Consider the following 55442-nt stretch of genomic DNA (forward strand, 5'->3'; position numbering starts at 1 on the left):
ACACCATCACGCAACGACAACTACGAAGGAGGAGCACGCTAAATATGACCTGATACCCAACGACAACTACCCCGTTGACCGGCCAAAATAGTTGTCGCTGACCGGCCGCGCTGCTTGACGCTCTCTACGTTACCGGCGACAAGTCGGTCAAGGTATCGCACGATGGTCGGCGCATTCGCCTGTCGTTCGCCTGTGGCTTCAACGAGGCGATGGTGCTCAATGCGGTGCTCGTGAAGCGCATCTACTCGCGCGACGGTCACCGTTTGCCGCGTGGCTTTCGCTACTCTGGGCAGGGCATGCTGGATATGGAAACGTATCTGGTGCAGGACGACCCGGTGCGAGCGTTCGACCAGTTGCTTGATCGGATCCGCAGCGTAGGCGGGGAGCCGCAACTTGCACCCGGTTTCATGGAGCACTTTCGCAGACGCATGCGACGCGGCCAGCGACAGTCAGTACCGTTGCGGCACGTCGCCTGGACCACCGGTGCGGGATCGCAAGACCACGTGTCGGGGGTCGCGAAGGAGACCCACAAGGTCGACGCGACGCGCTGGGCGAGTCCGCTCATCAAGGCCGGTGCCGAAGTGCAGTTCGACCGCGAGGCTGACGGCCGATACCGATACGCGGTGCATGGCGTTTCGTATCACCTGTCGGTCGACGAGCTCAATGCGCGGTTTGTCGTGGAGAACGTGAGCGAGGGCTGGGAAGTCGTGCACGAAGGTCTGTGCGTGCGCTTTCCGGACCAAGCTGCGGCGCTGCGCGCGCGCGTGGAGGCACTCGGCGTCGATCAGTGGCTCGACTGGGAGTTTCAGGTCGATGATCTGGTTGAGACGCTGCTCAAACCGACAGGCTGCGTGGTCGCGCGGGAGCAGGGTTGCGGAAAGTCACGGCTCGCGCTGGCGTTGATCCTCGTCTCGGGGGTGAAACACGGCCTCATCGTTGTTGAGTCCCGGCTCATCGAGGAAATGCTCAAGGAGATCGCGCAGTTGCCCATCGCGGCCGATCAGGTGAAGGTGATCGAGTCGGCGGCGGACCTCTGCGATCTGCGGCGCATCAATCTCATATCGTATGAGCGTCTGCGCATGCCGGTCGACAAGGCCGCGTCTCACCGCGTGACATACGCACATCGGCTTCTTCGTCGAATTGGCCTCCTGGTGGCCGACGAGGGCGAGCGTCTTGCCAATCCGACGAGCGATCAGAGCCGCGCGCTCTGGCAGCTTTCGGCGCGGCGGCGCTTCGTTTTGACGGGAAGTCCCATTCCAAATTACCCGAGAGATGCCTTCGGACTGATCGCGTTCGCGGGTGGTGACGGAACGGCTGCTCAGCCGTATGGCTACCGCGTGGGGTACCTGGAGCAAAACTGGATCAATTCGGTGGAGTACGCGATGCGCGGCGTGGATCGGTTCAGGGATGACTTTGTGGTGCTCGAGTGGGTTACGTGGGAATTCGCGGAGAGCCTGCAGGATGGGGCGAAACGCGAGGTGCCAAAGATTGGGAACCTGCATCGCTATCGGGCGATGCTCGCGCCGCACATTAAGCGGCGGCTTGTCGCGGAACCCGAGGTCTCGCGGTACATCAAGATCGAGCCCCCGGAGTTTGAGGTGGAGACGGTCAAATGGGACCGAGGGCATTTGGCGGCCTATCTCCGCGCGGCCGACGAGTTTGCTGAGTGGTATCGCTCATCGCGCGATGACAAGAAGGCGTGCAACCTCGTGACGATACTGGCTCGCATCCGTGCGGTGCACTTCGCCGCTAACTATCCGCAGTTCGGGATGGACGGCATCGAGTACATCGGCGGCTGACGAGCAAGCAGCGCGCAATCGTGGCCCGCATGAGAGCGATCGCGGAGGAAGGCAAGCAAGCAATCGTGTTTGCCGAGAATCCGGGCGTGCTCGATCTCTTAGCCCGCGAGCTTGAAGCGAACGGGGTGCAGACGGTGCCATTTCACGGTGAAATCCCGATCAAGCGTCGCGTGGCCGATAAGGACAAGCGCTTCTTGGGCGGACTGGCCACCGGGCTGATGGCTACCAAGGCATCGGGTCGCGCGGGTTACAACCTGCCGAATGCTGACTACATCCTTTTCTACGACCGCTCGTGGACGTGGCGCATCGAGTATCAGGCGATGCGGCGCGCTCTGCGATGGAACCGGAAGGGCGTGCTGAAGGTGATCTATTACCACCTGCCCGGCAGCATCGACGAGTATCAGGACCAGATGGTCGCGCACAAACGTGACGCGACACAGGCGGGACTGGACTGGGCGACGCCGGAACTCGAGGACGAGACGTTCCTGCATATGGATTCGCTGCTGGATCGCTTCGTGGATGACCTCGCATTACTTGCGACCGAGACCCCGGTCGATATGCGCAAACTTTTGAAGGAGGCAGCCTAATGCCGAAAGACTCGAATGTGTCTGTGTTGGTCGGGGAGCGCGTCGTCACGGTCAAACGTGAAGGCTCCAATCGCGCGGTGCTGGCGAAAATCCTCGGGAAGGTGCAGGTTGAAGGCGTCGAGGTGCTGTGCCTCGATCGGCTTGTGCACGAGAGTCACGAACAGCAGTTTGGCGAGTGGACTTTAGCCGGTGCTGTGACGACGCTGTTGTCGCGCTCGCTGCCGGATGCTGTCGTTCCAGCGTGAGACATAGCGGCATCTTCGGATGCCGCATGTCCACCGATCTGCTTTGCTCCCGACCCGGCTTCCGGGCCGGGTTTTTTTTCGGCTGCCGACGGCCCGCTTGGGAGACCGTTCGGCCACCTATCGGCAGGTTTTCGCCATAGGCGTCGCTATGGTTCGGTGTACCGCATCGTACAGTCCCCAAATTCCATACGCTTCCTGCGCGGTTGGCGTCCCCCGATGATGCGCCGGCCGTCTTTGGGCGCTGGCGCTTGCCGGCGCCCTTTTTCCGTGTTTCATTGGTGGGAATGCGGTGTGCAACGACAGTGTCCCCCAACTCGCAACGAAAGAAAGCATGAGCAAGTCGCCGGACCTTAATAAGCAACCAATGACATTCATGGTGCCCGACCATCTGGCCGAGGCATTCAAGGAAACTGTCAGCGACTTCTTCGAAAAAGCATGCAGCGGCTCAACGCCGGCCCAGCGGGCGGCAGAAGTACGCGCCCAGGACAGCGACGCGGGACTCGACTCGCTTGCTCATCTTGTCGACGTCGCCGAGAGCGATCCAGTCAGGGAAGCGTCGTCGCGCGGTTTCTAGCAAACCTGTACAACGGATACGAGTTCCCTTTTGACCTGGCGGACCTTCGCCAACTTAACCACGACACCTTTGAGCATTGCCTGCGGGTGTTGAGGCTCGATAGCAGGAAAGCGGTGGACGTGCAGCGTTATTTCTCGAAAGGAGAGGCCCGCTGGCAGGCGTTCATCAGACGCTGGGGCATTGCTCGCAGCGGCCCTCAAGCCCATCCGGAGGAAGACCTCGTCTACTCTTGCCAGTACGAGAGCAAGCAGGACGCGCAGGGCCATCGAGACGTGACGCTTTTTGTGAGGCTCGCGGTTGGGGTCGACGAGGTGCGCTCGGTTGGCCTCGCGTTCTCGGCTGCGGATTCCGAGCGTCTCGCGGCCGATCTCGTGTCAGTGCATCGCCTTGCGTGGGCTCGCGGAAAAGCGTTGGATGCCGACGAAAACGAGCCGCGGCCGGGCTGGTTGTGAGAGAGACGCTATGAAATTGCGAGCTTTGACCCGGCATGCTCGCGAAGTAAACCGCTATCTTTGCTCCATCACCCGCGTCTTAGACGCATCGACCCCGCGCTGAGCCTACTCAGCCCACGTTGTTCAACCCTTTGGGAACCACTCCCAAAGGGGGCAGGTTCCCTCTCAGGAGCCCTGTCATGCAGCAACAACCTACTCTCGCTCTCAAGAACATTCAGGTCAGCGTCAATCCCCGCAAGTATTTCGATGCTGCGGAGATGGAAGAGCTGACCGCGTCCGTTCGCGAAAAGGGCGTCATCCAGCCCGTCATCGTGCGCACGCTCGCCGACGGAGGTTTCAGCCTCGTCGCTGGCGGCCGCAGATACAAGGCGGCGCTCGCGGCGCACGGCGAGGACTATGAAATCCCGGTCGTCGTTCGCGAGATCGATGAGGTCGAGGCCAAGCAACTCGCCATCATCGAAAACATCCAGCGAGCCGACATGTCGCCCGCCGAAGAAGCCATTGCCGCAGCCGAGCAGGTCGGGCTGTGCAAGGGCGATCGAGACGAAGTCGCGCGCATATTCGGTTGGTCGCGTGCGACGCTGGATAAGCGCCTTGCGCTGATGAACTGCAGCACGCCTGTGCTTGATGCGCTCAGCACGCGCCAGATCCTCCTCGGTCACGCCGAGCTGCTTGCTGCGCTCCCGAAAGAGACGCAGGACAAGCTGCTGCCGGTGATCATTAAGGAGGGTAAGGCAGTGGCGGAGGTCAAGAAAACCATCGAACAGGTCGCCTGTTCGTTGGCGGCCGCGATCTTCGATAAGGCCGACTGCGCCGGATGCCCGCACAACTCGTCCACCCAGGGCGAGATGTTCGGCGAATCCATCGGTACGGGAAACTGTACGAACCGCACCTGCTACAACGAGAAGACCGAGAAGATGCTCGAAGCGACGGCCACTGGCCTGCGCGACGAATATCCGGTCGTGCGCATCGTGCGTGCTGGCGACAACCACACGCGCGTGCAACTCGCCGTCGACGGCCCGAAGGGCGTCGGCGAAGAGCAGGCAAAGGCCTGTCACGCGTGCCAGAACTACGGCGCGGCGGTGAGCGGCCTGCCGGACTCGATCGGCAAGGTCTATCGCGGCCAGTGCTTTGACACCGTCTGCAACATGAAGATGGTGGCGGCGCAACTGCAAGCGGTGAAAGCCGCGACGCAGCCGAAGCCCGAGGCAGCCAAGGGAGGCGCGAAAGCGTCGCCCACAGCAGCGAAGGGCGCGGCCGGTTCGTCCGCGCCATCGACGACGAGCAATCCGCCGGCGACGGTGGTGGCTGAGTCGGACAGGATCAAAGCTTATCGCGTGGCGTTGTGGCGAAAAGCCCTGCGCCGCGAGGTGGGAGCCGATCCCGCGCTGGCTCAGCGATATCTCGTTGCGATCGCGCTGTCCGACCAGATGCGCTGCGTCGATCAGAAGACGCTGTCCGGCATCTGGGAAAAGCTCACGCAAGAGCAGATCCCGGCTGGCGACGTCTCGAAAGCGGCTGCGGCTTCCACCGTTGCCAACGACGCGCAAATCGCTCATGCCGTTACGGGCGTCACGGTCGCCGCGATTCAAGGCCTCGACGTCCAGCACCTCACGCGTCTTTGCAAGCACCATCACCTCGATCTCGCGAAGCACTGGAAACTCTGCAAGGAGTTTCTCGAACTGATCACGAAGTCGGAAATGATGGTGGTCGCTGACGAACTCGGCATTCGTGCGGCGCTCGGCGACAACTTCAAAAAGGTCTTCGGCAAGTCCAAGTCCGAGGTCATCGACGCGCTTCTGGCCGTCGAAGGCTTCGACTACACGGGCAAGATCCCGAAGGTGCTCGAGTTCTAAACGCGCGGCTCGCCCGCGCATCGACTGCAAGTTTCCATCCTTGATAGACCGCCTCCCTCTGGATGGCGGTCTTTTTTCTTTTTCAGGAGTTTTTCCATGTTTGTAGCTATTGAACCGCTTCTGCGTCACTGCACGAAGCTCACGTTGTCCTTGCAGATGAAGGGCGACGAGATGATTGTCTGCGTCATGCCGCAGGGTGCTGCGAAAGACGCCGCCATGCTCCAGCCGCTCGCGCTCACGGCAACGGCGGCCGAGCTGGAAGGGGGTTTCGTCGACGCGCTCGCGGCCTATACGGGCGCGCACGCGTCGCTCGCCGAGCAAGTTGCTGCGACTACCGCCATCCTCGAGGCCGCCAAGACGACGCAAGTCTCGAAAGCGACCAAGACGCTGGCCAAAGGCGGCAGCAAGCCTGCTCTGCCTGCGCCCAGCAGATCGAGCGGGCAGTCGCAGACCGACGACGATGACGCTGACGATAGCGTCAACGACGGCGACGACGCAAAAGAGCAAAGCACCGCTTTCGAGCAGTCGACCGTTCCGGCCTCGGCGGAACCGGCTAGCACCGGGACTAACCTCGCATCGCTTTTCGACTAAGGAGCAGACATGGCTATCTCAGTTGCGAAGCTCACTCGCGAGTTCGTCTACAACGGCGTGACGTTCCCCGATCCAGGCCCGACCTTCTCGCCCGACGATGTTCGCGATCTCTACTCCGCGCAGTACCCCGAGTTGACCACCGCGGCCATCGACGGACCGGCTATGGAAGGCGAAGTCATGCGCTTCACGTTCGTGCGTGCGGCCGGTGCGAAGGGTGCCAAGGGTGCAATTACGGCCCGCCGCGCCCATGCGTAAGCGCGACCTCCTTAAAGCCTTGTCCGATCCGGACTTGGCTCTTTCTCATCAGCAACCGCCCGGAAGGGCGGTTTTTTTTCATGACAAGGAGATCGAGCAATGCTCTTCGATCCTCGCCCGTCTGGTGCAGAAGTCGCTGTCTCGGGAGAGCCTTGGCAACCGCGACGCGCTTCCGCTGCCCGACGTCGAACTCCCAATGATTTTCTAAGCCTCCCGGCCATCGGCTCGGACGTCAAAACGCGCGCAGTGATGCGTTGGAACGCCGAAAAGGATGTCGCCAGCCTCATCGCGGCCCAGTTCAACTCGGGCGTGTTGAGGCCGCGCGACGTACCGGAGTTCAAAGGCGCGGGTGACGCGCTTGCCCACGGTTTCTTTGCGTGGGCCAAGCGTCATACGCCGCGTCTGGACTGCCTTGGCTTTGACTTCGTGCTGTGCGACGTGCAGGCGGTGCAAGACGTTGTCCAGTATCAGGAGGACAGCAGCGAGTTCAATCCGACCTCGCCCGTTTATCTCGGCATCGAGATAACGGAGGAGAGCATCTTCGAGATCGGCAGACGTGCCGCCGAGCTTCGCAATGTTCATCCACGGTTGGTGTCGACAGCGATGGTGCTGATCAATCGTGCAGCCGGACGCACGATGTGGGTTCGGACGCCGGACGAGTTCCTTGGGGAATTCGCATCCTGGTTCTGGGATGGCGACTCGAACGCAACCGATGAGGAAGCGCGCGAGATGCTGACGGACCGGTTCGGCGACGACGAAGCGGAGATCGAGCATTACCTCCCTTCCGTTGTGCGTCCGCAGCTTTGTCCGGACGACATGGACGTCTACCGCTGGAACGCTAAGAGCCGACGCTATCTACCTCAACGGGCGCTTGGCGTCGCGGCCCTTAGGCGGCTTCAGCGCTTCACCTCCGGGCGCACGCGTCGCATCTGCGCGGAGCTTGAAAAGCTCTCGCTGATGCTGCAGCGGGTCGGCAACCGCGACCTCTTCGGTTGCGAGTATCGGCCCCGCTGCGCATATGCAGCCGCCACGCTCACCGTGCAAAACGACAGCCGCGTCGGCGATGTACTTGATTCGCACTACGAGTACCTCGCCAGCGCCGGCGACGGCACGACTTACCTCGGCTTTACGCCGCTTACCTCTACGCCTGACGCCATCCGCAAGCAGTACGCGAACTGGTCGCAGGGATTATCCATTCTTGGCCAACTGGACCGCGTCATCGCGGGTCTCGCGGCATAACGAGGAGTTATGTATGAAAGGGCTTGATATTGGCTCCGACCGCGTCGACGAACTCGCGGCGATCAGCGCCATCTTGCTGTACGGCCGTCAGGACCGCAGCGCCGTCTACGGCACCGTCCATCCGGTGATGCAGGGCAAGAGCGGCTGGGCGACGATCGGTGCCGGAAGGCCGATCGACCGCATGGCGCTTGTTGACTGCCTGCGTGAGCTGGCTCAAAACGCTGCACCGAAGGCGGAATTTCTGCCTGAGACGGTGCTCGCAGTGTCGCAAGAGGCGGTGATGTGGTGGTGCAGACCGGCGATGCGAAGAGTCTTCTTCGATTGTCAGGAGATCGGGCGGCGCAGTGCGGTAGTCCCGCATCCGGGGTTGGTGTTCCGTGCCGCCTCGAGCGGGTTTTCCGTGTTCGCGCTGCAGGAAGACAGCCGGCCAACGCCTGAATCGAAGCTGCACGAACCGCCTTACTTTAACACCTGGGACTGGGGGCGGATCTGCATCGGCTCGGCGCATGTGCCTAAGCGCATCGATATCGAGTCGATCGGCGGATGGGAGGGCGGATTCTTCGAATCGGCCTTCACGCACCCGAACCACGGGAACAAACGTGTTTCGCATCCCAATGGTGAATTCGCTTTCTGGAAGGAAATGCTCGACGGCAAGTACGGCGAGCAATTCCCGAAAGACGCGCTCGTCCCTATGGACCTTACCCTCGCTGAGCTGATCGCCGGCAAACAAGGAGTTTGATGATGAATGCTGGTGCTTTGAATCCTGCGGATGCCGCGCTACAACGCTCGTTTCCGACTGTCATGGTGCCCCGGCGTGAGCCGGTCGCGCCAATGCTAGCGGCGGGTGAGCGGCTGCTGATCGGCGAGAACGGTATCTTTCTAGAAATCGATCTGCCGTGGCTCTCGGTCGTTCGCCGCATTGCGCACTACACAGTCCTGACCGCGATCCCGTACGGGAAAGTGGCCGAGTCGACGGAGTTGCGCTGTGGTGCGGTGCCGTCCGAGTTGATCGGCGAGTTCGTCGCAATGGCGCGCGCCGCGCATCCGCTGGAAACCGGTGCGTGGATCGTCTGGAACGTCGAGACGAAGCAGTTTCGCCTCGCGCCTGTGAAGGTGCTGTCGCAGGGGACCGGGTCGCTGAAGTACGAGCGGCCGGATCTTCTGCCAAGCGAACTGCGGGTGATCGACTGCCATTCGCATGGCGCGCATCCCGCGTACTTCTCGCCGACAGACAACGAAGATGACCGACACGAGACAAAGTTCGCCTTCGTCGTCGGCAACTGCGCGTCGTCGGTGCCAAGTATGGCGATGCGGCTGTGCGCCAAAGGCATCTTCGAGAACGTCGAGCGCGTGCCGAGCAGTTGGTACGCGGCGGCTCGCGCGCAGGAGGTTGCATGAACGGGTCCATCCGACATCAACTTCCTTCGCGGATGCTCGAGCGGAGCTGGAATGTGGTCGTAGTAGGCGCGGGCGGCACCGGAAGTGCGGTGCTCCCGAGCTTGGCGCGGCTGCACCACGCGATGCTGGAACTGGGCCACCCGGGCGGCATCGACTGCACCGTCTTTGATGACGACACCGTCAGCCCGACCAACGTCGGCCGGCAGGGCTTCTATCCGAACGACGTGGGCGAGTACAAAGCCTCGCTTATCGTCAATCGGCTAAACGCACTGATGGGCACGAACTGGCGGGCGGAAACCCGGCGATTCGGTCCGGGCGAGCCGCTCTACAACGTCGATCTCGTGATCGGCTGCGTCGATACGCGGGCCGCTCGGGCCGCGATTGTTGGCGCCGCCCAACACACGGGGGCGTACTACCTCGACTGCGGCAACGACACGGATCGCGGCCAAGTTGTCATCGGTCAAGTCTGTAGCAAGAGCTACGCGCTGAAACATCCTGAACGGCTGCCGCATGTGGGCGAATTGTTTCCGGAACTGATTGACGCGAAGCTCGATGCGAAAGACGAGACCCCGTCCTGTTCGATGGCCGAGGCGCTGCGCAAGCAGTCGCTGGTCATCAATCAGGCCATCGCGGTCCAAGCGTTCAACATGCTCTGGACCATGTTTCGAACCGGCGCTGTGCCGTTCTCGGGCGTGTTTGTGAACCTCGCAACGGGGCGCACAAATCCGATTCCGTTGGATGCGGCCGCGTGGGCGCGCTTTGGGTACGAAGTACCGAAGCCGCCTGTGAAGAAGGCGAGGAAAAGCCGAAAGTCCAAGCTCGCTGCCTAGTTTGTCGTTGTTCCATCACTGCCGACCTCCGCAAGGGGTCGGCTTTCCTCTTTCACATCCCAGCGGGTACGCAGCCCGTTGGGGCTGCTCCGCGTACAAATGGAGCAAAACATGGGTTCTTCGGTTTTGACGGGCAAGCGCGCAGGCGCAATGCAAAAGGCCGACGGCGAGTGGATCTACGCGCTGTTCGAGCGTGGCTACGAATCAAACGTCTATCCGCATACCGACCACTGGTCGGCAGTGGCGCTGGGCAATTATGCGCAGGTCATGCGCCGCATCTTCTCGCATGCGACCAGTTGTGAGGGCGGGATGCTTCGAAGCCGCAATGGATCAATCCGGCCCGAGAACTACATCGCGAGTTGGAGAAGTGAACTCGCCAAGCCCACGCTTCTTCGGGACCGGGCGGTTGATCTGTCGGTCGGCTCATCGTGCTACTCGGCGGTGCCTGAGTCGCAGTTGGACGATGTCCGGTTGTCGCTGATTCGGGCGGGGTTCGAGTCTCGTACCGATGAGTTGGTCGGCGGCAGTTTGAGCGTTTCGCTGCACGCGGACATCGACCTGCTGCTCGCGATCTATGGGAACAGCGGCCCGCTGAGCGTTTGGCGGGTGCTCAAGGAGTACGACTGTGGGACCGCGCATATCGAGGTGCCGATACCGTCCATCACGAAGACGGCGATGGAGCGGATGCCCGAGGTGCGGTGTCATTCCATCGACCAGCACAATGTATTGGTCGCAATGGGAGCGGCGCCCTGGCGGCATGCTGGCTGGCAATACAGCGCGGTCGGCTCCTTCATCACCGAAGTCGCGTATCCGGTGGAGATGGAAACGCCAGGCTTCGCCAAAAAGGCGATCCCCGCGTTCCGCGACGCCTTAAGCGACGCGCCGCAAGCGCCAGCGGCAACGCGCATCACTGTCACGCGTGCGCCGGAGGGCACGGAGGAGTGGCGGGTTCGCCGCGCTGACGAGCTTGCACAAACGCTCGGTCTCGTGGCCGAAGGCGCATCTGCGCCGGCTTCGTTCAGCTTCGCGTTTGGCGACTTGCTCAATCGCGAAGACACGGACCGGCTGCTGTACGGCCTCGGTTCGTTCAGCGATGCGCAACTCCAGTGGGAGGTGCCTGTCGCGCGTGCGGGTGCCCAGCCGGATGCGGCCTTCTTCTCCGCGGACGTTCAGCTCTCGCTCTGTCTCGCCTAGTGCTGTTTTGATCAACGCCACGCTCCCGGTTTCCGGGGCGTGGTTTTTTTTCGCCCGCTAGAAGGCGAAGCTCGCTTGCGCCGGGACTGACACGGCTGCGGGTGTGTTGGCATCTGCGTCGGCAGCCGAGGGCGCGCCTTGCCGCTGTGCCAGCAGTTCGTCGTACCGGCGCATGACATCCGTGGCGCTGGTGTGGTCGACCTCTATACCGACTGTCTGGGCGACGCGGCGGCGCACGCTCGCGAGCAACCGGGCTTCGTCGGGCGTCGGGCGCACCGTCGGCAAGCCTGACGTGAAAAACAGGTGCGCCGGAATCTGCGCCTCGATGGTTTGGCGCTCACTGGCCGCGGCCTTGGCACGCGCGACGTCGGCCACCAGTTCAGGCAAAAGAAGGCGCGGCGCGACGTCAGGGAGCCACCTGTCATTCAGGTATCGCGACTGCTAATGGCGACCTCTTGATGCCCCAGTGACCGAGTTACCACTACTGACGGATGACGAACCATGTACCTAATGCCGCTCCCGTTTCTGCTGGGAACCTTAGCAGGACTGTTCTCACTCGCTCTGCTGATGAGCGGGATATATATTGTCTGGTCTTGGTATGTTGGCGCCCTTGTCGCAACGGGCTGGCTCGTCTCAGGCATTGCAATGCTGGTCTGGTCAGCGTTCGGCCGTTCGCTCGTGCTCCTTTTCTACCCCCGAGGCGACGACGAGCCTAAGTCAACCCGAAGCCCGAACGCCAAAGACGTCAGAGCTGCCGACGGAGCGCGACTGCACGTTGAGTCCGAAGGATCAGCGCAGAAACCGACAATCATCCTGACTCACGGCTGGGCACTCGACAGCACGGCGTGGTACTACGTGCGAAAGCATTTGTCGGCACGATATCGGCTCATCCTTTGGGACTTACCGGGGCTCGGTCTGTCGGCCCAACCGAGCGACGGTCGCTACAGCGTGGAGCGCCTTGCCGAGGACCTCGTGCGCGTGATAGACGAGGCGGGCGACAAGCCGGTGACTCTCGTCGGTCATAGCATCGGTGGGATGATGATCTTGACACTGTGCCGGCTGCGTCCAGACCTGCTCAGGAAGAAGGTCAACGGCATCGTCCTTGTTGACACAACTCACACGTGGCCGCTTAACACGGTGATCGCAAGTGGGTTCCTCAAACTACTGCGTTGGCCGGTGCTGGAACCGCTTGTTTTGCTTACTATCGTGCTCTCGCCGTTGGTGTGGCTGATGAATCTGCAGAGCTATGTGAACGGAACGAGCCATATCGTCAATCGTATCAGTTCGCTTAGTCGAGGCGTGACGCGCGGCCAGTTAGACTTTGCTGCCCGGTACAACCTCAAGGATAAGCCATCAGTGCTTGCTAAGGGGTTGCGTGCCGTACTTCGCTGGCGGGAGGACGAAACTCCGCGAACGATCTCCGTGCCAACGCGCATTATTGCGGGCGACGCCGACCGCATTACCAAACCAGAAGCTGGTGCGCAAATGAGAGACCTTGTGCCGAATGCCGACCTAGTTATGATCTCGCCCGCAGGGCACGTCGGGCTTCTTGAGGAGGGCAAGAATATAGCGACGCAATAGAGGAACTTGTACGGAAAGTTTCGGCGCGAGAAGGAAGCCAGCGTGGCGGCACGCTCAGCTGAGACCATACGCTATGGGGAGCGAGTCATGACATCACCCATTCCTGAAGATCATATCCGCATGCTGGCGCATCTACTTTGGGAAGAAGCAGGACGTCCGGAAGGCCGGTCTGACGAATTCTGGGAGGAGGCGCAGCGACAATTAGCGAGCGAACCCGGAATGGGAACGGCGACTCGGCGTGAGCCCACCGGTAACACCCCAGCTTCGGAATAGCGCTCGTCCCAAGTCGGGTGCCAACGGCGATCGCTTTATTCGAAATTGTACGGCCGCGAGCAGGTCAGACACCGCGGGAGTGAGCGACGACATCACGCGCCCGGGCCGGATGGAAGGACGGGCGGGTAGTGCGCAGCGAGGACAGGTCGATGGTTTGGAGCATGGCGAAGAGAATCGAGTGAGCTTGATTCATCTTCGCAGCTACAGCGCAAAGTAAAGGCGCGAGGCGCATCCGGCGATGCCGCCACCTCCTATGCCGCTACGCGAAGGCGATCCGTCGACAGTCCAGCGGCCGCGAGGGCGGTTTCCAGCTCGTCGATTGAGCGTGCCAGCGCTGCGAGGCGCGCCCGTTGGGGCACCAGCAGCATGTAGTGACGATCCAGCGCAGCCACGCGCGAGCGCCAGTAGACGGGACCGAAAACGGCCGGGGTGGTCGAGGGAGACAGTGACCGAAACACCGTTTCGAGGTGCGACAGTTCCACTTCCGCATCACGCGCCGTACGTTTGGGCAGGTTTATCTGCGCGACAGCCGCGCTTCCCGAGAGACGCTTTTTCATGATTGGTCTGATTGTAGTTTTCGTGAGTGGCGCCGTTCCTCGCATATACCGTGCCGGGCCACGGGGGCGTTTTCGGACGCTGGCGGATGGAAACAGTAAAATGTCTGAGCAAACGTTTGCGCGCCGCGTTATAGTCGAATCTCTCTCTCGTATCCGCTCCCCCGGCGGACGCGTCTTTAGGCCGATGCACTTGCATCGGCCTTTCTTTAAGCGTTTTCTAAGACGAAAGCCGTAAGATCGCGCCGCTTTATGCGCCGTTTTACACGTTCGGCGCGGCAGCGGCTTGTTACACTACCGTTCTCTCAGGTTCGTCACCGGCCCCTCGTAGGCTGACGGATCCTTTAGCGCCTCTCCAGAAATGGAGCAGGCGCTTTTTTTTGCCCCAAGCGAACGGTACGGGCTCTCAAGATCGGCGGCAGGTCGCACCCCGCATAAGCGTTCGCTTTTTCAGTAAACGCTGACACTGCCGATAATCATCTGGTACTTATTTACGTCTGGCGGTTGTCTTGGAGCATAGGGAACCGTCAGGACGTTGATGTCTTTCCTGTCCCTGGAAAACAACAACGGCGCCCGGCGTTGCGTGCACGCACAGTCGGGCCGATCCAACGGAGAAGCAATCAATTGATCTACGGCAAGAGGAAATCAGAAAAACTCCCGGCGCGGGGCGATCGGGTTGTGTTGCAAAAGACGCCGGGTGATGCATATGCCTAGCCGGATCTATCGCACGCCCGCGCGCCTGTCGTTGGTCCTTTGCATGCTCTTCGGCGTTGCGGTCACAATCGCCGCTCCTGTATTCGGCGACCATGCGGCGGCGGTCAAAGTAGCGGACCATGAACAACTGATCGGTCGTGACCTTGTCGAGTCGATCGACAAGATCCTGGACACCGTCACCTCGCGACGACGCAATCAACTCGCGTCGCTCGCCGGCAAACCATGCAGCCGGGTCGCCGCGACATTGGCTAATCTCGAGACCTATGTCTTGTACGTCCGCGCAATCGCGCTGGTTTCTGGCGACCGCCTCTACTGCTCTTCCGCGCTCGGCCAAGTCGACGTTCCACTCGCAAATTACCCGCTCGCACCGGGCAGTGGGGACAGCATTGGTCTGATGGGGCAAACACGCTACCAGCCAGGCGTGCCGGTGCTCGTGATCTTCAACCGGACGGCCCCCGGCACCGGCGTGCTGTCGGTGGTTGAGGGCGATTACCTCACGGACGCGCTGGCGCACGGCGTCCGATACGGGGCGCATACCGCTTCACTGTTGGTAGGGGACACTGGACGCATCACCGCGAGTGGCGCGTACGTGGGAGCGGCGGCACCGCTGAGCGCATACACGACGCGGGCCGAGTCGCGGAAATGGCCCTTTGCCATTCTCGTGTCGTCCTCTGATCGCTTCATTTCTAGCATGCACTGGAAGTATAGGGTCGCAGGCCTAGCGGTCGGGCTGCTGCTTGACGGCCTAATTGCAGCGCTCTACCTGCTCACCTTTGCCCCGAGGCGGCTGGTGCTGAAGGCCGTGCAAGAAGGGCTTCGCCGCAACGAATTCCACGTTGTCTATCAGCCGATCATTGCAATGGCCGACCGAATGCCGGTCGGCGTCGAGGCTCTGCTGAGGTGGCAGCACCCGAGATTAGGCGCAATAAATCCAGCTTCGTTTATGGCGGCAGTGGAATCGAGCGAGATGCTTGGGCCGGTCACGCAGTTCGTTATGGAAACGGCGGTTGCGGAGATGGGCCAGCGGCCCGCGGCGGTCCCCCTACGCATCGCTGTCAATGTCGCGCCGCGCGACCTAGAACGCAGAGGCTTTGTTGCTCAGATGGACGCGCTGACCGCTGAGTTGCCGGCTGGCGTCAGTCTTGTCCTCGAACTGACCGAACGGTTCCTGCTTAGCAAGAGCGCGCACACCGCCGCCACCTTCAACGCACTGAAGGCCAAGGGAGTGAAGTTTGCGATAGACGACTTTGGGACCGAGCATAGCAATCTAGATCTGCTCGGCCGGTTCCCGTTCGACTATGTGAAGATCGATCGGCAGTTCGTAACCGATGTGGACAAAGGCGGCGCCGAGCTCGTCCGGGGCATAGTCTCAGTCGCGCGGCATTACGGACTGGAGGTCATCGCCGAAGGCGTCGAGACTGAATCCCAGCACGCCGCGCTGCACGCGGTCGGAGTGCCGTTCGCGCAAGGCTACCTGTACCAGCGGCCGGTGAGGGCGAAGCAACTGGCGCAGCTGCGCGACGTAGCGACAACGTTTTGAAGCGTGGCGCGTACCGTCCAGAGTGGCGGAAAAGAAAAAAGGCATAGTGAAATCCGTAGCTTTCGCGTTTTGATCGCCTTCTCGGCTCCGTAGACTAGCGTCATTCCCCGCGCTTTTGCGCATCGACCTACCCCTCCAGCGTGCTGGAGGACCATCTTCTCTCCAGCCGTCTATGACGGCAATTTTCTGGCGACCCTCGTTGGTCGCCTTTTTTCGTCCCGTTGGGAGCCTATCCCTCCGGGAGACAGCTCCCATTATTTTTTGGAGTTGTCTATGTCTCGCAATCTCGCACCTGTCGTCAAAGTTTCCAGCAAGAACGGTTTCATGGCGAATCAGCGTGTGGTCGGTCAAGACGTCGAGGCCGCCAGCCCGCCGCAGCTTTACACCGGACGCATTCATTCGGTGTGGAGCGACGGCACAGCAACGGTGGATTGGGACTATTCGCTCAACCATCAAGCCGAACGGCATTTGGTGCAAAGCGGCCGTGTCAGACTGCATCACCTCAGCCATACCGCCTCGTAGGTCTTCGTAAATGACGCGTCCAGTGCAGTTCGCTGGACGCCGTTTCTTCAGGTCGAAATCTTTCCTTGATGGGAGCCTCCCATCGAGGGCGGCTCCTACCTTTGTCAGGAGTTGCCCTTGTTTCCGACGCTCAAACACGCTCTCAGCAGCCTCGCTTGGTACGCCAAGCAGGACGCTGAAGCCTGGAAGATGCTGTCGTTTCTCGTTGTCGTCGTGTCGCTCTCGACGACAATCGCCTCGGTTACCCACTGATTCGCGCAGCTTGCCGCTGCGTACTTCTCCTTCCTCTTCCCTTTGGGGCAACCAGCCCTTCGGGAATGGATTGCCCCGCTTTCATTTCAGGTGATCCATGTGCAAGTTTCTCTGCTCCGTGTTGCTTCTTTCGGTTCTAACTGGCTGCGCCACTGCAGACTTCGGTTCGCCGAACACCTATCAGCGCTACGACGTTCAACGCATCGGGCAATTCGAGCAGGCAACCATCCTGCGCGTGCGTCCGATCACGATTGAGAGCAATTCCGACTCGTCGGGCATTTCCTCCATCGTCAGTGCAGCAGCGGGTGCCTTCCTGGGCTCGCAAGTCATCGGCAATGGTCGCGGCCGCTACATCGCAGGTGCGTTGTCAGGCTCCGCTTCGGGGCTGATCGCACAGCGTGTCAGTTCCGTGATGTCTCGCCACACCGGCGTGGAAGTCTTCCTTCGACGCGCCAACGGCCAAACCGTTGTCGTGACGCAGGTCGATGACCAGCAGTTCGCGCCCGGACAGCAGGTTTTCCTTGTCTCGAACGGGTCCGGCTACCGGATCACCCACTAACCGGCGAATCGCCGCAACCATCTGACGAGTTATCAATGAACCACTATCAATTGATCGCCCACGGGCAGACGACGGGCTGGAATCCCTCGGCCAACGACGTGAACGGCAAAAACCTCTACGGGATGCTCCCGGTGGAAGTTGCTGCGCAGGCAGGAGACGTGGATGAGTTCGCGGCGATCGTGTCTCACCCCGAGTTCAGTCCGTTGGGCGCGCGGCCGGCTATGTTCGCCGAGGTTGGGCGGCTCAGCGACGGTTACGGCGACGCTAGCTTCAAACGCTTGAAGCCTGCGCTCGACGCTTACAAGGCGCGATTCCTCTAATCGGGCATCGCAGTACGTATCTTCTGAATGCGCGGTGAAAACCGCGCCAACCCTTGCGGGGCAGGCTCCCCGCAAGGGACCTGCCTCGTCTGCAATGAGGCAATCATGAAATTTTTCCGAGTGTTCTATGCGGACCGCAGTAGTGCCAATGCCGGCGCGAAAGCGGCTCTGCAACGTCATGCGGCGCGCGTTCTGCGACGCGTCGCCCAGGACTTGCGTCTTCCGGCGCATGCGCACGAGATCGTCACCGATACGCGTCGCGGCAGTTCTGCGGTACGGGTGTCGTTGCGCACGGAGACGTTGTTTGTCGACGTGCTCGAGCGGCAAGGTGGTTCAGGTGTTGCGGTGTGCTTCAGAACCCGGCGCGGCCGCTCCGACCTCACGGGCGGTGGCGAGAACCACGTCGCCCTGACGCAACTTGAGACGCCCGCGGGCTATCGAGCGATGCTGGACGGCCTGCGTTTGGCTGGCGGCATTGACTTGAAGTGCGGAGGTCGTCGATGAAACTGGCGAAGGTGAAAGTCGAATACAGCTGTGGTTTGACTATCACGGAGACAGCATCAGTCGAAACAGTGACGGGCGCTGTGTTCCTGCCGCCGCGTCTAATAGCGTTACTCGAAGCGATGAATGGCTCGGAGTGTCCGCCGGTGTTCACGATGGACTACGACGGGCACACCCTGCAGATACGCGCCGACGGCAGTAACTGGGAAGTGGCAGTTCCCACCGGGAACGGATCACGCTTGAAGCGATTGGTGGATTCGATCGCGTCTCCGACGAAAGGGCAACGTCAGCAAAATGGGCAGCTGCTCCACACTTTGTCAGCTGCTGCGATCGTCAGTGCAGCCGCAACCGTGCATTCCGCCACGTCCTTTAGCTGGAATCTTGTCGGTTCCGTCGCGCTACAGGCGGGCGGCGCAGTGTTACTATGGTACGTAGGCTTTCGATGCATGAAAGGAGATTAATATGACAACTGGCTTGGTTGTTTTTGGCTTCTCGGTCGTCATTTCCGCGTTCTTCTTGTGGACGAATCACAATGGGGAAAAGCGGGATCGCGAACGCGAGTGGGGCAAATGATTCGACACAGCGCAAGCTGAGTCCACAGACAAGACCGCACCCTTTGGGGTGCGGTTTTTTTTCGACTTCCTTTTCTAGCGCGCCTTCGGCGCGTTTTTCATTTCAGGAGCTGGTTATGTCTCAAGCAAACGCCGATGTGCTGTCGGGCGCTGTCAGCAACGGTATAGGCGTCGATGGCGTAGTCGATATCAGGTCAGTCGCCCGTCTGGACACCGACGGCAAAACGGTCGATCAGGTCTTCCAGGATCTGTGCCGCTTCGTGCGCGGAACGGAGCTCGAACCGGAGTGGCTTTGTCACGCAAGCCTGCAGGACGACGCGAACGAAGCCATGTACGGAGCGCGCCACAGCAGGCCGTGGCCCGAGCCGTCGTCATACGAACGAATCTCTGTTTCCGTGTGCATCGGAAACAGCGAGGGATGGCTCATTCATGTCGACTTCATCAGCCGACCGCAGCTTAGCGACTCGCTTGACCGCACCTACGCGATCATGCCGTTGCTCCGCGCGAAGGTTTTTTCGACTGACCACGCGTGGTCGCTCGCTCGTGTGATCGCCCGTCTAATCGACGCGGCGTAATCGCTTCTCAATTCTTATCCGCGCCCGTTTCGGCGCACTTAACCCTTGCCGCGCATCGACCCGACAGGGAGCGATTGCCCGCAATTTCTCCGAGGCAATCGACCATGTATCAGCTTTCCTTCTCGGGCTCCGCCCATTCCTTCCGTACGATGCTCGAAGTGCTCCGTTTCCTGCGAGAAGACGCGAGCGTCGCAGCAGTCGACGCGGCAGAGATCTCACTCACGTTCGTCAGCCACTCCGTATCCGTGACTCGCTATAACGGCACACTGACTGTTCGTCGGCCCGGGACGGCGACAAGCCTGTTCCTGTCGCTCATCGACGAAATCGACGCGGCCTACTTCAGACCGTCGTTCGCCGCGCTCGAAGCGTGGCAAATCCGGCGCGAGCACTGGCAACTGCTCTATCTGGCGTTCGATCTGGCGCGGGAGCCGCTGTATTTGTTCTCCTCGGATCAGATGGCGCAAGCCAACGAAGAGGCGGCGAAAACCGGCCGTCGCGGGCTAGACCTATTCGAGCTGCTGCAAGACGAGTCGCAGCGCCGGTTCGGGTTCCGTTACGCGGGCCCGCTTCTGGACAACCGGCAGAGCAACGGTCGGCACGAGGTTCATGTGGCCTACGCGCTCGCGGCGGGCAAGCCCGTTCCGCAGGCGGTGATCGATGACTACGCTTCGTTGTCGAAGTTCGATTCCGACTTGCAATGGGCCAAGCCGCTTCTCGCCGTGCCGGAGTTGCGTGGTGCGTTGCCGCTTGCGAAGCTCGTGCCGCTCGCAACGGTGATGCGTCATTCGAAGCAGGCGATCACCTCCGACAATGCCGCGCTGCTCGCGATGTTAATGGGTCTGGTCCCGAACTCGGCAACCACGGTCGAAGTCGACGACTTGCTGTACGCGAAGGGCATTCTCGAAGCGCATCCTTTGCCTGAGGCGTACCTGAAGCCCGTCGATGTCGGCCTGCCAACCTGCCAGTTCGCGGAAGTGCTGCGGCGTACGCTCGCCGATAGAGTGCGGGACAACCGGCTGGCGGAACTGGAGCAGGCACGGAAGTCGGGCAGCATCAGCGCACGCCGCTTCCAGCTCGACTCGCAACTGGCCATCGTCGATCACGGTAGGCATACGCACACGTTCGCCAACGAGTTTGCGAAAGCAGTGCAGACGGCCGACATGTCCCATCTGCTCAGCATTCTGGATAGGCCAGACGACGCTAACCGGGCGACTAAGCAAGCGGTCCGTGAGGTGTTCGGCATCAAGCTCATCGGTGTTCGCGCAGCGGCTCGACGCCGGGGCGTTTTCCAACTGGCAGGCATGGACGCCGTTCAGCAAGCAGAGTGGGAGGCGTTGTCGGTTTCCCAACGCGAGGCAAGGCGCGTCGCCCGCGAGGTTGCGCGTGCTCGCGAGGCAGCCCAGATGTCTCGGGTTCGCACAGCAGACGGTGCTGTGCTGACCGGTGCAGAGTGGGTGGATCGAACGATCGCGGAAGGCTTTACGCAGATCGCGGACGTGCGGCAAGGAGCGAGCGTGCGTTATGCGCTCGCTGACCCGGTCCGGAATCTGCAGGTCTCGCTTCGCGCGAACGACGGCACACTCGCGTATGCGCGTGTCGCTTGAACAGCGCGCAAGCTGATTCTCTTTCTACCAACCCGGCTACGTGCCGGGTTTTTTTCGTCACGCTGGCCGTCGGGATGGCTTAAGGCACCATTAATTAGTGACCTTTGCACGGATTGACTGACCGCACGGCCCCTACACTGCATCTATCACCCGCGTCACTGACGCATCGACCCAGCCGGCTTCGAGCCGGCTTTTTCATATCTTGCCCCTAAGGGACCACGTCCCTACGGGCGTAGTCTTTATGGGGCTTCTCTTTGGAAGCCATCATGAAAGTCACGCCCGCTCAACTCACCGAACTCCTCTCGCTGTACGTGCCGAAGCGTCTGCCGGTGCTCATCACTGGCCGCCCCGGCATCGGCAAGAGCGACATCATCGAACAGACCGCGCATGCGACTGATCACGAACTGCTGATCAGCCACCCGGTTGTCGAGGATCCGACCGACTCGAAAGGGTTGCCGTTTCCCTCGCCCGATGGCACGACCGCCAAGTTCCTGCCGTTCGGGGACTTGGAACGCGCGATGACCGCCAGACGCCCGCTGATCTGGTTTCTGGACGACCTCGGGCAGGCCTCGCCCGCCGTGCAAGCCGCGAAGATGCAATTGCTGCTCGCGCGGCGCGTCGGCGAGCACGTCTTGCCGCCGCAGGTGACGTTTCTCGCGGCCACGAACCGCCGCACCGACAACGCTGGGGTCTCGGGGATTCTCGATCCGGTGATTTCGCGTTTCGCCACGGTGGTCGAGCTCGAACCGACCATCGACGACTGGACGCAGTGGGCCGTGCGCGAAAACATCCCGCCCGCGCTCATCGCGTTCCTGCGCTTCCGCCCGGACTTGCTGTCCGTGCAGAAGACGTCGCGCGATATCGAAAACGCACCGAGCCCGCGTAGCTGGGGGTTCGTCGCGAAGACGATGGACGTCGTGCCGAAGCACCTGGAGCACATCTCCTACGCCGGTTCGGTTGGAGAGGGGGCCGCGACGGAACTGGTCGCGTTCCTTCAGATCTTCCGCGAACTGCCGAATCCGGACGCGATCCTTCTCGCGCCCGACACGGCCATGATCCCGTCGACGCCCTCGGCGTTGTACGCAATCGCAGCGGCGCTCGCCGCACGGGCGACGGAGAACAACTTCGATCGCGTCGTGCGCTACACCGAGCGTCTGATCGGCGAAGGCCACCGCGAGTTTGCGGCGCTGCTCGTGCGAGACGCTGTCCAACGCTGGCCGAAGATCCAGAACTCGTATGCATTCATTGGCGCGCAAGGCGGGGAGATCGGCAAGATCATCCGCGGCGAGTAACCAAGCAATACCCCCTTTCTCAGCTTCACCCATGTTGGCCCTGTTGCGTCTTCGGACGCGCAGGGCCTTTTTCTTTGTTTGATCCATTCCATTTCTACGAGGTTTTCTCATGGACATCACTTCCATCCAATCGAAGGTCATGCTCTGCTCGGTCACGATTTCCACATGGGTCGCCCGCCGTTTCGACGGCAAGGTGACGCAGGAAGTCGAGAGTAAGCACCACGCAAAGGGCATCGGCAGATTCAACAAACGCCTGCTGCCCGAGCACGCGCCGAGCTTCGCAGAAGTCGTGACGCTCGCCGGCCGCATCCGCTCGTACTTCTACGACCACACGCTGAAGTACGATCAGTTGGGAGTGCGGCTGCTGCCGACGATGGTCTACATGGACTTCGCCGAAAAAATGCGCTCGTTAAAAGACGAGTTCGACTTGGCGGTTTCCGTGTTCCTCACCGACTACCTGAATCTCAAGGAGGCGGCTCGCGAAGAACTGAACGGACTTTTCAACGAGGCGGACTATCCGACCCTCGCCGAGCTGTCCACGAAGTTCGGCGTGAAGATGGCGGTTCTGCCGTTCCCCGATGCCAGTCAGTTCGGCGTCGAGCTTCCGGCGAACGTGCTCAACACGCTCAGGAGCGAGTTGGACCAGCACGTTCTGGCTTCCATCACGACCGCGAACGAGGACTTGGTGCGGCGTCTGTACGAAGCCGTCTCGCAGATGGCTAATCGTTTGTACGCGACCGGCAACGTCCGGCTGGACGTGGCCAACAATGTGCGCGAACTCTGCGCCTTGCTGCCGAAGCTGAACTTCGCGAACGACCCGCAGCTCACGCACATCCTCGAGCAGGCCAAGACGCATCTGGCCGTGCACACGGGGGCGGAGTTGAAGGATTCGCGCGTGCTTCGTTCTCAGGTGGCCAGCAAGGCACAGGAGATCGAAGGGCTGATGGCCGCGTTCATGGGCATGCAGCCGGAGCCGATGGAAGTCGAGTCGGCCGGTGCAAGCCAACTGCGCCTCGTCGCGTAAGGGGGCGTCATGGACCGCACCGATGTTGTGCTGGGCAGTAGCGCGGTCCATCCGCGCATTGCCCGGCAGCGCACCGAGCTCGTGCTCTCGCAACCGTTCTTCGGAGCGCTCGCGCTCCGATTGAACGTTCGCGAGGATCCGTCGGCTAAGACTTTCTGGGTCGACGGCGAGACGCTGGGCTACAACCCGACGTACATGGAGTCGCTCAGTGACCTCGAGGTGCGCGGCGTTGTTGCGCACGAGGTGCTGCACGTGGCGAATGGCCACTGCTGGCGTCAGGGCGCGCGCGATCCCGACCGATGGAACGATGCCTGTGACTACGCGATCAACCCGATCGTGCTGTCGTCGGGCATGGTGCTGCCAAAAGGCGCGCTCGTCGATGCGCGCTATACGGGCAAGTCGGCCGAGGAGATCTACGGTTTGCTGATGCAGGAGGCCAAGCAAAAGCAACAACAGCCGCCGCAGCAGCATCAGCAACAGCCGCAGAACCAACAGCCGCAGCAGCCGCAGCCGGGTCCGCAAGATCAGCCGCAGCCGGGTCAGCCAGACCAGCAGCAGCCGAACGGCGGCCAAGCTCCGAAGCCCGGTGGCCAGAACGGCACCGCGCCTGGACAGTCGCCCGCCGACCAGCCAGCGAAGCCAGGATCTTTCGGCGAAGTGCGACCCTACAAAGGGCCGGACAAGCCGGTGAAGGAAGCCGAGTGGAAGGTTGCCGTCACGCAAGCAGCGAAAGCGGCGGCGATGCGCGGCAAGCTCCCCGGCGATCTGCGGGCCATGGCTGGTGAAGCCGTTTGGCCTGTGGTGGACTGGCGTGCGGTGCTGCATCGCTTCGCGCAGCAGTCGTCGCCGTCGGACTACAGCTTCGCGACGCCTAACCGCCGGTATCTGCACCTCGGGTTTTATCTGCCCGCGCTGCACACACCGGCGATCGGCGACGCAGTCTTCGTGCGTGACTCCAGCGGCTCGGTGTTCGACGAGACGCAGGCGCAGTTTGACGCGGAGATCCTCGCGGTTTTCCACTCGTTGAAGCCCGCGCGGCTAGTCGTGATGGACTGCGACACGCGCGTCACGCAGGTGCAGATCTTCGAGCGAGGCGACTCGCCCGAGATCAAGCCTGTGCGCGGTGGGGGCGGGACGGCGTTCGTCGACCCGTTCAACCGTGTCGCGCAAGACGGCATGAACCCCGCCTTTCTGGTCTATCTGACAGATATGGTGGGACGCTTCCCAACGGTCGCGCCGCATTACCCAGTGTTGTGGGCGTCGACCACGCCTTTGACACGGGCCCGCAAAGCGCCGTTCGGCGGAACGATGGAGGTGATCTGCTAGTCCCCGGCTTTGGCCGAGCATTCCCTGAGGAATGAAAGCCCGGCATTGCCGGGCTTTTTTTTCGACTGCGCGCGAGTTTCAGGCGCGGCGTTTCTGCAGCGGCTGGTAAGCCTCGCCGCCTTTGAACCTTTCCAGACGGTCGCTTGCGGTGGTTAGCGCGCCGAGCGTCGCGCTATGGAGTTGACGATCGTACATGCTGACGATCGCAGTCAGCAGCGCAAACGCAGCGTCGGAGGCGACACTCCACGTTCCGGTCCGCCTGCCGCCTTCGGACACTTGAGCCATGGCCCTGTCGGCCGCCAGCAGCGATTCGTGCGAAAACTCGCCGTGGCCCGCCTCGCTGAGAAACTTGCCGAGCAACACGACTTCGGTGATGTGTTGCGCGGGGCCGATGTGGTCGCAGGCACCGCGGATCGCTTCCAACGACAGGTGGGCACGAAGCGCGAGGTCATCGGCGACGGCACGCGGGATCGGGAGCAATTGCGCCTTGGTCAGGCGCGCACGAGCCGCTTGAGCGGAGCGTTGGAACGGAAGGGTGCGAGACATAGCAAACGTTTGATTGACTGCCCGTGTTAACGATCTTCCCACGCCGGTTCTGAAGGGCTAACGGTGCGCGCGCGCTGAAAACGGTCGACAACAGCGATTGCGCGCTCGCATTGATCCGCGTCGAGCGTATGGATCGAGCACTTCTCCACATCCGCGCTGATCTCGCCGGTGAGCCATTTCATTGCTTTTGCGCGTGCCTCGAATACATTGCAGCCGTCACGGCGGACCTTCGCCGCGACCAGCGGCTCAAGCGCCTCGTGGAGCTTCGCCTTCAGTTCGCGCAGGCGGGCGTCGGCGAGACGGCCGAGCGGTACGTGGCGGGTGCTGCGCGGAAACACGCCGACCCAGGCCTGGCAGTCCGCGCAAAGCCACAGCGGGCCGTGATCGTCGCGGTAAGGGTAAGCGTCGTCACCGGCGTGCACAAGCGTTGCCGGCGCGTCGCAGTAGTCGCAGTTGGGATGGGGAAAGGGCTTGACTGGTTTTCCGACGCGCATCGCCGAGAACTCCGGGCGGAAACGTTGAATATAGCAAGCCGGTTAAGCAACGCCAGTCGGGCACTGCGTTTCATAATGTAATAAGCGTGCCGAATAGGGGGGATGTAAATATCCGGCACGGTTCCCGGCGGTCGGCTTTTCCTTAAAGTTCAGCGGCTTAGGCAAATGACCCAACGCAGTGGGACGCTATCCGGATAGCGTTGGTCGGCTACCTCAGCGAACGAATCGCCCGGTCTGTTCCGTAACGGTCCCGAAGATATCGCCGCGTTCGCCGAGAAAGCTGCTCAATTTGACGCCTCTTTCGAAGCCTGCGCGCGTTTGCCAACGCCAACAATAGCCGACATGTTAGATAGCCCACAAAGCATCGCATGTCTGAGTCTGCCGACAATCCACTCCTGAAGCTGCGCCCGCTCGAAGCGGAAGCCGTGCGCATGTTCTTCCATGCGCTTTCGCCGCTGCGCGAGCTGCTGGAATCGCCCGACCTCGCGGAAATCATGATTAACGATTACCGCAACGTCTGGGTGGAGCGTCGTGGCGTGATGACTCGCGAGAACATCGACCTGCGCCCGGAACAGCTCGAAGGCGCGATTCACTCGCTCGCCTCTTCTGTTGAGAAGTCGGCGAAGGCGGGAAGCGACAAAGGCATCATCAACGCGGGTCATCAAAACCTGCGTATCGCGGCGGTGATGAGCCCGACGTCGATCGACGGCCATGCGCTGAGCATCCGGAAGCACCGCGAGTCGAAGCTGACGCTCTCTGATTACGTGAGCATGGGCGCGTTCTCGGCCGCGAATGCTCGGCCGGAATTCGCCGAGGCAATCCAATTCGAGGAAGGCATCGAGGATGAGGCGCTTATGCGGGCGCTCGTCGCGCTCGTACAGTCGCGCAAAAACGTGCTCGTCGCCGGCGGCACGTCGGCAGGCAAGACGACGTTCCTGAACGCGCTGATTGAGCAAATCCCGTCCGACCAACGGGTGATTTCCATCGAGGACACGATGGAACTGAAGCTGCACGTGCCTAATCGCGTGCGGTTGCTCTCAAACGCAGATACCAACGTGACGACGCAACTGCTCGTTGCGCTATGTCTCCGCTTTCGCCCCGACCGGATCATCGTTGGCGAAGTCCGAGGCGGCGAAGCCTATGACCTGCTTCAGGCACTCAACACTGGCCACGACGGCGGTCTTGCATCGATCCACGCGAACAACGCGCGCACGGCGCTCAGCCGCCTTGAATCGCTCGCCATGCTCGGCATCCCGGCCGGATCTCGGTGGGAACTCGAAGACATGCGCAAAAACATCGCTGACTGTTTCAACTACGTTGTGCACTTCAAGCGCACTGGCGAGATGCGGCACGTCTCCGAAATCCTCGAAATACGGGGATTCAAAAACAACGATTACGACCTACAACGCGTTTTTTAACGGGAGCATCAAATGAAGGGCAAGAAGGTACTCAACAGAGCTGCGACGGCGGCAAAACGTCTGCGTCCGGGCAAGTCCATGCTGGTCGGCGCACTTCTGAGCGTCGTGTCAGTTGCCGCAATGGCAGCGGGCGATTTTTCCAACCTGACGGGCCTGACCGACATCATCTGTACGATCAGCAACCTGATCAGCGGCCCGTACCTGTACGGCATCGGCATCGTGCTCATCACGCTCGGCGGCGTCGCGGTGGCGAACTCGGAAAGCAATATCGCCAAGACCTTCTCGGTGGTGCTGGTCGGCCTCGGTATTGCGTCGGTCGCCGTGCCGATCATGCAGAGCCACTTCCACATGGCCAACGCCTGCTGATATGCGCCAGCACAAGGTTAGTCGAGGCCTGTCATTGCCGCGCCAAATGGGCGGGGCAGACCGGGGGCTCGCCATTTTCAACGGGACGATGACGGCGCTGCTCACCTACACGAGCTGGACACCGGGATTTCTCCTTGTCGGGGTGGTGGTGCATGTGTTCTTGCGCTGGAAAAGCTCGACTGACCCGTGGTGGCGAATCGTGATGCTGGTGTACAACCGCTACCCGGACGTCTATGAGCCGGGGCCGAGCAGCCGTTTTAGCGCGCGCTTCAAGCGGCCGTATGGCTTTGATCAGGACCTTCCATGCTGAAAATGACGTTCACCAAGCGGGCGGTACAGGAGATCGCGCCATGGGCGACGATGGTCACGCCCGAACTGGTGCTCAACAAGGACGGGTCGCTGCTGACTGTGTTCGAGTTCGAAGGCATCGACGCGGATTCGCCAAATCCCGGCGACATTACGGCCGCCCGGGACAACCTCGACCACGCTTGCCGCAACTTTGACCATCGCGTGACCGCGTGGTGGCGCATGTCGCACCGGCGCGTGCGCGGTGGGATCGACGGCAACTTCGCGTCCGAAGCCGATGCGCGCGTCGACGCGATCAATCAAGCCATCATCGGCAGCGGCAAGTTCTTCAAGAACTCGCATTCGCTCGCGCTGGCGTTCACGCCCGAGACCGGCATCTCGCGGATTTTCGACAAGATCAGCTATCACATGACGGTCGGCGGCAAGAATCTGGCCGTCGCCATGTTCGAAGCGGCGAAAGACACGATTCTCGCGCGCAGCGCCTTTGCGTTCGACCTCACCAAGATTCAGAACGAGATCAAGCGCTTCGAGTCGGTAATCGACGGATTCGTCGGCGGCGTTACGCGCCTGAAGATGAAGCGGCTGCAGCTTCAGAATGCGCTGTCTTTCCTGCATCAGAGAGCTAATCCGTCGACGCCAAAGCGCCGCGTGCGCTACCCGGTCACGATGCTGGACACGCATTTGACTGAGACTGAAGTCACGATCGGCGCCACCGAACTGATGTTCGAATCGGCGCATGGCAAGGTGTACGCGCGGATCATCGGCATCAAGGAATGGATGGGCTTCCAGGAAGCGGCTCTCGACGTCCTCTCGCAGGTCGATGCGGAACTAGACGTCTGCGTCATGTTCCGTTTCCTCGACACGTCGCGGGCGAGCGCGTACATCAAAAAGATTCGCGGCTTTTATAAGGTCGCGGCCTTCAACCCCGTGGCGATCCTCAAGCAGTGGGCAACGAAGGAAGAGCAAAAGAACGACGAAGGCCGTGAGATTCTGGCGAAGGAGGCGGGCGACGCGCTCGCGAAGCTCGACGCTGAAGGTCAGCAGTACGGCTTCGCCAACATTTCGGTAGTCGTCTATGGGAGTACACCCGAGGAGTGCGAGGACGCGACGCGTCAGGTGGTCGGCGTCATCGGCAACGCGGGCTTTGGCGTGATCTTGGAAAAGACGAACCTGTTCGCTTCTTGGAGCGCGACGCTGCCTGGCCGCTGGGATCAACAAAAGCGCCTGCAGTTCGTTGAGACGCCCGCCGTGTCCGACATCGCGCCGCTTTGCAGCGTGGGTGAGGGATCGAAGGTCAACGAGTGGCTCACGCAGCAGTCCGGGACCAAAACTGGTCCGCTCACGTGCCTGCCTACCCGCCATCGCACGCTCCAGTATTTCGACCTGCATCATCCGGGCGGCAAGGCGCACACGCTGGTCGTCGGCCCAATCGGTGCGGGTAAGTCGGTGTTCCTGAACTACCTGATGACGCAGACCGGGCGCCACGGCGCGCGGCGCATCCGTTTCGACAAGGACCGCTCGACGCGTATTCCCACGTTGCTCGCTGGTGGCCGGTTTATCGATGCGACGGGACGTTTCGAGGCCGCAACCTCGGTCAATCCGCTCTCGCTCATCGGCGAAGAGAAGCACTGGTCTTACGTCGCGGACTGGGTGCAGCTCGCCATCGAGGGGGAGGACTACACCTGCACGCCGCAGCAGCAGACGGAGATTTACGAGCGCATCCGGACGTTGGCGCTCGGCTTTCCGCCCGAGAAGTGGCGTCTTTCGGGACTGATCACGCTGCTGCCGGCCGATCTGCGCGAGCGCCTTCAAGTCTGGACCGAGGGGAACAAGAACGGCAAGTTCTTCGACCACGCTGAAGACGGCTTCGCAATCTCGGACGATCTGTCGATCGAGATGGGCGACCTGTTCCAGAACTTCCCGGTCGCCGCTGCCTTGTTCATGGACTACGCGTTCTACCGGATCGCGCAGATCCTCGACGGCAAGCGCTACACGGTGATCGAGATCGAAGAGGCAGGTTTCTTCTTCACCTACCCGAAGTTCTACGCGCGCCTCGAAATCTGGGCGGTGACGATCCGGAAGCTCAACGCGGCGCTGCTGATGGCCACGCAGTCGCTCGGCCAGTTGGCCCGTGTGCCGAACTTCGAGATTCTGAAAGAGAACATCCCGAACATTATCTACCTGCCGAACAGCGACGCGATCAACAACCAAGGGCTGTACAGCGACGTGTTCGGTCTGACGCAGCACCAGATCAAGATGATTTCCGACGCGGTGCCCAACCGCGACTACCTGTGGGTGACGGCCAAGCAGAGCCGGATGCTGCAGGCGCAGTTCCCGAAGGAAGCACTTGCCTACCTGCGCTCGGACGGTCGCGCGCAGGCGCTCCTCGACAAGCACGTCAAGTCAGGAAGCCCGCAATGGCGGGACGACTACGTGCGCGACGTGCTCGTCAACGCTTGAACGCATTAGATAAAGGTATCGCCATGATGAAAAAACTGCTCCGCTTCGTCGCAGCCACCAGCGTTATGACGCTGGCATTCGTGCAACACGCCAACGCGAACATGCCGGTGTTCGACGCGTCAAACTTCATTCAGAACACGATGACCGCCGCGGCCGCCGTGAAGGGTGAGGTTTATCAGGATTCAAACCTCGTCTATCAGTACCAGATGATGCTCAACCAGTTGAAGCAGGCGACAAACCTGAATCCTGCCGCGATGCTTGCGCAATTCAACAGCATCAAGGACGATATTTCGGGCCTGAGCAAGTACACCGACGCCTTGAAGGACTTGTACGGCGGGCTGCAAAGCAACGCGGAGTACGCGAGCAAGGTTCAGGCGCTCATCACGCAGTCAGGCAAGTCGGCAGACCAGTGGTTCACGGACCAGAACACGCTACTGCAAAACAACGACAAGACGGCCAAGCAACTCTTCCAGCAGGGCAACGACGTCATCTCGCACGTCAGCACGCTCGCCAAGCGCCGGCAGGAGATTCAGGACCAACTGAATATGTCGCCGACGATGCAAGCGACTGCTCAATTGACCACGCACATGCTGGACATCATCTCCAGTCAGAACAGCGACCTTATTACGATGATGGCATCCAAGCAGCGGAGTGATGCGGTGAAGGATTCGGCGACGGTTGCGGACCAGCAGGCCAACAATGCGACGCAAGCTGCCATTAAGGCAAAGCAAGACCAGCAGCGCGCTGCATTCGACGCGCAAATCGGGTCGTCAAAAGTATTGGGGCAGTGATGGCGCGTTCTTGCATAGCCACGCTGCGGATCGTTGTCCTATTCTTGGCAACCATCGTGGCCACTGCGATCTTCCCGACCGTAGCGCTTGCGCAAGCGGCTAATGCGTCGGCGAGTTCTGCGACTGCCGCTGGCTCGGCGGCTCTCCTTGCCAGTCCGGACGGCGACTTTGGGAAGGGAGCGCAGACGGCCGTCATGCAGGTCGATTCGCTAGTAGGCAATTTGATACCCAACGCGATCACTGCGAGCTCGAACGTGATGGACGAGGCGAACAAGTTCGCATGGGGCTTGGGCGTTATCTCACTGGTGCTCCTCGGTATTCGATTTGCCGGCACCCATCACCCCATCTCAGCTTGGGTCAACTTGTTCGAGGAGGTCGCTGTCCTTGGCATCTTCGTAGCCCTCTATCTCGGCTACACGACGAGCGCGAGCGGGTTCTGGACATGGTTCCAGCAACTGGCGGCTCATATCAGCGGTGCTTCGGACTCGTCGACGGGCGGTCAAATGGCGCATTTGGCGGGCGTCATCTTCGACGGCCTAAAGGAGAAGCTCAAGTCGATTAGCCTCTGGAACTTCCCCGCAGTCTTGTCTGATGCGATGGTCATGTTGCTCGCTGCCTTCCTTATGTGCTTGGCGGCGATCGTGTTCATCTACTACTCGGCTGTTGGGCAAATCCAGTCGGCCATAGGCATTGTGCTTGGACCCATCGCAATCGCTCTCGGTTTTTCGTCCTACACCCGCAATTACTTCGTTAAGTGGCTGGACTGGATGATCAGCGCCGGCATGTATGTCGTCGTCGTCGCGATCCTGATGAAACTTGTTGGATCGTCGATCGGCGACGCGGTGTCGAAGGCGTCCGGCGTTGGTGGGGCGACAACGGTGAACGCGATGTACGTCTTTAATTTGGCGATATTCATCCTGTTGTTGTCGCTCGAGATTCCGAAGCTTGCGACGATCTTCGGTGGCGGCGCAAGCGCAACCGGCACTGCGGCGCTGAAGCTGGCGAAGGGCTTCATTCCATGACCGCCGCTCACCAAGCTATCCCTGCCGAGGACCTATTCGCGACGCACTTGAAGCGCATTGAGCTTGTTCGACAGTGCGCGAACGAGAGTACCGAAACCGAGTTCGCGCGCAAGTGGCTCGCGGTGCTACGTCGCTGCGCGACCTGGTTTTCTTCCATGCCGCTGACGCCCGAACTGCACTGTGAGCCGGGCGGTGCATTCCGTGCGACGATCGAATCGACGTTCTATGCGATGCGGCTCGCGGGCGGGCAGAAGTTCGCGGCTGACCTCACGTCAGAAAAGCGTCGGCGGCTGGAGCCGCAATGCAACTACGCCGTGTTTCTGGCCGCCGCATGCTCGCTGCTTGACGAGCCGTTTCGTCACTTCGAGATGGTGCGGCTTTCGGACCGCGCCAAGTGGAATCCGGCGGCGAACGGGGCGTTCGGCACGTGGATCGGAAACGGTCGGTTCGCCGTTGAGCGGCGTGCGACGCCACTGAAGAATGAGCGCATGCGCACGGCCATGTTTGCCCAGACCGTCATCACGCCCGAGCTGCTCTCAGGGTTCGACACAGCGGTGCTTGACGACCTCTTTAACGCGATCAATCCCGAGCGCAGCCCGCAAGGGTTCGAACCCCTCGTCCACAAGGTGGTGCGGCAGGCCATGGACGTTGCGGTTGATTTTGAGCGCAAGGCGCAACGCGCCGTGTTCGCGCCGGTGAAGTATGACGTTCCCTCGGCCGTGCACGTTGCGCTCGCGCTTGAGCCGCAGTTCGTGGCGACGCCCGCCCCGGCCGGTGGGGATCTGTCCGTGAACCCAGGACAGTCGACGGAAACGACCGCATCAGTACCGCCGGCAACTACTTCGGAACCGCAGTCTGCCGTTGTTGGAGCAACGGCCGCATCCGAGCAGGCGAGCGCCCCCGCGCCGAAGTTCTCTCAGTCGTTGCTCGATGCGTTGGAGCGCAGCGAAGCACAAGCCGCCGGTGCGGCTGCGGCTGACCCCTCGACCGGCCCGAGCGCGTCTACGCTGCGTCCCGCGCCGGTCGACCCTGCCGCAGCGCGTCCAACGAGGTCCAATGCAAACAGGGTCGGGCCGTCTGACGAAGAATTGACGGAACTCCTGGGATCGGGCTCTGCAATGCTAAAAGAGTTCTTCAAAGCCCTTGCGGGCGACGTGGCGATGGGAAAGGCGGAAGTGACGTGGGAAGAAAAGGGGCTGGCCGTCAAGAAGCGGCTCGTCGGCGGATACGGCATCACGAGCGATACCCTCGTTGAACAACTCAAGAAGCGCAGCTTGCTCATGCGCGCACACGGCAATGACATCTGCATTGTCGAGCGCGCCGGCCGTCTCATCGTGGAGAGACCCGCGGCATGAACTACGTCAATCACTTCCGTCCGATCTACGAGTTTCGTCCGTTTCTCGTTTGGCCCATCGTCATCGTTGGCATTCTGATCTCTGGAATGCCATACGGATGGGCATTTGCGCTAGTCGGTGCGGCGCTGCTCGCAATCCGTGCACTCCAGATATGGAAGGCACTGAGCTTCCGCATGGCCATCTCAACGAAATGGCTGAGCAAGATTCGCATCGAAAAGCTCCTCGCCACGCAGAATGCGATGCGAAAAAGAGCGGACTCGATGTACCTCGGCATCGGCTACGAGTGGACGCAGAAGCATACCCAGATTGCGCACGAGATCCTCCGGATGCCCGTAACCGACATTCCGTCGTTGCCGAAGTGGCTGCCGAAAACCGAGATAGGCCGGACCGTGGAGGAGCGCATCGAGCGGCTATTCGGTCCGCGCGACAGCATTCGCGATCGCATGCCGCAGGGATCGTCCTGGATCCACGGTATGGAGCAGAAGAAGGTCGAGGTGCCGTTTCACTATAAGGCGATGGGCGGACACACGCTGGTGGCGGGCACGACTGGCGCAGGAAAGACCCGCACCTACGAAGTCATCTCCACGCAGGTGATCCACAACCCGAAGGACGTCCTGATCATCGTCGACCCCAAGAACGATGACGAGTGGAAAAAACGCGTGGAGAAGGAATGCGCGCGCACCGGGCGCAAGTTCCTGTACTTCAATCAGGCGAAGCCGCATGAGTCGATCCGCCTGAACCCGCTCGAGAACTGGTCGCAGCCGTCGGAAATTCCGTCGCGCATCGCGCAGTTGATGGAAGAAGGTCAGTTCCGTGACTTCGCGTTTCTCTTCATCGACCGCGCGGTGAAAGGTGAGCTGTACGTCGGCGACAAGCCCAACCTGCGATCGATTCTCAAATACGCACAGTCAGGCATAGGCAATTTGCTCGACCGCGGGCTGCGACGATTCTTTATCGAGAACGGCCTGACTGATTGGGAAGAACTGACCGTCACCGCGACGGTAAAAGACGCGCAGCGCCGCAACGACGTTTCGTTGATTGACGGGATGGTCAAGCTGTATCTCGACCGCTTTGCCGCTCACGACCGAGGACACGAGACGATCGATGGATTGATCGCCACGCACACCCACGACCGCGAGCACTACATGAAAATCATCGCGTCGGCGTTGCCGCTGCTTCAAATGCTCGCGACAGGCGAAACCGGGCTGATGCTCGCGCCTAAGGCGGATGACTTCGAGGACGAGCGCGAAATTTGGGACATCGACAAGATCATCAAGCAGAAGGCGGTTTTGTACATGGGGCTCGACTCGCTCTCGAACAACATCGTGCAAAAAGCGATTGCTTCGATGGCGCTGTCGGACGTTGCGGCCGTCTGCGGTGCGATCTATAACTTCTACGCAGAAAAGCCCGACGTCGTGCTGATCATCGACGAGATCGCCGAGGCCATCAACGAGCAGGTTATTCAAATCCTGAACAAGGGACGCGGGGCGGGGTTCAAGGCGTTCGTCGCATTCCAGGCGCGTGCCGACCTCGAAGCGAAACTCGGAAACGCAGCGAAAATGCTGCAGGTTTTGGGTAACCTCAACAATCAGGTGGTGCTTAGACTAGAGGACTCGGATACGGCAAAGTGGTTCTCGGACAAGGTCGGAGAGACTGCAATCCGCGTGGTGAACGTGTCAAACAGCACCAATACGACGACCGAGGCGCATGCGCTCGAATTTAGTGGCTCGCAGTCCCGGTCCATTCAGCTGGAGAAGGTGCCGCTCATTCCCGTGAAGCTGCTTCACAGTTTGCCGAATCTGCAGTACTTCATGCGCATCTCTGGCGGTGCCGTGTATCAGGGTCGAATTCCTATCATCGAAGGCTAAAACACAAGTTATGTCCGCTGCATATAAAAATATCATTCGTGATCACAAGCTCTCGCACAGGCTGGTTGCGGTCTTCAATGTCGCACCGGAGCTGGAGCTCGCGTGCTCGCGGGTGGCCGACTTCATTGGGGAGCGGTTTATGGGAAACAAAGGGCCGCTGGCCGCGGAGATGATCGAGTCCGCGCTCGATGGCTTCCGGCGCGCGAAGCGCACCGGCGACCAGCATATCGCGTTCATGCAAGGTCTATTCGAGCCATCGAAAGCTTTATACGCTCGCCGGCTTGTCGCGCGGTTTGGCGACAAAGTGTCGGTGTGGTGCCCGATGGTTGAGGCAATTCCCGCGTTCGAAGCGCGCCACATCGAGTACCAGTTCGAGATGGTCGATGAGCGTTGCCCGGACGAGATCACTGAGCGCACCGCCGCGTTTCAGCTCGCCGCACGCGTGCTTCAAGGAGAAGCCTTCCGCCGTTACTTCGAGGAATACGATGTCGCTCACCGTTACGATCATAGCGAAGCTGTCGGGAGTTGAGCCGCGCACGGCTCAGCGGGCGCGCGACACTGCCGCCGCCTTCGACGGCGACGTCAACGCGGCCGTGCCCGAGGAATTTACTTACGGAGCGGGCGCACGGTGCTACGCGTTGGCGACGATTGCGGAATTCCGCCCGGCGCTGTTTTGGGGCGGACTGATGGCTATCGTCGCGGTGCCCGCCCTCATGCTAGTCAAGGTGCTACATGGCTAGCCGGTTCGGTTCGCACATCAAGGTGTGGTTTCTGCTCGTGCCGGTGCTAGCCATCGCGGTCATGCCGGCGATCCCGGCGCGTAAGCTATTCGAGGTGCCGGAAGCGGAAACACACTCTCTCGTTGAGTCAGTCGGGCAGGACCGGGTCGACCGCGCGATGCGCAGTGCCAACGACGAGTTCCGCCGTGCGTTTGTCGATAGCGGGCTGCTGCACCGAACGCTAAATGCCTCGGGAAAGGTAGGCGGCTTGGACGACGGCGGGTTCTCATCGTTCGCCCATACCTGGACCGAGAATTTCTGGCTGCTGGTGTACCGCATGCTCTTCCGTGCGATGGTGATGAAGATGTGGATCGTTGGAACACTTCTTTTCGCCGTCGGCATGTTCATCGACGGTGCGGCGCGCAGGAAGATCAAAGCGTCGGCTGCGGGCTTTGTGAGTCCCTTGTCTTTCCATCTGGCGGGCCATGGACTGCTGCTTGTCACTGGAACGCTGTTCGCGGTGCTGGTGGTTCCGTTGCCGGTCCTGGTTGGCTACTGGGTCGCCGTCGCTGCGCTCCTCGGAGGCCTCCTCTGGAAAGCTGCCGAGTCCTTCCAGTCGTCGAGATAGGGAAAAAGGTCGCGCGACTCGTTAGCAGTTCGACAAAAAAAATTGCTCTATTCCCCTTAGGCAACGCTATCCGGGTAGCGTTGCCTTTGTTTTTTCCGCCTTCGTCTTCGCTTCCAACCTAGAGCGCGCCGATAATTCGGTGAAAGGCGCAATAAATAGCCACCGTTTCGAGCTTTCGCACGCTGCCACCGCCGCAACAATGTTGAATATGGGCAACGCGCTTTGCTTGCCTGATCCCCAACGATGAAACGGGACCGATGCGGTCCAGACAGGAGAAACGGCGAATGAGCACGGTTGTGGAACCCGGCAGTGAAGAGAAGGTCGCGCTGAACGCACTTGAACAAGGTACGGCCGAGGCGCCGCTTACGACCGACGGCGCGGACGACGGCGAGCTTGAGCGCGAGTTGACGCAGATGGAGGCCGATGCGGACCGCCTCCAGAAGGAAGGCGTGATTTCCACCGACGACGCCGACATGAAGCGGGCGGAAGTCGCCAAGACGCGCAAGCTGTTCCGCGATCTGCCTGCCGCTGAGCGTATCTCAATCATCAAGCGCCGCCGTGAAATCGGTCGTCAGTTGCTTGACCGCCAGCTTTCCGGTGCCGCAGTCGTGACCGCCCGCGTGCGTCTGAACCATACGCGCCTGAAGCCGCTGTTCGAGCAGTGGTGGCCGTACATCAACCGCATGAGCATCAACATGCAGCGTTTCGGCCGCTCGACCTTCGGCGAAAACGACAAGGACGTGGTCAACAGCGCGCTCGAAAAGCTGCTCGGGGGTATCGAGAGCTACGTTGACGAGCAACTGCGCGTGGCCGAAGGCTTCCGCCAGCAAAAGGAAGCGGAGCTTCGGGCCAACAAGGAATTCGTGTTCGAGCCGACGATCCCGATGCCCGCGATGGACATCGAAGTCGAAGCGTATTCGCGCTTTTCGATGCGCGTGCTGGGCGTCATCATGAAGTTCGACCGGGCGATGGATCACTTCGACTTCATGGTGTGGAACGGCATTCGCGATCAGTCCGACGTGGACGACGAAGCCGTCAACTTCCTCAAACGCTTTAACCCGCTTGGCATTCGCGGGTACATGACGCACCTGAAGCTGATGACGACGGTCCGCGGCAACTAAGGAGGGCGCGATGCTGGACGAACTCAATCCCCAGCAACGGGAAGTCGCCCAGTTGCGCCAGCATTGCGTGGCGATCGCCTGTCCGGGCGCAGGCAAGACGAAAACCATCGCCACGAAAGCGGCCCTGCTGCTACAAGACAGCGCCGCGACGGTCGGCGCGGTCACTTTCTCGAAGGACGCCGCGCTGGAATTGCGCGAGCGCATCCTGGCTGCCGCCGGCGAGTCGGCGAAGAAGCGCTTGATCGCCGGTACCTTCCATTCCCTCGCTTTCAAGCAACTGAAACGCCCCGGCGCGCGGGCGCTTGATATCGCCTCCGATGGCGACCGGCTTGGCCTCCTCATCCGCGTGATGCAGGAACTCGGGCGCGACGGGAAGGCAGAAGACGTCATTCCAACGATCGAGAAGATCAAGACCAATTTTGGGCGGTGCGATCCGGACACTGCCGACGGCGAGCTCTATCACGCCTATCAGGACGCGCTTGCGCGTAACGGCAAGATTGATTTTCAGGACATGCTGCGCCTCGCTGTGGAGGGGATGGAGCAAGGCACCATTGCCCCATACGCGTTCACCTATCTCCTCGTTGACGAGTTTCAGGATACCGACCCGCTGCAGTACCGGTGGATCGAGCTTCATGCGAAGGCCGGTTCGATCGTGACGGTCGTGGGCGACGACGACCAGAGCATCTACGCGTTCCGCGAGGCGCTTGGATACCGAGGCATGGAGTCGTTCATCCAGTCCTTCAGCGCAAAACCGGTTGTGCTCGGCAGCAACTACCGGTGCCGCGCGGAGATCCTGGGCGCGGCTGACCGCGTAATCCGCAACAACGCCGACCGCATTGCCAAGGTGCTGCGCGCAGAGAAGGGCGTAGGCGGCACGGTGCAAACGTCCCGCCATCCAGACGAATACGAGGAAGCGAACGTCGCGGTTGAGGTGCTCGGTCCGCTGCTGGCGAAAGGGCAGTCATGCGCGATTCTCGCGCGCACCAACCGCATCCTGGACCCGCTCGAGTCGGTCTGCCGCTCACATGGCATCAAGTATTACCGCGCATCGGGCGCCTCGGTCCTCAGCCGCCCGGAGGGCGCGCTGATGTGCAATCTGCTCCAAGTCGTCGAGCGCATTAAAGACACGGGCCTTGATGCAGTCCTCGCGCACCTTGGGCTGACCGCCCAGCAGCTACGCGCCCTTCACGCGGATATGGGGGTGGAACTGACGCAGAAGGGCCGGGCTGAGTTGGTGGAACTCGGGCTGCCCGAAGACGTGGCGACGAACTATCGCGAATTTATGAAGCGGCTCGCTGAGTGGCGAAGCCTATGCGATCGCAAGTTCTATTCGCTGACGCTCTCGGGAGTCGCGGAGTGGATGCTGAAGTACGCGAAAAAGGATTCGGCAATCCGCGCAATCCAGGCGACGAACGACGTCCTGTCACGCTTGTCCGGCAGTTTTGCTGAACGGCTGCTCTTCCTGCGCCAAGACAATAACGAGCCGACGCCGGGCGCTCTCATTCTCACGACAATGCACAGCTCTAAAGGGCTGGAATGGGATCACGTCTGGATCGCCCGGAGCGAGGAGACGATCGTCCCAGACCCCAAATCGACCGAGCCAGAAGAACGGCGGCTGTTCTATGTCGCCATGACGCGCGCTCGCGAATCGTTGATGATCTCGGGGACGTCGAAAAACTTTGCGTCGCGATTTGTCGTTGAGGCGCAGCTCAATCAGAGCGCTATCGCGGCCTAACTTCGCATCTGCGGTCACGCTTGCTGCCAACAATTCACGCGCGAAGTGAGCCTTGATCGGACTTCATAATACGAAAAGCGTGCCGATTAAGGGGGGTGTAAATATTCGGCACCATCCAAAGAACGGGTTTTTCTTATTCAATTCAATGCGCTAGAGGAATACCCAACCGCAGTGGGACGCTATCCGGATAGCGTCCCTCCACCACTGCTGCGGCGAGGTTGTCGAAACTTTGGCAGATTGTGTTTGCGGCGTATCGCCGTCGGCGCGGACAAGTTTGACAAGTCGGTTGCCAGCGCCAGAGAGGCGATTGTCTGCATTAGGTGGCTGCCGTCCCTGCTCGCGGCAACCGTCGGTCAAAGCGGGCGCGTCCCTCGGGGCGAGTCTGACGCTCAGAACTGGGAGGGCGACCCTGGTCTTCGCTGACCGTCGAAATAGCGTGTTTGAAGATTACTTGAGAGCCGGCCCCTGCGATAAGGTAGACCGTGTACGGACGTTGGACTGAATGACGCCCGTCAGCTTTATGCCGTTAGCCAGAAAATGGAGACGCGCTTGCTTTCTTTGCGCAACGTATTCAGAAACTTGCTTTCCGGGTTTGGTGCGGCATCGGGCATGGTGGCTTCAGTCGGCAACCTTGCAAGGCATGGAGCCGTTTCTGATCGGCACGTGAACCCATGACGTCCATATTAACGTAGAAAAATAAGCCCGCTTGGAACCGGCAGCAATAGGTATCGGTCGAGCGTGCGGGAGACGAGGATTCAGTCAAACCCTAAGGTTTCTGACGCATAGCCAGTTTGTACGTCACGACCGACTTGTACGCCGGGCGGTTCCAGTGCGGAGTGCCCAGCGTCATTGCCTGACCGTTCACAAGCCGCCCGGTGTCGAGCATGCAGAAGCAATGGCCTTCGAACGCGGCTTCTTGCGCTGCCGCGTCCCACGTCACGGTGGGGAAATCGAAGATCGGGTCGATCGGTTTCATGGTCGGGGTTCTTAGAGACTTTGACCCGTTATCGGCAAATCATGGGGCTTATAGAGACTCAGGCCATTGCGCGGGGGAGCTCTGTCACATTTGATTCCGCGCGTTCGTGGCCTTTCACGTCGTCCAGGCGGGGACCGGCGATAGGCCCTTCGTCCGGCGTGGAATCGGCCTCGATCGTCAGCATTCTGGCAACGCGCTTGAGCGTGCCGTTCAAAGACGCACGCGGCCCAAGGCGGATCGTGCCGGAGTAGAAGATGTCGCCCGAGACTTGGCCGTTGATTTCCAGCGAGCCCCGAGCGTGCACATCGCCGTCGACGCGCCCGTCAATGCGAACGTGCTCGCCCTGCGCGGAGCCCTTTACAAGCCCGCCTTCCCCGATGTGCAGCAGACCCTGTGTCGAGATGATGCCGCCGTCGAGCAGGCCGAAGAACGAAATGCCGTGATCCACGACCATGTCGCCGGAGATCGCGCAGCCGCGCGCAATAAGCGTGATATTGAGTTCGGTTTTCATGGTGTCGATTCCTTAAAACATTTGTACTTCGTTCGCCCCGCCGCGGTTCGCAGGCGCTGACTTCTTGCTTGCAGCCGACCCCGTGTCGCCATCGCTTACCTGCTCATCGCGCGAATGCGAGCGATGACGGTAGCTGTGCGTACGGGCCGGTGCCGCGTGTTGTTGCGACGCTTGTTCGTCGGCGGCAGGCTGCGCCACCGCTTGCGCGGGCGGCACTGACGCCACGGGTTGAGTGGAAGCCTGGGTAGCCACCTCTGCCTCGCGACGCGCTTGATGAATAGGCGAGGCAGCCGCGCGTTGCACATCGGTTGAGACAGGAGGAACGGCCTTGATGGCGGCCGTGCTTGCTGCGCTCGCTGCTGGGCCGCTCGTTGTACCCAGCGAATTCTTGAACTGGTCAGCCGTCAGACCGATAGGGGAAGCCGCAGCAACGTCTTTTCCCGTCAGCATCGGAGCGAGCGCTACCGGATGAGGCGGCTCTGCGTCGATCGGGCGCGTCGCCGGGGCTACTGCCGGTCCTTCCGTTGTTGGCCGTTCGCTGCCGTCGGATTTCGGCTGCGCGGCGGTGTTCTTTACTTCGTGCGCGGACGGCGCGCCCACCGATTTGTACAACGACGCGGCTCCCATAACCGCCATAGCCACGACAGCGGCGATAGCGACTGCGACGACGCTTCGGCGAGCGACCGGCACCGCCTTCGGAAGCCGCAGTCTAAGCGTGGGTGTCTTGGCGTCTGCCGTTAGGTCGGCCGGCGCTGGGAGCGCAGCGATCTGCCGCGGCAGATCGATGATCATCGAGTCAGGTGCGAACTGCGCATGCAGTCGTTGAATTTCGCGTAAGTCCATGCGGGGTCCTCCCGTCGTTGTTAGGTCGAGCAAGTCCAGGCCCACCGCGTGGCAAACGCGAAGCGCAGGGCCGTTCTTATCGGATGTCAGTGAGTACGATCCGAGTCTGGAAGCAGCACACCTTCTGGCGCGAAGCGGTCGTTGTCCGGCATGCACAAGAAAGGGATTTGATTGATGCGTGCCTCGGCAGCCTCCAGTGCGGATTGGCGCACTTGAGCCGTCATGGTTCTCGCCATCAGCGCTTCCATCGTCTTGAGGAAAAGCTGGTCATACATCGAGAGGAGTCGCACAAGACGACCGGACATGGCGTGCTTAATTTCAAGCGTGACCATCTCGGGCGGAGTCGGTGCACGTCGACCTGGAAACTTACCTGCCCATGCGAGCGCCTTCTTCATGAACGCCTCGGCAGTTCGAAACTCTGACTCGATCGCGATGAGCTTGCCTCCGCGCGCAACGGTCATCTTCGCGGCGGCGAAGTTGAAGTCGGCGCGCAGGAATTCACGCGCGAACAATGAGTAGTACGGCAGTTCCGTTTTTGCCAGCGTGTCGCCGTTGATGCGAGCGAGACGACTGTCGTTCGTCAGTCGATTCAACGGACGCAGCCCGCTCTGCGCAGCGCTCTCGTTGCCGAGCGCAGCGGTTTGCTTAGGGTCTTCGTCAGGCGCTTCTAGGTCAATAACGGCCATGGGATTTTCGGGATGTATGTGTTCTCGCTCACATATAATTTTCATTGATTAGGCAAGAGTCGAACGGGCGAAAGCTATATGAATTTCGTGAGCTTTCGAGCGCACGCGTACGTCATTAACCCGGATACTTAACTCCATTCCCCGCGTCACCGACGCATCGACCTCGACTCCAAGCCCGGAGTCCATCTTTTTTCTGCAAGTCGTGCCCGCCTCATGCGTTGGCATGCGCCGACCGGATAGCTACCGGTGTGGGAATCTTCCTTGTGCTGAGTGTGCTCGCTACACACTCCCCAATTTCAGCCGTGATACTCGTACCCTTTGCTGCATTCATTTGCGCCGGTACATCGTTCGAACCCGGGTTTTCGGGTGTTCTCTCTCCAGAGCCTGATCTGGGTAGAACGATCGAAGTTGGCTGATCCGTGATTCCTGCGGCGGAAGTAATTCCGAAAAGGGCTGTTGCGCGGCGTGACCATGCTGCGCGAGAACGACTTTACGTTCTCTGACTGAGCGACACCGGCTTTGCCGGCCGCTCCCTGCACGCCACGTCCCCGGAAGGGACGTGGCGCGTAGGTCTCTATATCGATTTCAAGAAGCTCGCTCCCTCACCGGAGCGGGCTTTTTTTTCGTCTGTCGCTTCCTGCGGCCGGACATTTCTCAACGGAGGTGCTGTTCCATGCTGTTGCCCGACCGCCTCAATCAGCGTATCGCCGAGGCCATCACGCATCAAATCAATACCGAGCGCGAGGAGGCGGACACAACGTCCCCCGTTTGGCGTCAGCGGTGCGAAGTGGCTCGAATCGCGATGTTCAGCGACGCAGAGCGCTCTGTCTTCATTTCCCATATCAGCGCACGTCGCGGCAGTGCGGCAGCCCGAGAGATGCAATCTCAGGCCGAATCACTGCGAACCAACGCCATCTTCTTTCTCGCGAGGAAACCGTCATGAATGCAGTAGTTCAGATGTTCGATCACGCGCCGCGTAGTCTCGTTGAAGAACGAGCTATTCGCCCGCCCACGATCGGCAAGATCCGACCCGGTATCAAAGTGCTCACGCGGGCGCACCAAGCCAACGAAAGAGCGGTCAAGCTCTATAACGACATGGTGGCCGCGGGCGAGTCGTTCGAAGCCATCGGCAAGGTGCTCGAAACGTCGCTGAAGCTGCGCAACGCGCTCATTCCGCGCAACGTCGACTACTTCGTTTGCAGACGCTCGGATTTCTCCAATCCGGACACGGCCGACGAGATCCTCCGGCTGTATGGCGAAGATCGCGGTCACGGATTGCGGCTATACCGCTTCCCGATCATGTTTGCGTTCGACGACTGGCTGCGCAATGTGCCGAATCAGATGGCCGCGTACACGACCACCGGGCGACAGTACTTCTCCGAGTACGACCGCGACGGCAAGCGTTATTGCAAAACGTACGCGCCGGTCGAGCGTAACGCACGCGCACAGCGGGCGCGACGATCCTTCGGTGGGCGACTGGTCGTTCACCGGCAAGACGACGACATTCCCGATGGCGTCTGTGATCCCCACGTCTGTCCGCAGTATCAGGACCGCAAGTGCAACCTGACCGCAAACTTCTTGTTTGCAGTTCCGGACGTGAAGGGACTTGGGCTGATCGAGCTCCCGACCAACTCCATCTACGTGCTGCAGAAAGCGTATTCTGCGATGCAGACCGTGGCGTTGGCGCGGGGCAGGCTTACCGGCACGCGCTTCTGGCTGTCGAAGAAAGAGTTCGATATCACGCGGATTGACGACAACGGCCAGGCCGTGCGTCAGAAGCAGATGTTGACGGTGCTCGATGCCGATATCGACCTGGGCGCGCTGTTGGACGGCGCGGACGAGGCTCAACCGGCGCTCGATGCTGCCAGTCGTGCGGTGGCGCTGTTGGAGTCAGACGGGACGGTACAGTCGACTGGCGATCCGGTCCGTCAGCCTGAGCAGGAGCAATCCGGGGCTGAACCGGCAGGCGATGGAGAGCCATCGGGCATCGACGGCGTAGCTGGTCATGACGACGACTCCCCCGACCCCGATGAGACGCTGGAAGACAAGCGTCACCGTATGTCCGACCTGCTGCATCGTCTGGGCCTAAGTCAGCCTGAGCGACAGAACGGCTTTCGCAAATACGCGCACCAGACGTACGGTCGCGGCTGGATCGAACGCATCGCTGATGTCGACGCGATGAATGCACGTCTGAAGAACGCGCTCGATGATCCCGCCTCGCTTGACGTCGAAATTCAGGACGCGATTGCACAAGCTGCTTACGTCTAACCTTGGCCAGTCCCCCTTCGGGGGCTGGCATTGTTTCTTCTACGCTCGCGCATGAGAGCATTTCAGCAAGAACCGCTTGCTCAAATGTTTTCGACCGCGCTGCTCCTGCGCATCGAATTCGTCCGCTTCGGCGGCCCATCTACTTGTTCACGCGAAGGAGATTCCGATGCGTAGAGTCGGCAACTTCACGCTGTTCTTCGGCGCGGAGGACGCTTTTAGCAACTGGCATCCGTGCCGCTTTTCGTATCACGACGTCGATTTCGTCAGTGTTGAGCAGTTCATGATGTTCTCCAAAGCCAAGCTGTTTGGCGACGGAGACATCGCTCAGGCTGTGCTAGCCACGCATCTGCCAAAGGAACAAAAAGCCCTTGGCCGCAAGGTCAAAGGCTTTGACCTCGATACATGGAAGGCCAAGCGCGAGTCGATCGTGTACGTCGGATGCCGCGAGAAGTTCGCGCAGCATCCGGGTCTGCGAACGCTGTTGCTTGCGACGGCGCCGACTGAGCTGGTCGAAGCAAGTCCTTACGACACGATATGGGGCGTGGGTCTCGGTGAGCATCATCCAGACATCACGGACAAATCGAAGTGGCGTGGCCAGAACCTTTTGGGCAAGGCACTGATGAAAGTCCGCGACACGCTGTCTACGTAATCCCTTTCTAGCGCGCCCCAGCGGCGCATCGGCAAATATTGGCTACCTTCGGGTGGCCTTTTTCATTTATAGGAGGCGATTTGAAGATCGCGCATTTTTCTGACCTGCACTACGCGCCGGGCAACATCGAGGAGTCGGACCGATGCTTCGGTTTCGGCATCGACCATGCGGTGCTCGCCCATGCCGACGTGGCAGTCATCTCGGGTGATGCGACGGACCATCGTCTCGACGCACACGCGCCGTCGTTGAACCGCCTCGCACGCCGCATCAACGGTCTCAGCGGCAGCATGCCGGTTTTGATGCTGCAAGGCACGTTCTCCCATGAGCCTCCGGGCACGCTACGCAACTTCGAACTGATGGCAACGACGCATCAGATCTATGTCGCGGAACGCGTGCAGCAGGTGACCTTTCACGAGGGGCGGTTCTACCCCTCGGACGGCCCGGTGTTCTCGGACGACGAGCTGCGCGAGGTTCTGGCAATCGGCGCTGATGTCGTGTTCACGTGTCTGCCCACGGTCAATAAGGGGGCGCTGGCGGTCGCTGTTGGTGCCAAGGAAGCCGGGACGGGTCTTGAAGCCGTGCTATGCGACTATCTCGCCGCAGCAGGGCGCGTCAACCAGCAGCTTCGTGCCGCAGGCATCCGGACTGTCGGGGTTTCTCACGGCACCGTTAACGGTTGTACGACCGAGCACGGCGTGATGATGGCGGGGTTCGATCATGAGTTTTCGCTTGGTAGTCTGTTCGAGGCCGAATGCGATGCCTTCATGCTTGGGCACATCCATAAAGCGCAGCAGTGGGAGCGAGCGGGGCGCGTTGTGGCGTATCCCGGTTCGATCGGGCGATTCCACTACGGTGAGGAAGGCGACAAGGGCTTTCTCATGTGGAATGTCGAGGTGGGAAGCGCGCAAGCCGATCTGGTCGTGACGCCGTCCCGGCAGACCATCTGCGTCGACTTTGACGGACCGCCCGACATGCAACGTCTGACGGCAATCGCGCTCGATGCGACCGACAAGTTCGTGCGAATTCGTTGGCAGGTCGACGAAGAGCACAAACAGTCAGTGGACCGCGACGCGATCGCGGCGCTGTTCGGCAACGCGGCCGAGCTGAAGCTCGAAGCTCGCATTCTTCCCGTCGTCCGGTCACGCGCTCAAGGCATCAGCCTCGAAACCTCGATTGACCGAAAGCTCGAGCGGTGGTGCGAGCACGCTGATGTTGATCCGGCGCCCTTGCTTGACCGGCTGCAGTTGCTGGAAACGGGGGGCGCGGAGGCAATCGCCGCTGGCGTGCTGGCGCGACTGAGCGACGCTGACGCATTGTCGAGCATATCCGAGCCTGCGCCGGTGACGGCCCACGTAGCTCCGGATGGCGATGTTTGCGACGATGCACTGCCCATGCCAGATGCGACGGTGGAAATCGTCGAGTCGGCTTCGGCAGATCAGCTTTCGTGGCTCAACGATGATTTGTTTGCGGCTTAATTAGCAAATGAGGTAGCCGCGCATGCAGGGGAGGCCAGTACGGCTCCTTTGCTTGAACACGCAAGCCGTGTTCCGATAGCCGACTATCAACGTCGCTATCGAAACAGAGGTTTCACCGCGTCTTTGACGCATCGATTCGTAGTGGCAGGACCTTTCTCTAGCAGTTCATTTCTTCTTTCACCCTGGCGGGGAGCGATCCCTACCGGGGCCGCATTCCGCCCACCATAACGGAGTGCATCATGTTTGGTCTTTATCCCGCTGGCCCGAACTGGGTTCGCACCTTTGCGTTGGGCGACTGCTCATCGCGTGATCTTCAAAAGTCGTTGGTCGATCTGGCCGGCTTTACCGCTGCGATCCAGCATCAGCCGTTCGGCCAGTACCGCGGCGCAGTACTGGCGCAGTTCGGTCAGACGCTGTTGCTGGTCGCTACGACCCCCGGCGCTTGCGAGATCGCCGTTACGCCGACCGTTGAAATGCAGCACCTTCTGTGGTCGTATCAGGAAGGGTATGCAAGCCAGTGGTCGCCTGCCGAGATCCGTAGCCTCACCGGGCATAGCGGTTGGTCCGAGCTTTTGACGAACGCGCGTCGCGAGTTCAGCAGAGTCTGCGACAACGTGGCGGCCGCACTAGACGGAACGCTTCAAGCGCCCAAAGCGGCGGCGCAGTCTGTGCCGACCGTCGTGATGAACGAGCCGCTTCCCAACGAGGATGACGACGCGTTCTATTCGCAGATGGCAGCGATGTCGGCTTCGATGACTGTGTCGGAGGACCTGTCATGCGGCCTCTGAAACTGACACTGGAAGGCTTCGTTGGCGTGCGCGATGGCATGAAACGCGACAGCGTCACGCTGGATTTGGAGGCGTTGCCGGATGGCCTGATCGCCTTGACCGGCCCTAACGGGGCGGGCAAGACCACGCTTATGGACAACCTGCATCCCTATCCGATCATGCCGTCGCGTGCGTCGAAGCTGTCGGTCGACGCGTTCTCGTACTGGGATCACATCTGTGGCACCAGTGCGTTGAAGGAACTCGAATGGGAGCACGACGGCATCCGCTATCGCTCGTCCTTCACGTTTCGCAAGCCCGGCAAGACAGGCAAGGCGGAGTACTACCTTGCCTATCGTGGCGTCGACGGTACGTGGCGCCCGGTGTCGCTGCCTGACGGAACGGTGTCGGACGGCAAGGCGGAGTCGTATAACCGCTGCGTCGAGGCGATCAACGGTTCGTTGGAAACGTTCTTCACGAGCGTGTTCTCGGCTCAGAACCGGCGGCCGCTCGCGTCCTACGGTGCGGGCGAGATCAAGACGCTGCTGGCCGAACTCCTTGGCATCGACCACCTGAAGGCATTGTCGGCGAAAGCCGGTGAGGTCGCGAAGGTGCTCGGCAAGTCGCTCGAAGGCATCCAGTCTGAGCTTGGCGCGCTCGCCGGAAAGCGGCAACGTAAAGCCGACGCTGAGCAGTCGATCGTCGCGCAGGGCAACACCCTGCGTGCCGCTCGGGAGCAACGCGATGCCGCGCTTGATTATGCGAGCAAGCTGACTCAAGAGCGGGCGACGCTTGCGGCCAAGCAGAGCGAATCGGCCACGACCGAAGCGCGCCTGCGAGAGTTGGGCGTGCGCCGCAACGAGTTGGGGCGTGCCCTCAAAAGCGCGGCCGACGACGAGCAAGTAGCGGCGGTTCGTTGCCAGCAGCGCGTTTCCGTGCTGAGTCGAAGCGTGGCCACGCACCAAGCAACGCTGGCTCGCCGGGAGGCGATCCTCGGTGCGGCGGCGAAGCGCGAGGATGCGGAGTTGGCGATTGCGCGCGAGGAAGCGAGGTTTGCTCCCCTGCAGCGCGACATTGCCGATTTAGAGGTCAAACGCGCGACGTTGACGACGCTCGATGCAACGCTTACCAGCTTGATGAACCAGGGCACGACGAAAGCCGCGCACTTCGAGACGCTGAACAAGCAGGCAGCCGTGACGGAGCAGGTGCCGTGCGTCGGTCATTCGATGCATGCGCAATGTCCGCTGCTCGCGCAAGCCTTTCAAGCGAAAGAGCAAGCGGAGGTGCAGCGTGTTTCGGTGGCGAATCTTCGCGCGGAGTATCGCGAGAAGAAAGCGCAGGCCGAAGCCTTGGCACTGGTGCCCGCTGAATTGGCGGCGAAGCGTGTTGAGATGCTCGCCATCACTGATGCGGCTGCGCAGCTGCGCCGCGCCTTGCAGGCGGCGGCAGAGCTTGCCGCCACTAAGCCATTGCTCGATGCAGCCGTGTCGGGACTTGAAGCCGCGCAAGCTGAGTTGCGTTCGATCGCCGAGGAAAGTGCCGCGCGTACCGCCAAGTACCAGTCTGAGAAGACGCGTATGGAAGCGGAGCTTGCCCGCATTACCGAGGAGGTCGGGCGACTCGCTTCGGTCGACGTTACCGCAGCGATTGCGAAGCTCGATCGCGACATCGCGGAGAACCGCGAGACCGTCGCTGCATTGGATGGTCGGATCGAGCAATCGATCCGCGCGCAGAGTGTGTTGCAGGCCGAAGCGGAAGCCCTGGCGCTGGGGTTGGAGAAGTTCTCGGCCACAGAGTCGCGTGCCGATCGCCTCTCCGATGAAATCGCGCGGTGGAAGCTGCTGGCTAAGGGCTTGGGCAACGACGGCGTGATCGCGTTGACCATCGATGACGCGGGCCCGGCGCTGACGCACACCGTCAACGAGCTATTGCTCGCGTGCTACGGGATGCGCTTCACCGTGGAGATCCGCACGCAGCGCACGCTCGCAAGCGGTGAACTGCGTGAGGGCTTCGAGATCCTTGTTCACGACGCCGAGTCCGACAGCAGCAAGTCGGTCTCCGTCATGTCCGGCGGTCAGAAGGTGTGGATTAACGAGTGCCTCACGCGGGGCATCGCGCTCTATCTCGCGCAGAACACCGGTCAGCCGTATCAGACCTTGTTCAGCGACGAGTCAGACGGCCCGCTCGATCCCGAGCGCAAAGTGCAGTTCATGCGAATGAAGCGCGAGGTGTTGCGCCAAGGCGGGTATCAACGGGAGTTCTTCATCTCTCAAACGCCCGACCTTGTCGCTGAGGCCGACGCAGTCATCGACGTACAGGCGCTTGCCGCCTGATCTTCTATTAACCCTTGTGGGGAGTCGCCCCCACAAGGGGCGCTTTTCGTTCCTCTTTCATTTTCTCGCGCCCTTCGGCGCTTCCACTATGGCAAACCTTTTGATGCTGCTGCTAGCGGCAGCCGGCAATCCGTCTCACTCGAACGCGGTGCGTCACGAGCCTCCCGCGCAGCAAGCTGCACCGGCTACTGCCCAGTCGCAGCCGCCGCGCCCGTGGTACTTGCGCCGCGCGTCCGCCTTCGATAACGGCCGTCTGCGTCGCATCTGACAGCGGCTCTTTTTCCTCACTTTCTGACTGGAGCCTTCCATGGCCTATTCCTGCACTGATTTCGTGGACGACGTACTGAACGACATGGTGATCCGAAGCTGGATCAAACCCGAGCAGTACGGGCCTGACGACCCGCAAGCTCAGTGCGATGCGGTATTGGGTGCAATCGGCGACGCGGACGTATCGCTTCGTCTCGCCGCTGGCGCCAAGCAGTTTCATGCCGAACTCCTCGATGCCGTCGAAACGCTCACCGGCGTCGCTGAGCAGCACGGCGCGCTCGCGCTCGCGAATGTCGTCTATCTTCAGGCGGCCATCTTGAAGGGCGGGGTAATCGATCTCACGCCCGACGAAGCTGAGAACTTCGCTTTCGTCAGAGACCTGCCTTCGGGCGGTCGCTGGTGGGAGAGCGTAAAGGTGAGCGTCGAATAGCCTTTGACCGTTCTTCATTCCTTAACCCTTGCGGGCAAGCGGCCCCGCGAGGGTCGCTCCGCGTTCTTTTTTGTGGAGTGTTGTTATGTTTGAAGCAGCCAAGCTGGGCGCATCGCCCGAGCGGTTTCCTAACCTCGAAGCGGCGATTGGCTACATCGTCGGCACCGCGACGCACGCGGGTGAGGTTCGCCCTTGGGTCCGGAACGTCGAGACGAAAGTGTTCTTGGTCATCGGCGGCAGAGTCCAACCCCAAAACGGGGTGCGCCAATGACGCCGCCGTGGCTGGAGCAATACGTCAGTGGCCAGAAGACCGGCTACGCGCAAGCGTTCATGTCGTACGCCGAGTACTACCGGAGTCGATGGATCTGCTGACGATGACCCGGAAATTGAAGAGCGGATCGCCATGCACCGGCAGCCGCTCATCGGTTACGCGAGTCGCACCGGCACCCGCCGCAACCACGCCGCACTCAGGAGCCGCAGTTCGAGTTCGTGACGCCGCAGCAGTTGGTGGCCATCGATTTTTTCTTGTCGATGCATCACTACGCGCCGCACGCGTTTCCGGCGCTGGCGGTCTGGCACGACGTGAATGTGCTTGGGCGCCGGTATCCGGTGCCGAAGCTCGACGGCTTGCCGAAGACGGACATCGTCCTGGACGGCTGGTATCCGGTTGGTCAGTACGACCGCGATGCGCCTTCGGTCGGGCTGCGCTCGTTCGATGCCGAGCAGTGGAATCCGTATCGGCATCCGGGTCGGCCCGGACGGTATGCGCGGACGACCGGCGGCGAGCAGACCGTGTATTTCGAAGAAGCCACGCAGTTTGAGGTGGACGCGGAAGCCGCCTGTGCGTTCGTGACATGTAGCTATGACACCGTCTTCATGCTGGACACGCAGCATCGCGATGCGATGGACTCAGCGCATTTCTGGCTGAACGAGGGCATCGTGAAGTTGCCGACCGGCATGGCGCAGCGGTATCAGGACATGGCCAAACGCGGGCAGTACTTCGCCCGACTCGCTCAACGTCTGAACCTGACGCCGGCAGAACTCGACGCGCATTTGGTCGAGAAGGGCATCGGCGACGACGAGCATCAAGCATTGTTGGGCTATGACACCACGCAGTTGAGTCTCTTTGCAGAAGCGGCGTAGCCGCAACCAATCTTTTGAACACGTCCCAGGCTAAAACCCTGGGACTTTTTTTTGCGAGGTCGAAATCATCAAAGTTCGGCGCGGGTAGTGTTTGGCCCGGCTGCACCCCCAGCAGCCGCAGGGCGGGCATCATCGCCGCGCTTTAGCGAGCGAAGTCAAGCCGAAGGGGCTCGCCTTTCGTCGTGGCCTCTGCTTGGGACAGGCGTTCACTGAAACAATCTCGTCTCACCTGCGTTGATTGCGGCTTCTGCCAGCCCGTGCATCATCCTCGAGCCGATTATCTCTGGGAGGTCGGGCAATAGCTCCTTTCTCAGCTCGAGTACGGCCTTGGCGGTGTCGCGACCGTTCCCTTCGAGAAAAGACTTTTCGAGGCTAAACCACATCAGGGTAACGTCGGTCCACTCGTCGCTTTCATAGCTTTTGCTTGAGGTAACGGCGATGACTCGTCCAAGACAGAAGAGTGCCAGCGCTATCCATCCGGGTTGTCGCGGGTCGCCTGTCAGCTTGCGATGCGCACGTGTAATTGCAAGAACGATGGGGTCGTCCGGATGTGCCGGCTGATTGTCGTTGAACTGAAGCGCCAGATACGGATCGCTTGACCAAAACTTCGTATGGGCGATGCGGATCATCTGTTCGATGAAGTCCACGAATTTCTGAATTTGGAATGCTTGCTGCATGCCCTCTGCCCAAGCTTGCGGCGGCACGGCCTTCAATTGGTTGGCCATTCGTGCGGCGCCGAGCGGGGCCTCTCTTAGGGCTTGCGCGAGTTCATCCTCCCCTATGGCGTCAGCAACCTGACCGAAGATCGATAGTTCGCCCGCTTTCTTCGACATATCCGAAAATCGGGCGATCGATGCAAACGTAGGCAGCACCCGAGGGTGTCGCACCATCTCTCCGGCCAGAGCAAGGCCCTCGCGCATCCGATCGTCAAGAGCAGAAGATTTGCTGCGGCTAGCTTTTCCCATTGTCGACTCGGAGTTGGCAGTGCACAGACGACCAGCATGCCACAGGTAACTGAGCGACCCGGATGGCGTGTGCATCGCACGACGGGACTCCAGTCCCAGATTGGCCCGCTTAGGATCCGCGCGCCGCTTGCAGCTGGTCGAGACATGGAGGCCGGGCGCGGCCAGACACATCGCTTCGACAATGAGTGCAGCGGGACTGCTCGATAGCTGCGCATAGGAACCGGACTGCCCGACCAACGGCGGAAGGTGCGATTGGCCGGCGGTTGCAAGCGTGCATAGGGCGACCGCTAGCGCGACGGCGCCCACGGCGACGGCGTTTCGTTTTGCTTCAGCATCTGCCTGATGAGCCGTGAAAGCATCGTCGGGGCACCGGCTTTTTGGCAGTAGGCGTCGAAGCTAGTTGCAGCTGCGCGCGCCCGAACGGCCGACTCGGCCAATGCCGTAAAAGCGATCATGCCAATGTCGCTGGTAACGCGACATTGACGAAGCGACACGGCCAACTCGAAGCCGTTCATCTCCGGCATGTTTATGTCGAGAACGGCAATGTCCGGAGCCCATGTCCCAACCACGTCTAATGCTGCGCGCCCGCAGAACACGCAGCGGACGTCGTAGCCGTCGGCGAGGAGGGCGGCGGTCACTGCCTCCGCCCCCGGCGGGTAATCGTCAACGACCAATAAGCGCAGACCTTGTGAATGGCGTTGGACGACAGATCGAGTGGACCAGCGAGCAGCGCGATGGGAGAACATACATAGCGGTCCGGAGTCATTTAATCAGTTAAATGCAAAAGGCGTTCCGACTCGTCCGCCATGCCTGTCCCTTCGCTGATCTGTGACGCCTCCTAGTAGCCTCCCGCATATCGATCCTGTCCGCCTGCTCGGCCTGACCTTGACAAGCGGCGCCTGAAACACCAAGACGACGATCGAACGCCGTCGGTGTCCAGGACTATCTGCATTCATCTCGATCCAGCTCCGAGGGAACCGACTGCGGATGGCTGCGTTCCGCTACGCTCAATCCCGAAGCACTTTGGCAATAGCCTCTAGCAATTTGGCCGGATCGACTGGTTTGCCGAGATAAACGTCGAACCCAGCGTCCTTGGCTTTCTGCTCATCATCCGGCCTCACGTGCCCGGTCAGGGCAATTGCGGGGATCTGGACACCCCGATCGCGCAACGCTCGCATGAACTCGTATCCGTTTCCGTCTGGCAGGCCCAGGTCGGAGACGATGATGTCTGGTGGGGATTCGGGGATCACCCGAAGCGCATCTTCCACTCCGCTCGCTACCTGCACCCCGATGCTTTCAATCTGGAGTGTTAGTGCCAGAGCCTCACGCGCGTCAGCGTCGTCCTCAACAATAAGGACCGTTGTGCCCTTGATCGCAGATTCGCCAAGAATGTCTTCGCTCAGCGATGGAGTGGCCGACGGGCGCCCGGCTAGCGGCAACTCCACGGTAAAAGTGGCACCCGCTCCCAGCCCACCGCTATGGGCCGTAATTGCGCCGCCGTGCATCAGGACAATGCTGCGCGCAATGGCAAGACCCAGGCCGAGTCCGCGGCGATCTCGCATCACCGGATTCTCAACCTGGACGAATGGCTCGAAAATTTGCGCCAGCCGATCTGGTGGAATGCCGGCGCCGGTGTCCGCAATGCTGATTTTCACGGTGTCCCCAACGACGACGAGCGAAGGCAAGATCTTTCCGCCCGGCTCCGTGTGTTTTATCGCGTTGTTGAGCAGGTTCGCGAAGACTTGACGAAGCCGCGCTCCGTCACCGAAGACCTGCACATTTTCAGCGATGAGATCGGCGACGAAGATGCCTTTCTTGTCAGCGATGGGTCGAATGTCCTGGAGAGCCGCGTTGAGGCAATCGGCTACAGCAATGGGAGTTCGATCAACCGTGAACTTCCCGTTGCTGATGCGACTGGTGTCCAGCAAATCGTCAACTAAACGCGCTTGGGTCGTAACATTGCGGCGAATGACGGAAATGCCGTTTTTGACGAAGCCAGAATCCTCCGGAGCATGTTCTATAAGATCTGCCCAGGCCAGGATAGACGTCAACGGCGTCCGTAGCTCGTGTGAGACTGCCGCGATGAAATTGTCCTTCGCTTTGCTCGCAGTCTCAGCAGCGAGTCGCTGCAGCCGCTCACTCTCGATCAAAGCATTCCGTTCGGCTTCGAGCCGCTTCTGGAGGGAGATATCGATCGTAATACCGTCGAGTCTGAGGGCTTGCCCAGCGCCATCGAAGCAGGCACTCCCTTTGGCTCGAATCCAGCGCACTTCTCCCTCCGGCGAAACAGCGCGATATTCGACGTCGTATGAATCTCCGCTGGCGATGCATTCTTCCATGGCGGCACGAACTCGCTCTCGATCGTCCGGATGCATGATGCGGAAAAGAAGATCGATGTTGATCTCGCTGTCCGGCGTGCTGGGCGGCAGCCAAAATAGTTCTTTCGCTCGCGCGTTCCAATAGAGCCTATCGGGAGGCAAGGGGCAGTAGAACGTGCCCACGTCGGCAGCTTCGACCGCCCGGCGCAGGCGATCCAGCGTCTCTTCGGGGGATTCAAGATGAGGTCGCAATCGGTAATCAGTCATTTTGTGCTCGCTCGCTACTTGTGAGGTGAGTAGGACGCGACCGGCTTCTAGCCGTCATCGATTGAATCGACTGTTCCGCGCTTGAATAGCTAAATGGGTGCTCCGGCTAGTTGTCGGTTCAGGAACTCAAAGCTGAAACAGACCGGCAGATTGCGTACCCGGTAAAAGTGCAGCTGGGTAGAGAATTAAGTATCCTTTGCCGACCAAGGGTCGCCGCACCCCTGGTCCTGTTCGACGGAGCGGCTTTCGGTATGGGACGAGCTGAGCGTGCCGACAATCAAAGCCCATAACGTCGACCGAGGAGGAGCGCGATTCCTGCGCATGGCCCACGTGGGAACATCGGGCAGAGGTACGTATTCCGCCCGCGGAGGATGCACGGGAGCGTGCCTTGCTTGCCCTACGGTCAAATCTTGCGCCGAGAGGGAGGACGCTATGTGCTACGGCAATCCGGGAGCAATGCTCGACGATATCTTGAGGGTGCGGAAGCTG

63 protein-coding genes and 1 pseudogene (1 of these 64 running past the window's edge) are annotated in these 55442 nt (G+C 60.8%); 53 read left to right on the plus strand and 11 right to left on the minus strand.

Annotation, left to right across the window (positions count from 1 at the left end; genetic code table 11):
- The first annotated feature begins 209 nt into the window (after positions 1–209).
- The 15 genes and pseudogenes from GV035_RS27005 to GV035_RS27060 all read left to right on the plus strand — a co-directional run bounded on the left by GV035_RS27005 (position 210) and on the right by GV035_RS27060 (position 11020).
- Entirely contained in the window at positions 210–1799 is a 1590-nt protein-coding gene (locus GV035_RS27005; RefSeq protein WP_328699815.1) for an SNF2-related protein, read from the plus strand.
- A 29-nt stretch (positions 1800–1828) separates the two neighbouring features.
- Positions 1829–2386 carry a helicase-related protein gene (locus GV035_RS29875; RefSeq protein WP_328699816.1) on the plus strand — a complete coding sequence of 186 codons (558 nt, stop codon included), beginning with the start codon at positions 1829–1831 and terminating at the stop codon, positions 2384–2386.
- Entirely contained in the window at positions 2386–2631 is a 246-nt protein-coding gene (locus GV035_RS27010; protein ID WP_159838857.1) for a hypothetical protein, read from the plus strand. The genes GV035_RS29875 and GV035_RS27010 overlap by 1 nt, the downstream gene beginning before the upstream one ends.
- Before the next feature lie 331 nt (positions 2632–2962).
- The gene (locus GV035_RS27015; protein ID WP_159838859.1) at positions 2963–3205 is read left to right on the plus strand and encodes a hypothetical protein; all 243 of its coding nucleotides are present in this window, start codon (positions 2963–2965) and stop codon (positions 3203–3205) included.
- Positions 3206–3210: 5 nt separating this feature from the next.
- A pseudogene (locus GV035_RS30000) lies at positions 3211–3324 on the plus strand (DUF7673 family protein); the annotation flags it as partial.
- Positions 3325–3657 carry a hypothetical protein gene (locus GV035_RS27020; protein ID WP_236572870.1) on the plus strand — a complete coding sequence of 111 codons (333 nt, stop codon included), beginning with the start codon at positions 3325–3327 and terminating at the stop codon, positions 3655–3657.
- 179 nt (positions 3658–3836) lie between these two features.
- A complete protein-coding gene (locus tag GV035_RS27025) occupies positions 3837–5513 on the plus strand; it encodes a PRTRC system ParB family protein (RefSeq protein WP_159838863.1) in 1677 nt (558 codons plus the stop codon).
- A gap of 96 nt (positions 5514–5609) precedes the next feature.
- Positions 5610–6104, plus strand: a complete 495-nt coding sequence (locus GV035_RS27030; protein WP_159838865.1) for a PRTRC system protein E — start codon at positions 5610–5612, stop codon at positions 6102–6104.
- Positions 6105–6113: 9 nt separating this feature from the next.
- Complete coding sequence (locus tag GV035_RS27035; protein ID WP_159838867.1) at positions 6114–6359, plus strand: PRTRC system protein C; 246 nt, start codon at positions 6114–6116, stop codon at positions 6357–6359.
- Complete coding sequence (locus tag GV035_RS29640) at positions 6352–6567, plus strand: hypothetical protein (RefSeq protein ID WP_045463750.1); 216 nt, start codon at positions 6352–6354, stop codon at positions 6565–6567. The genes GV035_RS27035 and GV035_RS29640 overlap by 8 nt, the downstream gene beginning before the upstream one ends.
- 41 nt (positions 6568–6608) lie before the next feature.
- The gene (locus GV035_RS27040) at positions 6609–7598 is read left to right on the plus strand and encodes a PRTRC system protein F (protein ID WP_236572874.1); all 990 of its coding nucleotides are present in this window, start codon (positions 6609–6611) and stop codon (positions 7596–7598) included.
- Positions 7599–7611: 13 nt separating this feature from the next.
- Positions 7612–8337: a PRTRC system protein B gene (locus GV035_RS27045; RefSeq protein WP_159838871.1), complete on the plus strand. Its 726-nt coding sequence runs from the start codon at positions 7612–7614 to the stop codon at positions 8335–8337.
- Positions 8338–8339: 2 nt separating this feature from the next.
- Entirely contained in the window at positions 8340–8996 is a 657-nt protein-coding gene (locus tag GV035_RS27050) for a PRTRC system protein A (RefSeq protein ID WP_159838873.1), read from the plus strand.
- Complete coding sequence (locus GV035_RS27055; RefSeq protein ID WP_159838874.1) at positions 8993–9826, plus strand: PRTRC system ThiF family protein; 834 nt, start codon at positions 8993–8995, stop codon at positions 9824–9826. The genes GV035_RS27050 and GV035_RS27055 overlap by 4 nt, the downstream gene beginning before the upstream one ends.
- Before the next feature lie 111 nt (positions 9827–9937).
- Entirely contained in the window at positions 9938–11020 is a 1083-nt protein-coding gene (locus GV035_RS27060; protein ID WP_159838876.1) for a hypothetical protein, read from the plus strand.
- A 57-nt stretch (positions 11021–11077) separates the two neighbouring features.
- Here the strand turns inward: GV035_RS27060 and GV035_RS27065 are convergent, their stop codons facing one another.
- A complete protein-coding gene (locus GV035_RS27065; RefSeq protein WP_201304078.1) occupies positions 11078–11407 on the minus strand; it encodes a hypothetical protein in 330 nt (109 codons plus the stop codon).
- 114 nt (positions 11408–11521) lie between these two features.
- Here GV035_RS27065 and GV035_RS27070 point away from each other — a divergent pair, with 114 nt between their 5' ends.
- Both GV035_RS27070 and GV035_RS27075 read left to right on the plus strand, forming a co-directional pair.
- Positions 11522–12601: an alpha/beta fold hydrolase gene (locus GV035_RS27070; RefSeq protein ID WP_159838878.1), complete on the plus strand. Its 1080-nt coding sequence runs from the start codon at positions 11522–11524 to the stop codon at positions 12599–12601.
- An 87-nt stretch (positions 12602–12688) separates the two neighbouring features.
- Complete coding sequence (locus GV035_RS27075) at positions 12689–12874, plus strand: DUF2934 domain-containing protein (protein ID WP_159838880.1); 186 nt, start codon at positions 12689–12691, stop codon at positions 12872–12874.
- A 251-nt stretch (positions 12875–13125) separates the two neighbouring features.
- Here GV035_RS27075 and GV035_RS27080 read toward each other — a convergent pair whose 3' ends face one another.
- Positions 13126–13431, minus strand: a complete 306-nt coding sequence (locus tag GV035_RS27080) for a hypothetical protein (protein ID WP_159838882.1) — start codon at positions 13429–13431, stop codon at positions 13126–13128.
- A gap of 754 nt (positions 13432–14185) precedes the next feature.
- Here GV035_RS27080 and GV035_RS27085 point away from each other — a divergent pair.
- The 12 genes from GV035_RS27085 to GV035_RS27135 all read left to right on the plus strand — a co-directional run bounded on the left by GV035_RS27085 (position 14186) and on the right by GV035_RS27135 (position 24229).
- Positions 14186–15682 (plus strand): EAL domain-containing protein, encoded by a 1497-nt coding sequence (locus GV035_RS27085; protein ID WP_236572876.1) that lies wholly within the window; start codon positions 14186–14188, stop codon positions 15680–15682.
- A 273-nt stretch (positions 15683–15955) separates the two neighbouring features.
- Positions 15956–16204: a hypothetical protein gene (locus GV035_RS27090; RefSeq protein WP_159838884.1), complete on the plus strand. Its 249-nt coding sequence runs from the start codon at positions 15956–15958 to the stop codon at positions 16202–16204.
- Positions 16205–16321: 117 nt separating this feature from the next.
- Complete coding sequence (locus tag GV035_RS29800; protein WP_268892297.1) at positions 16322–16456, plus strand: hypothetical protein; 135 nt, start codon at positions 16322–16324, stop codon at positions 16454–16456.
- 97 nt (positions 16457–16553) lie between these two features.
- The gene (locus tag GV035_RS27095; RefSeq protein WP_159838886.1) at positions 16554–17015 is read left to right on the plus strand and encodes a glycine zipper 2TM domain-containing protein; all 462 of its coding nucleotides are present in this window, start codon (positions 16554–16556) and stop codon (positions 17013–17015) included.
- Between the two features lie 35 nt (positions 17016–17050).
- Positions 17051–17335 carry a hypothetical protein gene (locus GV035_RS27100; RefSeq protein ID WP_159838888.1) on the plus strand — a complete coding sequence of 95 codons (285 nt, stop codon included), beginning with the start codon at positions 17051–17053 and terminating at the stop codon, positions 17333–17335.
- A gap of 105 nt (positions 17336–17440) precedes the next feature.
- Positions 17441–17839, plus strand: coding sequence for a hypothetical protein (locus tag GV035_RS27105; protein WP_201304079.1), 399 nt, complete (start codon positions 17441–17443; stop codon positions 17837–17839).
- Positions 17836–18297 carry a hypothetical protein gene (locus GV035_RS27110; RefSeq protein ID WP_159838890.1) on the plus strand — a complete coding sequence of 154 codons (462 nt, stop codon included), beginning with the start codon at positions 17836–17838 and terminating at the stop codon, positions 18295–18297. Before GV035_RS27105 ends, GV035_RS27110 begins: the two co-directional genes overlap by 4 nt.
- Before the next feature lie 227 nt (positions 18298–18524).
- Positions 18525–18983, plus strand: coding sequence for a hypothetical protein (locus tag GV035_RS27115; RefSeq protein WP_159838892.1), 459 nt, complete (start codon positions 18525–18527; stop codon positions 18981–18983).
- Positions 18984–19087: 104 nt separating this feature from the next.
- Positions 19088–20587: a hypothetical protein gene (locus GV035_RS27120; RefSeq protein ID WP_159838894.1), complete on the plus strand. Its 1500-nt coding sequence runs from the start codon at positions 19088–19090 to the stop codon at positions 20585–20587.
- Between the two features lie 266 nt (positions 20588–20853).
- A complete protein-coding gene (locus GV035_RS27125; RefSeq protein WP_159838896.1) occupies positions 20854–21879 on the plus strand; it encodes an ATP-binding protein in 1026 nt (341 codons plus the stop codon).
- Positions 21880–21988: 109 nt separating this feature from the next.
- A complete protein-coding gene (locus tag GV035_RS27130) occupies positions 21989–22903 on the plus strand; it encodes a hypothetical protein (protein ID WP_159838898.1) in 915 nt (304 codons plus the stop codon).
- A gap of 9 nt (positions 22904–22912) precedes the next feature.
- Complete coding sequence (locus GV035_RS27135; RefSeq protein WP_159838900.1) at positions 22913–24229, plus strand: vWA domain-containing protein; 1317 nt, start codon at positions 22913–22915, stop codon at positions 24227–24229.
- A gap of 78 nt (positions 24230–24307) precedes the next feature.
- On the opposite strand, the gene GV035_RS27140 is transcribed toward GV035_RS27135, so the two are convergent.
- Positions 24308–24775 (minus strand): hypothetical protein, encoded by a 468-nt coding sequence (locus GV035_RS27140; RefSeq protein WP_159838902.1) that lies wholly within the window; start codon positions 24773–24775, stop codon positions 24308–24310.
- A 26-nt stretch (positions 24776–24801) separates the two neighbouring features.
- Positions 24802–25269, minus strand: coding sequence for a zinc-finger-containing protein (locus tag GV035_RS27145; protein ID WP_159838904.1), 468 nt, complete (start codon positions 25267–25269; stop codon positions 24802–24804).
- A 368-nt stretch (positions 25270–25637) separates the two neighbouring features.
- Here GV035_RS27145 and GV035_RS27150 point away from each other — a divergent pair, with 368 nt between their 5' ends.
- The 13 genes from GV035_RS27150 to GV035_RS27210 all read left to right on the plus strand — a co-directional run bounded on the left by GV035_RS27150 (position 25638) and on the right by GV035_RS27210 (position 39058).
- Positions 25638–26687: a CpaF family protein gene (locus GV035_RS27150; RefSeq protein ID WP_159838906.1), complete on the plus strand. Its 1050-nt coding sequence runs from the start codon at positions 25638–25640 to the stop codon at positions 26685–26687.
- 12 nt (positions 26688–26699) lie between these two features.
- The gene (locus GV035_RS27155) at positions 26700–27053 is read left to right on the plus strand and encodes a conjugal transfer protein TrbC (RefSeq protein WP_159838908.1); all 354 of its coding nucleotides are present in this window, start codon (positions 26700–26702) and stop codon (positions 27051–27053) included.
- Between the two features lie 46 nt (positions 27054–27099).
- Positions 27100–27363 carry a conjugal transfer protein gene (locus GV035_RS27160; protein ID WP_053572942.1) on the plus strand — a complete coding sequence of 88 codons (264 nt, stop codon included), beginning with the start codon at positions 27100–27102 and terminating at the stop codon, positions 27361–27363.
- Positions 27357–29819, plus strand: a complete 2463-nt coding sequence (locus GV035_RS27165; protein ID WP_159838910.1) for a VirB4 family type IV secretion system protein — start codon at positions 27357–27359, stop codon at positions 29817–29819. Before GV035_RS27160 ends, GV035_RS27165 begins: the two co-directional genes overlap by 7 nt.
- Positions 29777–30610, plus strand: a complete 834-nt coding sequence (locus GV035_RS27170; protein ID WP_236572878.1) for a type VI secretion protein — start codon at positions 29777–29779, stop codon at positions 30608–30610. The genes GV035_RS27165 and GV035_RS27170 overlap by 43 nt, the downstream gene beginning before the upstream one ends.
- Positions 30611–30666: 56 nt before the next feature.
- Positions 30667–31632, plus strand: coding sequence for a type IV secretion system protein (locus GV035_RS27175; RefSeq protein ID WP_236572879.1), 966 nt, complete (start codon positions 30667–30669; stop codon positions 31630–31632).
- Positions 31629–32987 carry a TraI domain-containing protein gene (locus GV035_RS27180; RefSeq protein WP_159838914.1) on the plus strand — a complete coding sequence of 453 codons (1359 nt, stop codon included), beginning with the start codon at positions 31629–31631 and terminating at the stop codon, positions 32985–32987. The genes GV035_RS27175 and GV035_RS27180 overlap by 4 nt, the downstream gene beginning before the upstream one ends.
- Positions 32984–34855 (plus strand): conjugative transfer system coupling protein TraD, encoded by a 1872-nt coding sequence (gene traD, locus GV035_RS27185; protein ID WP_159838916.1) that lies wholly within the window; start codon positions 32984–32986, stop codon positions 34853–34855. The genes GV035_RS27180 and traD overlap by 4 nt, the downstream gene beginning before the upstream one ends.
- Before the next feature lie 10 nt (positions 34856–34865).
- Positions 34866–35384: a hypothetical protein gene (locus GV035_RS27190; protein WP_159838918.1), complete on the plus strand. Its 519-nt coding sequence runs from the start codon at positions 34866–34868 to the stop codon at positions 35382–35384.
- Positions 35341–35595 (plus strand): hypothetical protein, encoded by a 255-nt coding sequence (locus tag GV035_RS27195; RefSeq protein ID WP_236572880.1) that lies wholly within the window; start codon positions 35341–35343, stop codon positions 35593–35595. The genes GV035_RS27190 and GV035_RS27195 overlap by 44 nt, the downstream gene beginning before the upstream one ends.
- Complete coding sequence (locus GV035_RS27200; protein ID WP_159838920.1) at positions 35588–36202, plus strand: DUF4400 domain-containing protein; 615 nt, start codon at positions 35588–35590, stop codon at positions 36200–36202. Before GV035_RS27195 ends, GV035_RS27200 begins: the two co-directional genes overlap by 8 nt.
- 284 nt (positions 36203–36486) lie before the next feature.
- Positions 36487–37323, plus strand: coding sequence for an ATPase (locus GV035_RS27205; protein ID WP_159838922.1), 837 nt, complete (start codon positions 36487–36489; stop codon positions 37321–37323).
- Between the two features lie 10 nt (positions 37324–37333).
- On the plus strand, positions 37334–39058 hold the full coding sequence (locus tag GV035_RS27210) for an ATP-dependent helicase (protein ID WP_159838924.1): 1725 nt from the start codon (positions 37334–37336) through the stop codon (positions 39056–39058).
- 766 nt (positions 39059–39824) lie between these two features.
- Here GV035_RS27210 and GV035_RS27215 read toward each other — a convergent pair.
- The 4 genes from GV035_RS27215 to GV035_RS27230 form a co-directional block, all read right to left on the minus strand.
- A complete protein-coding gene (locus GV035_RS27215; protein ID WP_159838926.1) occupies positions 39825–40034 on the minus strand; it encodes a hypothetical protein in 210 nt (69 codons plus the stop codon).
- A gap of 58 nt (positions 40035–40092) precedes the next feature.
- On the minus strand, positions 40093–40545 hold the full coding sequence (locus GV035_RS27220; protein WP_159838928.1) for a bactofilin family protein: 453 nt from the start codon (positions 40543–40545) through the stop codon (positions 40093–40095).
- Positions 40546–40557: 12 nt separating this feature from the next.
- Positions 40558–41388, minus strand: a complete 831-nt coding sequence (locus GV035_RS27225) for a hypothetical protein (RefSeq protein ID WP_159838930.1) — start codon at positions 41386–41388, stop codon at positions 40558–40560.
- Between the two features lie 86 nt (positions 41389–41474).
- Positions 41475–42074, minus strand: a complete 600-nt coding sequence (locus GV035_RS27230; protein ID WP_061162958.1) for a hypothetical protein — start codon at positions 42072–42074, stop codon at positions 41475–41477.
- Positions 42075–42750: 676 nt separating this feature from the next.
- On the opposite strand from GV035_RS27230, the gene GV035_RS27235 reads away from it, so the two are divergent.
- From GV035_RS27235 to GV035_RS27285, 10 genes are all read left to right on the plus strand, one after another.
- On the plus strand, positions 42751–43017 hold the full coding sequence (locus tag GV035_RS27235) for a DUF7696 family protein (RefSeq protein WP_159839035.1): 267 nt from the start codon (positions 42751–42753) through the stop codon (positions 43015–43017).
- Positions 43014–44342, plus strand: a complete 1329-nt coding sequence (locus GV035_RS27240; RefSeq protein ID WP_159838932.1) for a recombination directionality factor — start codon at positions 43014–43016, stop codon at positions 44340–44342. Before GV035_RS27235 ends, GV035_RS27240 begins: the two co-directional genes overlap by 4 nt.
- 166 nt (positions 44343–44508) lie before the next feature.
- Positions 44509–44991 (plus strand): NADAR family protein, encoded by a 483-nt coding sequence (locus GV035_RS27245; protein WP_159838934.1) that lies wholly within the window; start codon positions 44509–44511, stop codon positions 44989–44991.
- A gap of 80 nt (positions 44992–45071) precedes the next feature.
- On the plus strand, positions 45072–46466 hold the full coding sequence (locus GV035_RS27250; RefSeq protein WP_159838935.1) for a metallophosphoesterase family protein: 1395 nt from the start codon (positions 45072–45074) through the stop codon (positions 46464–46466).
- A gap of 239 nt (positions 46467–46705) precedes the next feature.
- Positions 46706–47254, plus strand: a complete 549-nt coding sequence (locus GV035_RS27255; RefSeq protein WP_159838937.1) for a hypothetical protein — start codon at positions 46706–46708, stop codon at positions 47252–47254.
- On the plus strand, positions 47242–49563 hold the full coding sequence (locus GV035_RS27260) for an SMC family ATPase (protein WP_159838939.1): 2322 nt from the start codon (positions 47242–47244) through the stop codon (positions 49561–49563). The genes GV035_RS27255 and GV035_RS27260 overlap by 13 nt, the downstream gene beginning before the upstream one ends.
- An 88-nt stretch (positions 49564–49651) precedes the next feature.
- Positions 49652–49831 (plus strand): hypothetical protein, encoded by a 180-nt coding sequence (locus tag GV035_RS27265; protein WP_159838941.1) that lies wholly within the window; start codon positions 49652–49654, stop codon positions 49829–49831.
- Between the two features lie 39 nt (positions 49832–49870).
- The gene (locus GV035_RS27270; RefSeq protein WP_159838943.1) at positions 49871–50260 is read left to right on the plus strand and encodes a hypothetical protein; all 390 of its coding nucleotides are present in this window, start codon (positions 49871–49873) and stop codon (positions 50258–50260) included.
- Between the two features lie 85 nt (positions 50261–50345).
- Positions 50346–50531: a hypothetical protein gene (locus tag GV035_RS27275; protein WP_159838945.1), complete on the plus strand. Its 186-nt coding sequence runs from the start codon at positions 50346–50348 to the stop codon at positions 50529–50531.
- A gap of 236 nt (positions 50532–50767) precedes the next feature.
- Positions 50768–51403 (plus strand): hypothetical protein, encoded by a 636-nt coding sequence (locus GV035_RS27285; protein ID WP_201304081.1) that lies wholly within the window; start codon positions 50768–50770, stop codon positions 51401–51403.
- Positions 51404–51609: 206 nt separating this feature from the next.
- On the opposite strand, the gene GV035_RS27290 is transcribed toward GV035_RS27285, so the two are convergent.
- The 3 genes from GV035_RS27290 to GV035_RS27300 all read right to left on the minus strand — a co-directional run bounded on the left by GV035_RS27290 (position 51610) and on the right by GV035_RS27300 (position 54953).
- Positions 51610–52368 (minus strand): hypothetical protein, encoded by a 759-nt coding sequence (locus tag GV035_RS27290; protein WP_159838947.1) that lies wholly within the window; start codon positions 52366–52368, stop codon positions 51610–51612.
- Positions 52369–52655: 287 nt separating this feature from the next.
- Complete coding sequence (locus GV035_RS27295; RefSeq protein WP_268892298.1) at positions 52656–53114, minus strand: response regulator; 459 nt, start codon at positions 53112–53114, stop codon at positions 52656–52658.
- Between the two features lie 261 nt (positions 53115–53375).
- Positions 53376–54953, minus strand: a complete 1578-nt coding sequence (locus GV035_RS27300; protein ID WP_159838951.1) for a hybrid sensor histidine kinase/response regulator — start codon at positions 54951–54953, stop codon at positions 53376–53378.
- 432 nt (positions 54954–55385) lie between these two features.
- Here GV035_RS27300 and GV035_RS27305 point away from each other — a divergent pair, with 432 nt between their 5' ends.
- Positions 55386–55442, plus strand: the 5' end (the start) of a protein-coding gene (locus tag GV035_RS27305; RefSeq protein WP_201304080.1) for a hypothetical protein. The gene runs 225 nt beyond the window's last position; the window shows 57 of its 282 coding nt (coding positions 1–57); the start codon lies at positions 55386–55388; the stop codon falls past the right edge of the window.

Origin of the sequence: Burkholderia sp. 8Y, from assembly GCF_902506145.1 — a bacterium.
In the GTDB taxonomy this organism is placed as follows: domain Bacteria; phylum Pseudomonadota; class Gammaproteobacteria; order Burkholderiales; family Burkholderiaceae; genus Caballeronia.

Bases quoted from the DNA above. Each gene is read 5' to 3' on its own strand.
- GV035_RS27005 (WP_328699815.1), top strand. From the start codon at position 210: ATGGTGCTCAATGCGGTGCTCGTGAAGCGCATCTACTCGCGCGACGGT.
- GV035_RS29875 (WP_328699816.1), top strand. From the start codon at position 1,829: ATGAGAGCGATCGCGGAGGAAGGCAAGCAAGCAATCGTGTTTGCCGAG.
- GV035_RS27010 (WP_159838857.1), top strand. From the start codon at position 2,386: ATGCCGAAAGACTCGAATGTGTCTGTGTTGGTCGGGGAGCGCGTCGTC.
- GV035_RS27015 (WP_159838859.1), top strand. From the start codon at position 2,963: ATGAGCAAGTCGCCGGACCTTAATAAGCAACCAATGACATTCATGGTG.
- GV035_RS27025 (WP_159838863.1), top strand. From the start codon at position 3,837: ATGCAGCAACAACCTACTCTCGCTCTCAAGAACATTCAGGTCAGCGTC.
- GV035_RS27030 (WP_159838865.1), top strand. From the start codon at position 5,610: ATGTTTGTAGCTATTGAACCGCTTCTGCGTCACTGCACGAAGCTCACG.
- GV035_RS27035 (WP_159838867.1), top strand. From the start codon at position 6,114: ATGGCTATCTCAGTTGCGAAGCTCACTCGCGAGTTCGTCTACAACGGC.
- GV035_RS29640 (WP_045463750.1), top strand. From the start codon at position 6,352: ATGCGTAAGCGCGACCTCCTTAAAGCCTTGTCCGATCCGGACTTGGCT.
- GV035_RS27040 (WP_236572874.1), top strand. From the start codon at position 6,609: ATGCGTTGGAACGCCGAAAAGGATGTCGCCAGCCTCATCGCGGCCCAG.
- GV035_RS27045 (WP_159838871.1), top strand. From the start codon at position 7,612: ATGAAAGGGCTTGATATTGGCTCCGACCGCGTCGACGAACTCGCGGCG.
- GV035_RS27050 (WP_159838873.1), top strand. From the start codon at position 8,340: ATGAATGCTGGTGCTTTGAATCCTGCGGATGCCGCGCTACAACGCTCG.
- GV035_RS27055 (WP_159838874.1), top strand. From the start codon at position 8,993: ATGAACGGGTCCATCCGACATCAACTTCCTTCGCGGATGCTCGAGCGG.
- GV035_RS27060 (WP_159838876.1), top strand. From the start codon at position 9,938: ATGGGTTCTTCGGTTTTGACGGGCAAGCGCGCAGGCGCAATGCAAAAG.
- GV035_RS27070 (WP_159838878.1), top strand. From the start codon at position 11,522: ATGTACCTAATGCCGCTCCCGTTTCTGCTGGGAACCTTAGCAGGACTG.
- GV035_RS27075 (WP_159838880.1), top strand. From the start codon at position 12,689: ATGACATCACCCATTCCTGAAGATCATATCCGCATGCTGGCGCATCTA.
- GV035_RS27080 (WP_159838882.1), bottom strand. From the start codon at position 13,431: ATGAAAAAGCGTCTCTCGGGAAGCGCGGCTGTCGCGCAGATAAACCTG.
- GV035_RS27085 (WP_236572876.1), top strand. From the start codon at position 14,186: ATGCTCTTCGGCGTTGCGGTCACAATCGCCGCTCCTGTATTCGGCGAC.
- GV035_RS27090 (WP_159838884.1), top strand. From the start codon at position 15,956: ATGTCTCGCAATCTCGCACCTGTCGTCAAAGTTTCCAGCAAGAACGGT.
- GV035_RS27095 (WP_159838886.1), top strand. From the start codon at position 16,554: ATGTGCAAGTTTCTCTGCTCCGTGTTGCTTCTTTCGGTTCTAACTGGC.
- GV035_RS27100 (WP_159838888.1), top strand. From the start codon at position 17,051: ATGAACCACTATCAATTGATCGCCCACGGGCAGACGACGGGCTGGAAT.
- GV035_RS27105 (WP_201304079.1), top strand. From the start codon at position 17,441: ATGAAATTTTTCCGAGTGTTCTATGCGGACCGCAGTAGTGCCAATGCC.
- GV035_RS27110 (WP_159838890.1), top strand. From the start codon at position 17,836: ATGAAACTGGCGAAGGTGAAAGTCGAATACAGCTGTGGTTTGACTATC.
- GV035_RS27115 (WP_159838892.1), top strand. From the start codon at position 18,525: ATGTCTCAAGCAAACGCCGATGTGCTGTCGGGCGCTGTCAGCAACGGT.
- GV035_RS27120 (WP_159838894.1), top strand. From the start codon at position 19,088: ATGTATCAGCTTTCCTTCTCGGGCTCCGCCCATTCCTTCCGTACGATG.
- GV035_RS27125 (WP_159838896.1), top strand. From the start codon at position 20,854: ATGAAAGTCACGCCCGCTCAACTCACCGAACTCCTCTCGCTGTACGTG.
- GV035_RS27130 (WP_159838898.1), top strand. From the start codon at position 21,989: ATGGACATCACTTCCATCCAATCGAAGGTCATGCTCTGCTCGGTCACG.
- GV035_RS27135 (WP_159838900.1), top strand. From the start codon at position 22,913: ATGGACCGCACCGATGTTGTGCTGGGCAGTAGCGCGGTCCATCCGCGC.
- GV035_RS27140 (WP_159838902.1), bottom strand. From the start codon at position 24,775: ATGTCTCGCACCCTTCCGTTCCAACGCTCCGCTCAAGCGGCTCGTGCG.
- GV035_RS27145 (WP_159838904.1), bottom strand. From the start codon at position 25,269: ATGCGCGTCGGAAAACCAGTCAAGCCCTTTCCCCATCCCAACTGCGAC.
- GV035_RS27150 (WP_159838906.1), top strand. From the start codon at position 25,638: ATGTCTGAGTCTGCCGACAATCCACTCCTGAAGCTGCGCCCGCTCGAA.
- GV035_RS27155 (WP_159838908.1), top strand. From the start codon at position 26,700: ATGAAGGGCAAGAAGGTACTCAACAGAGCTGCGACGGCGGCAAAACGT.
- GV035_RS27160 (WP_053572942.1), top strand. From the start codon at position 27,100: ATGGGCGGGGCAGACCGGGGGCTCGCCATTTTCAACGGGACGATGACG.
- GV035_RS27165 (WP_159838910.1), top strand. From the start codon at position 27,357: ATGCTGAAAATGACGTTCACCAAGCGGGCGGTACAGGAGATCGCGCCA.
- GV035_RS27170 (WP_236572878.1), top strand. From the start codon at position 29,777: ATGGCGGGACGACTACGTGCGCGACGTGCTCGTCAACGCTTGAACGCA.
- GV035_RS27180 (WP_159838914.1), top strand. From the start codon at position 31,629: ATGACCGCCGCTCACCAAGCTATCCCTGCCGAGGACCTATTCGCGACG.
- traD (WP_159838916.1), top strand. From the start codon at position 32,984: ATGAACTACGTCAATCACTTCCGTCCGATCTACGAGTTTCGTCCGTTT.
- GV035_RS27190 (WP_159838918.1), top strand. From the start codon at position 34,866: ATGTCCGCTGCATATAAAAATATCATTCGTGATCACAAGCTCTCGCAC.
- GV035_RS27195 (WP_236572880.1), top strand. From the start codon at position 35,341: ATGTCGCTCACCGTTACGATCATAGCGAAGCTGTCGGGAGTTGAGCCG.
- GV035_RS27200 (WP_159838920.1), top strand. From the start codon at position 35,588: ATGGCTAGCCGGTTCGGTTCGCACATCAAGGTGTGGTTTCTGCTCGTG.
- GV035_RS27205 (WP_159838922.1), top strand. From the start codon at position 36,487: ATGAGCACGGTTGTGGAACCCGGCAGTGAAGAGAAGGTCGCGCTGAAC.
- GV035_RS27210 (WP_159838924.1), top strand. From the start codon at position 37,334: ATGCTGGACGAACTCAATCCCCAGCAACGGGAAGTCGCCCAGTTGCGC.
- GV035_RS27215 (WP_159838926.1), bottom strand. From the start codon at position 40,034: ATGAAACCGATCGACCCGATCTTCGATTTCCCCACCGTGACGTGGGAC.
- GV035_RS27220 (WP_159838928.1), bottom strand. From the start codon at position 40,545: ATGAAAACCGAACTCAATATCACGCTTATTGCGCGCGGCTGCGCGATC.
- GV035_RS27225 (WP_159838930.1), bottom strand. From the start codon at position 41,388: ATGGACTTACGCGAAATTCAACGACTGCATGCGCAGTTCGCACCTGAC.
- GV035_RS27230 (WP_061162958.1), bottom strand. From the start codon at position 42,074: ATGGCCGTTATTGACCTAGAAGCGCCTGACGAAGACCCTAAGCAAACC.
- GV035_RS27240 (WP_159838932.1), top strand. From the start codon at position 43,014: ATGAATGCAGTAGTTCAGATGTTCGATCACGCGCCGCGTAGTCTCGTT.
- GV035_RS27245 (WP_159838934.1), top strand. From the start codon at position 44,509: ATGCGTAGAGTCGGCAACTTCACGCTGTTCTTCGGCGCGGAGGACGCT.
- GV035_RS27255 (WP_159838937.1), top strand. From the start codon at position 46,706: ATGTTTGGTCTTTATCCCGCTGGCCCGAACTGGGTTCGCACCTTTGCG.
- GV035_RS27260 (WP_159838939.1), top strand. From the start codon at position 47,242: ATGCGGCCTCTGAAACTGACACTGGAAGGCTTCGTTGGCGTGCGCGAT.
- GV035_RS27265 (WP_159838941.1), top strand. From the start codon at position 49,652: ATGGCAAACCTTTTGATGCTGCTGCTAGCGGCAGCCGGCAATCCGTCT.
- GV035_RS27270 (WP_159838943.1), top strand. From the start codon at position 49,871: ATGGCCTATTCCTGCACTGATTTCGTGGACGACGTACTGAACGACATG.
- GV035_RS27275 (WP_159838945.1), top strand. From the start codon at position 50,346: ATGTTTGAAGCAGCCAAGCTGGGCGCATCGCCCGAGCGGTTTCCTAAC.
- GV035_RS27290 (WP_159838947.1), bottom strand. From the start codon at position 52,368: ATGGGAAAAGCTAGCCGCAGCAAATCTTCTGCTCTTGACGATCGGATG.
- GV035_RS27295 (WP_268892298.1), bottom strand. From the start codon at position 53,114: ATGTTCTCCCATCGCGCTGCTCGCTGGTCCACTCGATCTGTCGTCCAA.
- GV035_RS27300 (WP_159838951.1), bottom strand. From the start codon at position 54,953: ATGACTGATTACCGATTGCGACCTCATCTTGAATCCCCCGAAGAGACG.